This is a genomic window from Spirillospora sp. NPDC029432 (assembly GCF_040703975.1).
Classification (GTDB): domain Bacteria; phylum Actinomycetota; class Actinomycetes; order Streptosporangiales; family Streptosporangiaceae; genus Spirillospora.
The window spans coordinates 1-53,602 of record NZ_JBEZWH010000054.1 but is presented as its reverse complement, the minus strand read 5'-3'; the positions used below and the strand labels follow the sequence as shown (position 1 = coordinate 53,602).

The window sequence follows — 53,602 nt, the reverse complement described above, 5'->3', positions numbered from 1 at the left end:
GGGAGCCGCCGGGCCCGGCTTGGGCGCGGGCGGGCGGGGCCCCGGCTTCGGCGGGGCCGGCCTGGCGCCCTGCTGGGCGCCCGGAGACGCCGAACCGGACGGGCCGGGCCCTGGCCGCGGCGCCGACGGGCGCGGGCCGGGGCGCTTGGCGCCGCCCTTGCGCTCCCCCTGCTTCGCGGAGGAGGAATTGGAAAAAGCTTCTGTGAGCCTGCGGACGACCGGCGCCTCGATCGTGGAGGACGCCGAACGTACGAACTCGCCCATCTCGTTGAGCTTGGCCATGACGACCTTGCTCTCTACACCGAACTCCTTGGCGAGTTCGTAAACCCGGACCTTCGCCACTGCACTCCCTACTCGGTCCGGGGGTGCGGCCTCCGGACCGTCGCTAACTTGCCGTACTCATCGCGGCGTGCTCATCGAGCGCTCATAGCAATCTCGACCTGCTTCCGACTAGACGTCGCTTTCCGTTTCGCCATCCTGCTGCCGCGGCGTCGCCGCCGCAAGCCCGTCTCGCAGCACGCTGGTGTCGAGCGGCCCCGCCAGGCGGAAGGCCCGGGGGAACGCCCGACGTCGCTCGGCGAGCTCGAGACATCCCAGGTCGGGGTGCAGATGAGCGCCCCGGCCCGGCAGCCGCCCCGCGTGGTCGGGGACGATGACGCCCTCGACCGCCACCAGGCGCAGCAAGTCGGTCTTGGCCGTACGGACCCTGCAGCCCACGCAAGTGCGCAGCGGGACCGACCGGCCACGTGAGGGAAGTCTACCGCGCCGAGCGTTCGGCGCTACCTGTCGCATGCTCTCCTCACGTAGTTGATCCATATTCGCTCGGTACGGGCGGCTATGGAGCGGTGCCTCCCGGGGTCGGGGCGGCCCCGCCGTCCTCGGCGGCCGGCTCGGCGGCCGGCGCCGGGGCCTGCGCGGGGGCGGCCGGCTGCTCGGTGTCGGACCGGATGTCGATCCGCCAGCCGGTGAGCCGCGCGGCCAGCCGGGCGTTCTGCCCCTCCTTGCCGATCGCCAGCGACAGCTGGTAGTCGGGCACGATCACCCGCGCCACCCGCGCCTCGGCGTCGACGACCTCGACCGCCGAGACCCGCGCCGGCGACAGCGCGTTGCCCACGAACTCGGCCGGGTCCTCCGACCAGTCCACGATGTCGATCTTCTCGCCGTGCAGCTCGTGCATCACGTTGCGGACGCGGCTGCCCAGCGGGCCGATGCAGGCGCCCTTGGCGTTCACGCCCGGCTTGCGGGACCGTACCGCGATCTTGGTGCGGTGGCCGGCCTCGCGGGCGATCGCGGCGATCTCCACCGTTCCGTCGGCGATCTCCGGGACCTCCAGCGCGAACAGCTTGCGCACCAGGTTGGGGTGCGTCCGCGACAGCTGCACCGAGGGACCGCGGTGGCCCTTGCGCACCTGCACGACGTACGCCCGCAGCCGCTCGCCGTGGTCGTAGGACTCGCCGGGCACCTGCTCCTGCGGGGGCAGCACCGCCTCGATCTTGCCGAGGTCGACCAGCACGTTCCGCGGGTCCTTGCCCTGCTGGATGATGCCGGACACGATGTCGCCCTCGCGGCCGGCGTACTCGCCGAACGTGAGCTCGTCCTCGGCGTCCCGCAGCCGCTGCAGGATCACCTGCTTGGCCGTGGTCGCCGCGATACGTCCGAAACCCGTGGGGGTGTCGTCGTATTCCCGGACGGCCTCGCCCTCCTCGTCGGTCTCGGTCGCCCAGACGGTCACGTGCCCGGTCTTGCGGTCCAGCTCGACGCGCGCGCGGGCCGCCGCGCCCTCCGTGCGGTTGTACGCGATCAGCAGGGCGTCTTCGATGGCCTTGACGGCCACCTCGAGCGAGATGTCCTTCTCGCTCTCCAGGCTCCGCAAGGCGGTCATGTCGATGTCCACGAGTCTCCCCCTCTAGTCCGGCTCAGCCGGAGATCGCGATTCCGCGGCCTCACCGGCGGGCTCGCCGGGATCGCCGTCCCGGCGGAACTCCACCTGCACCCGGCCCCGGCCGAGCTCGCCGAGGCCGAACCGGCGCCTGGTCGTCCTCCGCGGCGCCCCCTTGGGCGCCTTGCCGCCCTTGCCCCCCTTGGGGCCCTTGGCGGGGGCGGCGACGTCGATGACGACCGCCTCGTCGTCCGCGGACACCACGCGGCCCTCGATCTGGCCTCCCTCGACCAGCGGGGCGACGACCAGCCGGCCCGCGGCGCGGCGCCAGTGCCGGGGCTCGGTGAGGGGGCGGTCGACGCCGGGCGAGGTCACCTCCAGCACGTACGGCCCCGCGCCCATGACGTCGGAGCCGTCGAGGAGGCCGGAGGCGGTCTGGCTGAGCAGCGCGACGTCGTCGAGGCTCACCCCGCCGTCGGCGTCCACCACGATCTTCACCAGCCGGCGCCGCCCCGCGGGCCGCACGTCGACCTCTTCCAGGTCGAAGCCCGCCTCGGCGACCGCCGGCGCGAGCAGCCGGGTCAGCGCGGCCACCGCCTCCGTGCGGGCGCTCGGGGCCGGGCCGTCGTCGCGGCCCCGGTGAGCGCGTCCACCGCCGGACTCGACGCTCATGGGACCTCCTCTGAGTTTGTGCGGATACCGCCGTGTGTCCGTTGCCCTTCAAGACTATCGACAGCCGGGCACCCCAGCGGCCTTTCGGACGGCTCACCGGCGCGCCGGGTATGGAATGCTTGAGCTGGCCTGATGGGCGGTTCGATCGCGGCGGGCCGGGATCACCACGCCACTCGGTGAGGAGACGCGCTTGCCTGAAGGGGTGCCGGCGACGGCCCTGCCACGGCGCGCGCTCCTGGGCGCCGGGGCGGCCCTGGGCCTGCCGCTCGTGGGCGGCTGCGGCGGCGCAGGCCGGGACGCCGGGACCGCGGCGGCGCGGGCCGAGCTGACCGTCCTCGTCGGCGCGATCGCGGCCGAGCAGGACCTGATCGCCCTGTACGAGGCCGTCCGCGGCGCCCACGCGCCCCTGGCCGCCCGGATCGATCCGGCGCTGGCCCACCACCGCGAGCATCTGGCCGTGCTGAAGCGGCACTACCGGCCGGGGTCGGGAGACCGGGCGGACGAGGCCGCGATCCCGGCGCCGCGCGCGCAGCGGGCGCCGGCCGGCCGGGCGCGGGCCCTGGCGGCGCTCCGGCAGGCGGAGGAGAGGGCCGCGGCCGCGCGGGCGGCCGAGGCGGGCAAGGTCGAGCCGGGCCTCGCGCAGCTCCTCGCCAGCATCGGCGCCTGTGAGGCCGGCCACGCCGCGGCCCTGGAGGGAGCATGACCACCGTCGACGCCTTGCAGCGGGCCCTGCGGTCCGAGCACGCGGCCGTGTACGGGTACGGCGTCGTGGGTGCGCGCCTGCGCGGCGCCCTCCGCCAGGACGCCCGGACGGCGTGGAACCTGCATCGCGCCCGCCGGGACGACCTGGCCGCCCGGATCACGGCCATGGGCGCGAAGCCGGACGCGGCCGCCCCCGCCTACAAGCTTCCCCGGCCGGTCGGCTCGGCGCGTTCCGCGGCCCAGGTCGCCGCCGCGCTGGAGGACGACGCCGTCACCGCGTACGCGGGCCTGGCGGGCGCGGGCGACGCCGCGCTGCGCGGGTTCGCGGCGCGGGCCATGCAGGAGGCCGTGGAACGGGCCGTGCGCTGGCGGGCCCGGTCCGGCCCGCCGCAGGCCGCCGGTCCCGCCTCCGCCTTCCCGGGCCTGCCCGGCACGGCCCTGACGCCGCGGCCGCGTCCCGGCGAGTGAGCCGCCGCTAGGCCGCCGCCCACCGGTCGATGTGGGCCATGAGCCCGTCCAGGCCGTCGATGGTCGCGTCCGGCCGCACCGAGTCGTACGCCGGGACGGTGCTGTTCGGGACGAGCACGCCGCGGAGGCCGGCCGCCTTGGCGCCGTGGATGTCGTCGTACGGCCGGTCGCCGACGAACACGCAGCCGGCCGGGTCGTCGGCGCCGACGGCGTCCATGGCCGCGCGGAACGCCTCGGCGTGCGGCTTGGTCCAGGGGATCTCGCTGGAGTAGACGGCGCCGTCCAGCAGCTCCAGGACGCCGTCCCGGGCGAAGATCCGTTCGTGCCACTCGCGCGACCACATCGTGTTGGACAGCACGCCGACCTTGATCCCGCGCTCGCGCAGCCCGGCGAGCAGGGCGGGCGCGGCCGGGTCGATGATCGTGTGCGGTGTCCAGACCTCGAACTGGGTGGCCAGCAGCGCCTCGGTGGGCTCGACCCCGGCCAGTGCGAAGAGGTCGTCGAGGGTGGCGCTGCGGTGCTCGTCCCGGCCCCGCCGCCACAGCTCCAGCTCGGCGTCGAGCAGGGCCTTGGCCACCGCCTCCACCTCGTCGGGCTCGTGGTGGGCGGCGCAGATCCGCCGCCACATCTCGCCCAGTTCGATGTCGTGCCACGGGGTGAGCGTGCCGCCCCAGTCGAAGATCACCGCAGATACCGCCATGCCGGGATCGTAACCATTCCGACACACACGTCGATCATGATTTCGGTGCGGCCCGGAGGCGCGACCGGGTCCCGTCCGTCCACGCACGAGCGAACACGAGCGGATCACGAGCGAAACGGTGAGGGAAATGTCGCGCATCCGGAGACACCTCGCGGCCGCCGCGGCCGCCGGCACGGCGCTGGCCGCGATCCTCGGGACCGGCGCCGGGGCGGCCGCCGCGCCCGTACCCGACGGCCCCGGGAAGGGCTGGGTGCCCGCCTACATCGGCGGCCCGCACACGCCGCGCCCGCTGCCGGGCGAGCCGGTGCCCGCCAACCCGCACCAGGGGCCGGTCGGGCTGTCGTCGATGCACGCCGACAGCTACGCCTCCGACACCTACCCCTTCCACGGGCCCCTCGGGAAGCGGCCGGAGGCCCGGTCCGAGGCGAAGGCGGGCGGGCTGCCGGGGCTGTGCTCGACGGTGACGTTCGCCAGGAAGAGCGGGCTGATCGTGGCGCAGTGCACGCGGGGGGCGACGTTCACGCTGCGGCTGATCGATCCGGGGACGCTGCGGGACCTCGCGACGTACGAGCTGCCGCAGCGCTCGTCCACGGTGACGGCCGCGGTGACCCTCGACTTCGACAAGATCCTCACCGACACCTCCGGCGGCGCGTACTACTACCTCGACCCGCAGGACCGGGCCGTGCTCGCCGACTCGGCGTTCCACCTGCGGCGGTTCGCCCACGAGAAGGGCCCGGACGGGGCGTGGCGCTTCACCGTCACCGACGACTGGGACCTGAGCGGGCACCTGCCGCACGACTGCGCGACCTGGACGAACCCGTGGCCCAAGGGCGAGTGCGACCCGATCACGGCGGTCGGGCCGGACTGGGGCGGGCTGATCTGGTGGATCACGCGGAACGGCCGGATCGGCACCGTGGACCCGGAGAACGGCGCCGTACGCAAGATCAGGCTCCAGGGCGAGGGCATCCAGAACTCGTTCGCCGCCGGGCCGGACGGTGTCTCGATCGTCTCCGACCACGCGCTCTACAAGCTGCGCGCGGGCGCGGACGGGACCCCGGAGATCCGCTGGCGGAAGGCGTACGACCGGGGCAGCGGCCGCAAGCCGGGCCAGATCGACCAGGGCTCGGGCACCACGCCCACGCTGCTCGGCACGGACTACGTGGCGATCACCGACAACGCCGACGACCGCATGAACGTGCTGGTGCACCGGCGGGACGACGGGAGCCTGGTCTGCAAGGTGCCGGTGTTCGGCAGCGGGGCGAGCGCCACGGACAACTCGCTGGTCGGGTACGGGAACAGCCTCTTCGTCGAGAACAACTACGGCTACCGCAACTTCTTCGAGCTGAAGCCGGGCGGCTCGTCGGTCGGCGGGGTGAGCCGGGTCGACATCGACGCGGACGGGCAGGGCTGCCGCACGGTCTGGGAGAGCGAGGAGCGCTCGCCGTCCACCGTTCCGAAGGTCTCGGTGACGGCGGGCCTGCTGTACCTGTACACCAAGGAGCCCAGGAAGGACCTGGTCGACGCCTGGTACCTGACGGCGGTGGACGTCCACACCGGCAGGACCGTCTACAAGGTCCTGACGGGCACCGGCAAGTGGTTCGACAACAACTGGGCGCCGGTCACGCTCGGCCCGGACGGGACGGCGTACGTCGGCGTCGTGGGCGGTCTGGCGGCGGTGCGCGACCGTTCCTGAGCGGGTGTCCCGAACGGGCCGCGTGACGACCGCCACATCACGATTTTCGTTATCCGCATGGGGGAATGCCGGTACGAAATGAGGGGTTGCGCCGAGCGGGGCTAGCTTGCGAGGTGACCGGGACATGAGCGATCAGGTCGCGGCTTCTACGCGCCCCGCCTCACCTGCCTCGCCTTCCTTGCCTTCTTCAGCGGCCCCGCCCGCCCCGCGGCGCCGTCCCGGCGCGAGGGCGCTGGTCCAGTGGGGCCTCGGGATCTCGGCGATCGTGCTGCTGGTCGCGTTCCGGGACCGGCTGCCCGACTTCGGTGCCATGTGGGACGCGGCGGCGCGGGCGCATCCGGCGTGGATCCTGCTGGTCGTGATGGCCTCGGCGATCTCGATGGGCGCGTTCGCCCGGCTCCAGCGGCGGCTGCTGCGGATCGGCGGGGTCCGGCTCACGCTGCGCCGGGCGATCGCGGTGACGTACGCCGGGAACGCCCTGTCCACCACGCTTCCGGCCGGCCCCGCGGTGAGCGTGGTCTACACGTTCCGGCAGTTCCGGCACAGCGGGGCCACCGCGCAGCTGGCCACGGCGGTGATCCTGGCGGGCGGCGTGATCACCACGGCCGCGTACTCGGCCATCGCGCTGCTGGCCCTGCTCGCGGCGCCGCAGGCCCGGGAGGCGGCGCTGGCGGCGCTGCTCGCCCCGGCCGTCCTGGCGGCGGCCGCGGCGCTGATCCTGGTCCGGCGCGGCCCGCGCGCCCGGCTGGCCGCGGCGGCGGGCCGGGCGCTGCGGGCGCTGCTCGCCCGGCCGCGGATCGCGCCCCACGTGGAGGGCCTGCGGGACGGCCGCCGGGTGCTGCGCCCGGCCCGCCGCGACTGGGCCGCGCTGGCGGCGCTGGCCCTGGTCAACTGGGTGTTCGACATCCTCGCGCTCTTCGCGGCGGCGCAGGCGGTCGGGATCGACATCGCCCCGCACGTGGTGGCGCTGGCCTACTTCGCGGCGCAGGCGGCGGGCAGCGTGCTGCCGCTGCTGCCGGGCGGGCTCGGCGCGATCGAGAGCAGCATGGCCGCCGCGCTGGTCGCGCTCGGCGCGACGCTGGCCCCGGCGGGCGCGGCCGTCGGCCTCTACCGGCTGGTCTCGTACGTCGCCGTGGTCGCGGTCGGCTGGCTGGCCTGGCTCGGGCTGCACGAGGGCGCCCGGCTCTCCGCCCGTACGAGGGCCCGCGTCCGGGCGCGCCTCACGGTGGCCGGGCGGGCGGTGCTCGCCGGCCTGTCGGCGGCCGCCATGGCGATGTCCCCGTACGCGGCGGCGCAGAACCTGCGGCCGCCCGGCACCCGCCGCCCATAGAGGGCTCCACGCGAATCTCCGCCGAACCCTCCCCGGAACCGCCCGAACGGGAATCTTCCGGGCCCGCGCCGGTTGTACGAGGGGCGACTGCAACGCACGGCTACAGGAGGGTTCGGGTTTCATGGCCGACGGAGCGACCGCAGCCAGGGCGTCCGTACCGGGCTCCGCGCCCAGTCCCGCCGGCGCGGTTCCGGCTCCAAAGCGGTCTTCCGCGCCCGCGGCGCCCGCACCGGTCGCCGACATCGACACCGCCCGCTTCCGCTCGGTGCTCGGCCGGTTCGCGACCGGGGTGGTCGCGATCACGGCCGTCGATCCGGCGTCGGGGCGGCCGACCGGGCTGGCCGCCAACTCGTTCACCTCGGTCTCGCTGGACCCTCCGCTGGTGGCGTTCTGCGTGGCGCACACCAGCTCGACGTGGCCGCGGCTGCGCGCCGCCGGCCGGCTGTGCGTCAACATCCTCGGCGAGTCGCAGGCGGACGTCTGCGAGCGGCTGGCGGCGAAGGGCGGCGACAAGTTCGCCGGCATCGGCTGGACGGAGTCGCCCGCGGGCGCGCCGGTGATCGACGGCGGGCTGGCCTGGATCGAGTGCGAGGTCGAGGCCGAGCACCCCGCCGGCGACCATGTGATCGTCGTGGCCCGCGTCCGGCACCTCGCCCGTGCCCGGGACGGCGAGCCGCTGCTGTTCTACAAGGGCGAGTACGGCCGCCTCGACGCCTAACCCGCCCCGCAGTCCCTGCGTGGACCCTAGGTAGAGGTGACGGGCGCGTCCTCGGGCGCGCGCAGCCGCGCCAGGACCTGGACCGGGTCCGCCAGGACCTCGGCGAACGCGAACTCCGCCGCTCCCACGAGCGTCGTGTCGTCCCCGAGCGCGGCCGTGCGCAGGCGGACCTTCTCCCGGGGCGCCGCCAGCGCGCCCGTCGCCAGCACGCTGCGCACCTGCGCCGCCGACCCCAGGTAGACGTCGCGGAGCGTGCCGCCGAACACGACCAGGCCCGGGTTGAAGATGTTGACCAGGTTGGCCACGCCCCAGCCCAGCCAGGTGCCGACCCGGTGCAGCGCGTCGCGCGCCACGATGTCGCCCCGGTCGGCGGCGTCGACCACCGCGCGGACGGCGTCGCGGCCGGCCGTCCCGGGGACCTCCTCGCGGCCTGCGTGCGCCAGCAGGGTCCGCTCCCCCACCTCCGCCTCCAGGCAGCCGCGCGACCCGCAGGCGCAGCCCCGGCCGCCCGGGTTGACCACCATGTGGCCGATCTCCCCGCCGAACCCCTCCTCGCCGCCCAGCAGCCGGCCGCCGACGATGATGCCGCCGCCGACCCCGACGTCGCCGTGCAGGTAGATGAGGTTGTCGCAGCCGACGCCCGAACCGCGCTCATGCTCGGCCAGCGCGCCGAGGTTGGCGTCGTTGCACACCGACACCGGGATGCCGAGGCCGAGTCGGCGCGACAGCGCCTCGCCGAGCGCCAGGTCGCCGATGTCAAGGTTCGGGCCGAACATGATCTGGTCGTCGGCGCGGCGGACCGTGCCGGGGAACGCCAGCGCCGCGCCGACGCACACCGAGTCCCGCCCGGCCTTGCGCACCAGCGAGCGCGCCGCCGCCGCCAGCGCGCCGACCAGCTCCGCCGGGTCGGACGGGCCGGACGGGCCGCGCTCGCGGGCCGCCTCGCGCCGGTCGAGGATCTCGCCGCCGAGCCCGACGCGCGCGACCCCGAGCCGGTCGACGCCGACGTCGAACGCCAGCACGTACACCCGGGTCGACTCGGGCCGCACCACCAGCGACGGCCGGCCGGCCCGGCGGCCGGGGCTGCGCGGCAGCTCCTCGCGCACCAGCCCGGCGGCGGTCAGGTCGGCGGTCAGCGCCATGATCGTGCTGCGGTTGAGGCCGAGCGCCCCGGCCAGCGTCGCGCGCGAGGCGGGGCCGCGCAGGTGCACGAAGCGCAGCAGGGTGCCGAGGTTGTGGCGCCGGATCTCCTCTTGTGACGGGCCCGCCCTCATCATGCGGGCGGTCCCGCCGCCGGGGCGTCCGCCTCGCGGACCAGGCCGAGGTCGCCGCTGCGGCCCGAGGTGATCAGCTCGACGACCTGCGCGTGGGTGACGTCGGCGGTCCTGACCTGGGCGACCATCCGGCCGAGGTAGAGCGCGGCGATCCGGTCCGACACCGCGAACACGTCGTTCATGTTGTGCGAGATCAGCACCACGGCCAGCCCCTTGTCGGCCAGCCGCCGGACCAGTTCCAGCACCTGCTGGGTCTGGGCGACGCCGAGCGCGGCGGCGGGCTCGTCCAGCACGACCAGCCTGCTGTCCCACAGCACGGCGCGGGCGATCGCGACGGTCTGCCGCTGGCCGCCCGACAGCGCCGAGACGCGCTGCCGCACCGAACGCATCGTGCGGACCGACAGCGACGCCAGCGTGGTGACCGCCAGCTCCTCCATCGCGGACTCGTCCAGGACGGGCCCGCGGCGCCGCTCGCGGCCGAGGAACATGTTCTGGACGATGTCGAGGTTCTCGCACAGCGCGAGGTCCTGGTGCACGACCTCGATGCCGAGGTCGGCCGCCTCGCGCGGGCTGCCGACGCGGACCGGGCGGCCGTTCCACAGGTAGCTGCCCGAGTCGAACGGGTGGATGCCGCCGATGCACTTCACCAGCGTCGTCTTGCCCGCGCCGTTGTCGCCGACGAGCGCGGTGACCTCGCCCGGGTAGGCGGTGAACGAGACGTCCTGCAGGACCTTGACGGGACCGAAGCTCTTGTCGATGCCGCGAAGGTCGAGAACGGGTGTCACTGACATGCCGTGCCCGTCCAGATCATCCAGGGGCTCCCACCGTGCCGCACCGTCATCGGGCGAAAGACGGTCACGCCTGGCGAGCGTAGCAGCAGCGTCCCGTGCCCGGAAGGCGGTCCCGCGCCCCTCGAACGGGGACGGGAGGCCGGTGGCCAGCGCCTCCGGCTCCCCCGTCCCCGCGCCCGGGTTCATCGGCCCGTCGACGCCCTGCGGCGCCGCGCCAGCGCGTCGATGCTGGCGGCGAGCAGCAGCACGGCGCCGGTGATGAGGAAGTTGACGTACGCCTTGGCGCCCAGCAGGCCCAGCCCGTTCTCGATGCTGGCCACCACCAGGCCGCCGAGCACCGCGTCGCGGGCCCGGCCGCGCCCGCCGAACAGGCTCGTGCCGCCGATGACGGCGGCGCCGACCGCGAACAGCAGCGTGTTGCCGGCGCCCGCGTCGGGGGTGACCGAGTTGAGGCGGGACGCGGCGAAGATGCCCGCGATCGCGGCCAGCCCGGAGCAGATCATGAAGACCGACATCCGCAACCGGGTGACGTTGATCCCGGCCCGCCGGGCGGCCTCGGCGTTGCCGCCGATGGCGTACAGGTGCCGCCCGTAGGCGGTGCGGCCGAGCACGAACGTCGCCACGATCAGCAGCAGCGCCACCAGCGGGACGCCCCACGGCACCCCGGCCAGCGTGATCGCCGGGCTCGGCGCGCGGTCCAGGCTGAGCACGTACGTGCCGAACAGCAGCGCGACCGCGACCACCGCGACCTGCGCGACCACCAGCTGGACCGGCTTGGACGCCAGCCCGCGCTCGTGCTGGCGGCGCCACCGCCACAGCTGGATCACCGCGTATCCGGCGGCGGTCACCGCGGCCAGCGCCCAGCCGAGCCAGACCGGCATGTTCTTGTTGGCCAGCGCGACGATCACCTCGTCGTGCACCGGCACGGTGCCGCCCTGGCCGATCAGCCGCAGCGTGATCCCCTGGAGGCCGAGGAACAGCGCGAGCGTGACCACGAACGACGGGATCCGCACCACCGCGACCAGCCAGCCGATCGCGGTGCCGATCACGATGCCGGCCGCGACCGCCGACAGCACCGCCACGTACCAGGGCTGGCCCGCGTCGACCATCAGCTTGGCCATCACGCCGCCGCAGACCCCGCTGGCCACGCCGGCCGACAGGTCGATCTCGCCGAGCAGCAGCACGAACACCAGGCCCATGGCCAGGATCGTCACCGGCATCGCCTGGGTGAACAGGTTGGCGATGTTGCGCTCGCTGAGGAACGTCTCGGGGCGCAGCGCGGTGAAGAGGACGACCAGCCCGGCCAGGCCGAGGATGGCCGGCAGCGCGCCGAGGTCGCCCGACCGCACGCGGCCCCAGTAGTCGCCGAGCGCCGACCGCACGTCCCGCGGGCGCCGGTCGGCGGCGAAGTCGGAGTCCGCCAGCTTCATGGCGGCACCCTTGTCGATGGACATCGAAGCCCCTTCAGATGTTCTCTGCGGCGGTCGCCGGCGCGAGGCCGAGATCGCCGGAACGGCCGGCGGTGATGAGCTCCACGACCTGCCCGGTGGTGACGTCGGCGCGCTTCACGTCCGCGGCCACCCGGCCGAGGTAGAGCGCGGTGACGCGGTCGGCCACCTCGAACACGTCGTTCATGTTGTGCGAGATCAGCACCACGGCGTGGCCGGTGTCGGCGAGCCGCCGGACCAGGTCGAGGACCTGGCGGGTCTGGGCGACGCCGAGCGCGGCGGTGGGCTCGTCCAGGATCACGACCTTGGACTCCCAGAGCGCGGCCTTGGCGATCGCGACGGTCTGCCGCTGCCCGCCCGACAGGCTCGCGACCTGCTGGCGCACCGACTTGACGGTGCGGACCGACAGCCGGGCGAGGGTCTCGCGGGCCGCCTGCTCCATCGAGTCCTCGTCGAGCACGATGCCGCGGCGGCGCTCGCGGCCGAGGAACATGTTCTGCACGATGTCCAGATTGTCGGCCAGCGCGAGATCCTGGTAGACCACCTCGATGCCGAGCGCCGCGGCGTCCCGCGGTCCGCCGATCTCCACCTGCCGGCCGTCGAACTCGATCGTCCCGGAATCGATCGGGTGGATCCCGGCGATGCACTTGATGAGGGTGGACTTGCCCGCGCCGTTGTCGCCGACGAGGGCCATCACCTCGCCGGCCCGCACGGCGAAGTCCACGTCGTGCAGGACGTGGACGGCGCCGAAGCTCTTGTTGAGCCCGGTCAGGCGGAGGACGGGGTCACCGTTTTCTGCCACGTGCTTCCTTCCAGGGGGACGTGCCCGCGGCGGGTCCCGGCCGCGCCCGCGCCGGCGGCGCGGGCGCGGCACAGCGGCGGGACCCGCCGCGAGGGGTCACTGAATGCCGGCGTCGGCGCACTTGTCCGCGTACGGCCCGGCGCAGAGCTCTTCCTTCTTCACGAACCCGTCGTCCACGACCTGCTTGATGTTGCTCTTGTCCACCCCGATCGGGGTCAGCAGCACCGAGGGCACCTTGCGCTTGCCCTGCGGGTCGTCGACGGTCCCGTTGGTCTCGGCCTTCTGCCCCTTGAGGACGGCGAGGGCGAGCTTGGCGGCCGCGTCGGCCTCCTGCTTGACCGGCTTGTACACGGTCATGCACTGGGTGCCGTCGAGGATGTTCTGCAGGCCCTGGACGGTGGCGTCCTGCCCGGTGACCGGCACCTTCCCGCCCTGGTTGTTCTTCTTCAGGATCGAGATGGCGGAGTTGCCGACGCCGTCGTTGGCGGCCAGCACGCCGTCGATCTTCCCGTTCTGCTGGGTCCACATCTGCTCGAAGATGGTGGCGGCCCGCTGGTTGTCCCACTCGGGCACGGCCTGCTCGGCGACCTTCTTGTACTTGGTCACCTTGTCGAGGACGCTGTGCGCGCCCTGCGCGAACAGGGTGGCGTTGTTGTCGGTGGGGGCGCCGTTCAGGTACGCGATGTTGGCGTTCTTGTCGCCCAGGCACTTCTGCAGGCCCTTGCCGAGCTCCTCGCCGACCTTCACGTTGTCGAACGAGACGTAGTAGTCGGAGACGCCGCCGAGGGTGAGCCGGTCGTAGTCGATCGTCTTGACGCCCTGCTGCTGCGCCTTGCGCTGCACGGCGGCGGCCGAGTTGGAGTCGATCCCGTCCACGACCAGGACGGTGACGCCGCTGGTGAGCATCTGGTCGGCGATGGTCTGGAAGCGCTGGGTCGAGCCCTCGGCGTTCTGGATGTCGTACTTGACGCCGGCGGCCTTGAACGCCTGCTCCAGGTACGGCCGGTCGAAGCTCTCGTAGCGGACCGAGGACTTGGTGTCGGGCAGGATCACGCCGATCTTGCCCTGCTCGTTCTCGCCGCCGCCCTCCTCGCCGTCCCCGCAGGCCGCGAGCGTGAGCACCGCGGCCGCCGACACGGCGGTGAGGCTGAGGATCCCCTTGCGCATGGGCCCGGGTCCTTTCTGGGGGGTGGGAATCCGCCGGTGACGGTGGTCACACGGGCGAATGTTGTGCCTCGCAACTTATGTCCCGGTCGCCCGATTAGTCGACCCCCAATTTGTTGTCCGCCGTAACAATCAAATAACACGCGATCGACGTGCGGATACGTGATCTTGAACGCGCGGGCGCGCGGGCACGGCGGAACGGGCGCGAATGTTCGGCGCCTCAACATTTCCGATCAAGGGCGGCCGGCCCGCTCCGGTCCCGCCCCTGGCCCGGCCCGGTCGGCGGGCAGGCGGGGATCAGCGGGCCGCGAGCACCTGGGCGACCCTGGCGGCGACCGCGGCCACGTCGGCGGCGGGCGCGATGCGCTCCGACCACGACCAGCGGTACCACCAGCCGTCGGCGGCCTCCTCGGCCAGCACGTTCTCCGCGAGCGCGGCCGCGTCGGGATTCACCACCTGCAGGAACGGCGCCTGGCCGCGCGGGTGGGACAGCCGCACCGTGAAACCCAGCGGCACCAGCTCGTCGCCGAGCTCCTCCAGCAGGCGGATGCGCGTCCGCGCCGACGCGGCGGCCGTGCCCGTCTCCCCTGGCGTCATCGTCGCTCCATCGGACATCGTCTGGCCGGGCGGCCCGGCGCGGATTCAGCCTCCTCCCTCCCCGTCCCGTCCGCAAGCACTTCGGGCAGGTCAGAGCCGTCGCGCGCGCAAAACCTCGGGGCGAGGCGGGCGGACCCGTGAATGCCGAACCGCGATCCGGGATATCTTGCGCGTACCAGACGGTCGTCCAGATGGGGGCTTTTGCATGACGGCGCACGCGGGACCGAGCCCGGAGACACCCCGGGATCTGACCCGGCCCGACCTGCCGCTCCCCGAGGCGCCCGGCACCGCCCCGGCGCCCCCGCCGCTGCCCCGCCCGCCCGAGCCGCCGGCGTCCGGGCCCGCGCCCGCCGCGCCGCCCGCGAGCGCCGGCGGGGGCCGGAACTGGCACCGGTTCCACTACCCGATCGGGATCTTCCTCGTCGCGTACGGCGCGACCGGGTTCGCCACCGCGCTGATCGGCTGGAACGACCGGCGCGAGGAGCTGGCCGGGTACATCGGCGCGGGCATGGCCACCCCCGTCCTGGCCGCGGTCAAGATGGTCGAGCTGGCGCTGGTCGCGCTCGCGCTCGCCGGCGTCGTGCGCCGCCGCGACATCTGGTTCCTGCCCGCGCTGACCGGCTGGCTCGCGGGGTTCGCCGTCTTCGCCGTCCTGGACGTCGTCAAGGGCAAGTGGGGCGGCCTGCTGGAGCACGCCGTCTACCTGGCGGCCTTCGCGCTGCTGCTGTTCGTCTCGTACGGGCTGAGCGTGAAGGCGCGGGTGGGCCGGGCGGCCAAGGCGCAGCCGCGGCCCGAGGCGGCGCAGGCGGCGCAGGCGGCTCAGTCCGTCCCCGCCGGTGACGCCCCGGCTCCCGCCGCCCCGCCGGCGGCGGCTCCCGTCCCGGCCCCCGGCTCCGCGCCCGTTCCCGGCAGGCCGCTGACCCGTACGCAGGAGTTCGCCCTCGCCACGCTCAACCGCTGGCAGGAGGCGGCCAAGTCCGCCACCGGCGGCAACGCGCTGCCGTGGCAGCACAACCAGCGCCCGGCTCCCGCTCCCGCTTCCACTCCTGCTCCTTCCTCCGCGCCCGCTCCCGCCCCGGCTCCCTCGCCCGCACCGGCCCCCGCGGCTCCATCGGCGGCCGGGACCGAGGTGACGCGGGCCGAGGGCCTGCCCCTGCCCAAGCCGCCCGCGCCGACGCCGCCGCCCGAGGCCGCCGAGCCTCCCGCCGCTCCGGACGCTCCGGACGCCGACGACGACACGGTCTCCGAGGACGACTCCGAGACCGTCGCCGACACCGGGTCCCGGCAGGACTCCGAGGCGACCCAGGCGTTCGAGCCGCCGAAGCCGCGCGCCTCCGGGGACGTGCCCGCGAACGCCACCCGGCCGATGGAGCTGCCGGACGAGCCGGAGAAGTAGCGCGGTAGGCCGCCGGCGCACCCCGGCACGTTCACCGCCGCCGGCCTTCACGAACGGCGCCGCGTCAAGGGGGACGCCGCCCGACCGGCCGGAACGTTCTCGTCAACAGTTGCCGTTGGTGAACGATTCGGCCGCTGCCAGCTTTGTGGCACATGAGAGCCCGAAAACTCGCGTGGTCGGTGGTGATGGCCACGTCGCTGGCGGCTCCGGCGGCGTTCGCGGCCTCCGCCGCGGCGCAGCCCGCCGCACCGGTCAAGGCCCCGGCCTGTGACCCGACGGGGACGAAGCCGGAGTACCGCGGCAAGGTCCCCTCTCCCGAGCAGGTCCTCGGCATCGAGCTCGGCGAGCGGCAGGTCACCGCCGCCGAGTCCGACCGCTACCTGGAGACGGTCGCCGCCAGGAGCGAGCGCGTCGTCTCCGGGACGCTGGCCAAGAGCGCGCAGGGACGCCCCCTCAAGTACGCCATCGTCGGCGAGCCCGACCTGCTGTCGCGGGCCGGCCTGGCGAAGGTGCGCTCCGACGCGGCCCGGCTGCGCGACCCGCGCACCCCCGACGCCCTCGCCAAGAGGATCGCCGAGCGCGGCGTGCCGATCCTGTGGGTGAGCGGCAACGTGCACGGCGACGAGCCCAGCGGCACCGACGCCGCACTCCAAGTGCTGCGCGACCTCGGCGACCGCACCGACTGCGCCGCGGCGAACGTCCTGGAGAACGCGCTCGTCATCGTGCTGCCGACGCAGAACCCGGACGGCCGCGAGGCGAACACCCGGCAGAACGCGTACGGGTTCGACATGAACCGGGACTGGTTCGCGCGCACCCAGCCCGAGACCGACGGCAAGCTGGCGATGCTCAACCAGTACCCGCCGCAGCTCTACATCGACGCGCACGAGATGGGCGGCGACTCCTACTTCTTCCCGCCGAACGCCGACCCGATCTACCACGAGACGCCCGAGGAGGCGATCGGGTGGATCAACGACATGTACGGCGCGGCGATGGCCGCCGAGTTCGACCGGCAGGGCATCGACTTCTTCAACCGCGACGTCTACGACCTCTTCTACCAGGGGTACGGCGACACGGTCCCGACCACCGCGTTCCACGCCGCCGGGATGACGTTCGAGAAGGGCGGCGACAGCCCGTACCCGGACCGGTTCCGCGAGCAGTACCTGACGCAGTGGGTGACGCTGTCGCAGGCGGCCGCCAACCGGCGGAAGATCCTGACCGAGTGGCGCAAGATGGCCGTGGACGCCTACCGGCAGGGGCAGGCGGGGCGGCTGGAGCCCAACCAGATCTACAACCCGCCGAACCAGGTCGACCGGCCGGTGCCCGACCGCGCGGTGCGGCACTACTTCCTGCGCGCCGACGACCGGTCCAAGCGCGCCGAGGTGCGGACCATCGTGCGGCGGCTCCAGCGGATGGGCGTGCGCGTCGAGCGGCTGACGAGGCCGCTGAACGTGCCGGACTACAAGGCGTACGGGCGTGCCGAGGCGCGCACGACGCTTCCCGCCGGCACGTACTGGATCCCCATGGCGCAGGTGCAGAAGCACTGGGTCCAGGCCATGCTGAACGAGGACTCCTACACGCCGTTCCCGTACTTCTACGACGTGACGGCCTGGAGCCTCCCGCTGCTGGGGAACGTGTCGGGCGGCTCGTCCGGCGCCGAACTGCGGCCGCGCGCCTCGTCCGTACCGGAGCAGCGCGGGGAGCACGGGGAGAACGCAGCCGCGCGCCACGGCGGAAAGCCGAAGATCGGCGTGCTGCAGCTGTCGGACACCTCGTCCGCGGCGCGCCAGTCGGCCGGATGGCTGCGGCACAGGCTCGACCGCGATTGGCGGCTGCCGTTCACGCTCATGACGCCCGCCGACGTGGCGGCCGGGAAGCTCAAGGGCGTCGAGGTGCTGCTGGTGCCGAACGGCCCGGCGGGCGCCGCGTACGACGGGCTCGGCGCGGGCGGCCGGGCGGCGCTGCAGAAGTGGACCCAGGACGGCGGCCGGTACGTCGGCTGGCAGGGCGGCACGGAGCTGGCCGCGCGGCTCGGGCTGACCACCGCGCAGCTCAGCGAGCCCACCTCGGACGTCCCCGGCACGCTGTTCCGCGTCAACGTCGACCGGAAGAGCCCGCTGGCCGACGACGTGGGCGCGACCGCCTGGCAGTTCTACTCGTACGACCTGGTGATGCGCCAGCCCGACCCGGCGAAGGTCGCGGTGCGGTACCCGGCGGCGGACTCGCCCGACTGGTTCGTGTCCGGGTTCGAGCGCGGCGCGGCCGAGCTCGGCGGGACCGCCGCGGTCGTCGACGAGCCGGTCGGCGCGGGCCGCACGGTGCTGTTCGGCGGCGAGCCCAACTTCCGGGCGTTCACCGACGGGACGGCGAAGCTGCTGGCCAACGCGATCCTCGGGCCCGACCCGGAGCCGGGCGCGTCCGTGCTCGCCGCTCCCGCGCCGTCGGGGACGGCCGCCGCGAAGGCGGCGGCGCTGCCGCAGGCCGAGTCGCCCATCCGGGTCTCGGTCAGGCCGGGCGACGCCGCCCGCACGGCCGCGCTGATGCGGTCGGTCGGGGCCAAGTGGACCGAGCGGCGCGGCGGGGACGCGGTGCACTACGTCATCGACAACCCGCGCGGGCTGACGGCCGACCGGCATCCGTTCGCGGGACGGCTGGCGTCGCAGATCCGCAAGTCCGGGATCACCCCCATCGCGGTGACCCTGCCGTGACCCGAAGGCCGTGAACGGCGCGGCGGGCCGGTCCTTCCATCGGAAGGGCCGGCCCGCCGCCGTTCAGCCGGTGACGATCCACCCGATGGCGGTCATCGTCCCGGGCGGGACCTCGGTGAACCCGGCGTCGCGCACCGCGACCGTCGCGCGCCCGACGCAGCGCCGCCACGGGACGTCGCGCGCGATGTGCACCCGCAGCCCGCCCTCGATCCACGCCTCCACCTCCGCCGCGCCCGCCTGCCGCAGGAGCAGCTGCGCGGCATGCCCCGACTGGGCGGCCGCCTTGCCGGTCGTCATCGGCACGTCGGGGTTGAGGGCGATCGCCGCGTACGGCGGCTTGGGCGGCTCCGGCACCGCGTCCTCGGGCCCGTCCGCCAGATCGAGCCCCGCGACCTGGAGCTTCGACAGCTCCGGCGGCACCTCGGTGACCGGGCCGGGGACGAACGCCCGCACCTCCGCGCCGTCATGATCGACGGTCACGCCGGGCAGCTCCTGCACCTCGGGCCAGCGCACGCCGCGCGCCCGCCGCGTCACCTTGCGGATCCGCCCCGACTCCCAGCGGCGCACGAACGGGAACCACTCGCCGTCCGGATCGGCCGCCCGCGGGTCGGTCAGCAGCCGCACCACCGCGGTCGCGGCCGCCGCGCACACGGCGGTGTGCGCGGGCGGCGACGCCTTCTCGGCCCGCGCCACCAGCTGCATCGCCCACGGCGGCTCGTCGAAGGCGTCGAGAGGCTCGTCGAGGGGCTCGTCAAGGGGGCCGTCGGGTGTGCTCACGGCAGGAGTATTCCATCCGGGCCGCCGCGCGCTGTTGGCACGGCGGCCCTGTGGGTACGGGCAACTAGTGACGCCTCCCGATCGTTCGACGTGGTGCGGGACGATCAGGAGGCCGAGGGGACGGACACGGCGGAGAGGTCGGGTCGGAGGTCGCCGGTGACCAGTGGTACCTGGAGCAACTCCATCCCGGGGGTGGGGACGTACTTCGTCGGGATCGACGTGGCGCCCGGCCGCTACCGGTGCGAGGACGGCAAGGGCGGCTGGTGGGTCCGCTTCACCGGGCCCGGCGGCGGCGACCCGGTCGGGTCCTGGCCGCTGCCGGCCGGGCCGACCGAGATCGAGATCACGCCGACCGACTTCGCGTTCGAGACGCACGTGGGGACGTACTGGCAGCGGATCGCGCCGCCGCGCCAGGAGGACGGCGCCCCGCCCGAGCCGCGCCCGGTGGCCGATCCGGGGCTGAAGGCCGAGCTCGACACGATCGTGGCCCGGCGCCGCCCGCTGGTCTGGCTGGCACCGCTCACCGTGCTCGGCATGGGCCTGCTGGGCGCCCCGGTGCTGGGCTCGCTGTGGCTGCTCGGGCTGGCGATGATGGCCGTGCTGGTCGCGCTCGGCTCCCCCGCCGTCTCCCTCGACCTGCAGCGCGCCCGCGAGCTGGCCCGGCGCCGCGACCGCTACCTCACCCCCGAGGACCTCGACGGCGAGGCCCGCGACCTGCTCGGGCGGGTCCAGGCCGCGATCGACACCGTCCGGGACTCGGAGGTCAACCGGGCGGGCCTGCTCGACGAGGTCGACAACGCCGTGACGCTGCCCCGCCAGGAGTGGGAGATCGCGCAGGTGCTGGCCCGGCAGTCGGACCTGCGCAAGGAGCACCGGGTCTGGGCGGCGGCCGACGAGTCCGTCGTCCCGGAGGTGAAGGCCGCGCTGCGCCCGTACCAGGAGAAGCTCGACCTGTCGGTCGCCGCCGTGACCCGCCGGGTGGAGGCGCTGGAGCGCTACGCCGAGCGGACCCGGGCGGCCGACGAGGCGTACCGCGCGCAGCGCCATCTCGACGCGCTGGCCGCCCGCGCGCACGAGTACGACGACCTGCTCGCCGACTCCGTCCGCGACGATCTCGCGCTGCCGGCGATCGAGCGGCTCACCGAGCAGAGCGACGAGCTGGTCCGCCGGCTGCGCGACCGGCTCACCGAGGCGGCCGAGGCCGGCGGGGCGGCGCTGCCGCCGAGCGAGGAGTGACCCCGGCCCGGGTCAGAGCGCGCGGATCTGGTCGGCGGAGGTGAACAGCTCCGCCGCCATCCCGGCCTCGCGCGCGGCGCGCACGTTCCGCTCGCTGTCGTCGAAGAACAGCGTGCCCTCGACGGGCACGCCGAGGCGCTCGCAGCAGATCCGGTACGCCTCGGGGTCGGGCTTGGCCACGCCGATCTCGCAGGAGTACGTGCGGGCGTCGAAGCGGTCCAGCCAGCCGCCGTGCAGGGCCTCGAAGCGCGGGACGAGATCGCCGATGATGTTGGACAGCAGCCCGATCGTGCGGCCGCGGTCGGCCAGCCCGGTGACGAGCCCGACCATCTCCTCGTCGACGTCGCACCAGCTGTCGAGGTCGGCCTCGACCAGGGCGGGGACGTCGGCGAACCGGACGCCCAGCCGCCCGGCCACGTCGGCCCAGTACGCGGCGCTCTCCTGGCCGGCGTCGTAGGCGGGGCGGCAGGCCCAGTAGGCGTCCCAGAACGGCTCCCCGGACACCCCGGCGAGCTCCTCGATGCGCCGCCGGGCCGCGCCGGTCTGGGTGCGGGCGATCACTCCGTACAGGTCGAAGACGATGGCGGGCGCCGGGCCGGAGGGGGCGGCGGCGGCCGCGGGGATCGGGGAGGGCATGCCCCCAGGCTATTCAGAGTCTCCTCACGACTCCGAACGGGCGGCCACGTCGGGTGCACGGAGGAATACCAAGCGCTTGCTACATCGCGTACGCTGGTGCCGAGCCCCGCGCGTACGGGCGAAGGGGCCTGGGCCGCGGGGCGTGCCCGGCATAATGAGAGGGTGACGACCACGAGCACGAATTCGGGACGGCCCCGGGCCGGCGGGGAGAGCGGCGGCCGCCGCCGCGGCAAGGGCTCCCCCGCGCTCGCCTCCGAGCGGCGGGAGCACCTGGTCAAGCTCGCGGCCGAGCTCTTCGCCGAGAAGGGCTTCCAGGCCACCACGGTCCGCAACATCGCCGACCAGGCCGGGATCCTGTCCGGCAGCCTGTACCACCACTTCGACTCCAAGGAGTCGATCGTCGACGAGATCCTCTCCGGGTTCTTCCGCGACATCATGGCGGCGTACCAGGAGGTCATCGACGAGGGGAAGGACGCCCGGGAGACGATCGCCGGGCTGGTCCGCATCGCCTTCGGCACCCTGGAGCCGCACCGCGCCGCCATCACGGTGATGCAGAACGACTGGAACTACCTCAAGAACATGGACCGGTTCGCGTACCTCACCCGGTCCGAGGACGAGGTCGAGAAGATGTGGGTGGACACCATCAAGGCCGGCCAGGCCGACGGCGTGTTCCGCTCCGACATCGACGCCAAGCTCACGTACCGGATGATCCGCGACACCATCTGGGTGGCGGTCCGGTGGTTCCGGCCGGGCGGCCGGCTCGACTCCACCGAGCTCGGCGAGCACTACCTCAAGGTCATGTTCGACGGGATCAACATCCACCACTGATCCGTCCCTCTCCAGCGCGCCGCCGCCCCGGCGAGCCGGACCACCGCGCTGCCCGTACGTCCTGGTGAACGCACGCCCATGCCCTTTAAGGGGACACGGGTGTCTTTCGTCACAATTTCACAAATCCGGGTGATGTTTTGCGTCACGCGGACGCTGATACCGGTGAGATGGGGGAGGGAGGCGACATGACGGGGCAACGGGGCACCGCCGGGCACGAGGAGCCCACGCCGGCGGAGCTGCGGGCGGCCACGGCCCGGAATCTCCAGGGCCAGTTCCCCGGCGTGCGCGTCTGGTACGGCGAGGCGACCGGGTCCTGGTGGGCACTGGTGCCGATGCGCGACGGGCCCCGGCTGCTGGAGGGCCCGACGGTCCAGGACATCCGCGATCTGATCCTGCGGGCGCGCTCGCTGGGATGACGGGACGCCGTCCGGCGCCCTCCCTCACGCGATCCTCCGGCCCGGCCGGCTCCCGCGATGACCCGTGCCCCTCACCGGGGACGGGGCGCGATCCGTCCCCGGTGAGAAGCGCTCTCGGGGCGGCCGGCGAACTCGGGGGCGAGATCGCCGGCGGTGCCTACGCAGCCGAACCTAACCCCCGGCGGCCGGACGACACAAGCGCTTGCTCGGCATTCGGCCCAACAAAGATCGTCGATCTTGGTGACGTGCCCGGCCCGGACCGGAAATGATGATCGTTCGGGCGGAGCGCGGGAAAGGGGCCCGGTGAACGACGAGGAACTGCTGACGGCGGCGGCCAAGGGCGACGCCGCCGCGGTACGGGACGCCCTGCAGGCCGGGGCGTCGCTGGAGGCCCGCGACGGGCGCGGCCGCACCGCGCTGCTGCTGGCGGCCGCGGCCGACCACGTCGAGACCGCGGAGGTGCTGGTGAAGGCCGGCGCCGACCCCGACGCGCGCGACCACCGGGGCGACAGCGCGTTCCTGGTCACCGGGATGACGGGCGGCGTGGCGATGCTGCGGGCGCTGCTCCCCGCCCGTCCCGACCCCTCGCAGGCCAACCGCGACGGCGACGTGGCGCTCATCCCCGCCTGCGAGCGCGGCCACGCCGGCTACGTGCGCGCCGTCCTGGAGACCGGCGTCGAGGTCGACCACGCCAACCGGCACGGCAGGACGGGGCTGCTGGAGGCGATCACGGCCGGCGACGGCTCCCGCCCGTACCGCGAGATCGTCGAGCTGCTCATCGGGGCCGGCGCCGACGTGAACCGGGCGGACCGCGACGGCGTCCCGCCGCTGCGGCACGCCCTCGACCGCGGGCAGCGGGAGATCGCGGACCTCCTCAGGGCCGCCGGCGCCCGCTGAGCGGGGCGGGCGGCGCGGCTACAGCTCGTACTGGACGGCGGCGCGCCGGTCGACGATCGGCTTGATGTACTCGTCGACGACGGCCCGGTGCGCCGGGTGGTCGCGGTACGCCTCGTAGGCGTACCGGTCGGCGAAGTCGCCCACCACGACGAAGTCGAAGTTGCCCGGGTTGACCCCGGCGTCGAGGCCCACGCTCAGCGTTCCGATCTCGGGGATCACGGCCGTCAGCCCGCGCAGCTTCGCCGCGACCTCCTCCTGCTGCATGGTGGTGGTCCCCTCGGCCCACCCGAACATCACCACGTGCCGGAATCCACTCATGGGGTCACCGTAGCGGACCCCGCTCAGACCGTCCCGAGCTCGGCGGCCACGGTCGCGCCCAGCTCCCAGCAGCCCTCCAGATCGGCCCGGCCCGGCTCGCCGGTGACCACGACCGGCGGCCGCGCCGCCCGCCACTTGAGCCCGGTCGTGATCGACTCCAGCGCCCGCAGCGCCCCGGTCGCGTCGTTGTTGCCGTGCAGGTACGCCCCGTACGGCCGCCGTACGGTCTCCTCCAGGCACGGGTAATAGACCTGGTCGAAGAAGTGCTTGAGCGCGCCCGACAGGTAGCCGAGGTTGACCGGCGTGCCCAGCAGGTAGCCGTCGGCCTCCAGCACGTCCACGGGCGAGGCCGTCAGCGCGGGGCGGCTCACGACCTCGACGCCCTCGATCTCGTCGGTGGTCGCGCCGGCGCGCACCGCCTCGTACATCGCCTGCAGCGACGGCGACGGCGTGTGGTGGACGATCAGCAGCCTCTTGGTCTCCATCGCCCACGAGCCTAGATCGGCGCGGCGGAGGCCTCGCGGTCCGGGCCCCGGATCGAGCATCATTCGGTTTCGTACCGGGTGAGCCCTTCGAGCGAGGAGCGTGGCGATGAGCACTGTGCAGGGGACCTGCGATCCGGCCTTCTCCGGCGTACGGGACGCGTTCGAGCGCAACTTCGCCGAAGGGCGCGAGCTGGGCGCGGCCGTGGCGGTGTACGCGGGCGGCCGGAAGGTCGTCGACCTGTGGGGCGGCGTCGCCGACCACCGCACCGGGCGGGAGTGGGCGGCCGACACCCCCGCGTTCGGTTTCTCCTGCACCAAGGCGCTGACCGCGACCGCCGCGCTGCTGCTGGCCGAGCGCGGCGCGTACGAGGTGGACGGGCCGGTGACCGACTGGTGGCCGGAGTACGGGGCGCACGGCAAGGACGGCACCACCGCCGCGCACTTCCTGTCGCACCAGGCGGGGCTGCCCGCGTTCGCCCGGCCGGTGTCGGCGGAGGAGGCCGCGGACGCGCCCGCGCGGGCGGCGGAGCTGGCCGCGCAGGAGCCGGAGTGGACGCCCGGCGACGGGCACGGCTACCACGCGCTGACGTACGGCTGGCTGGCCGGGGAGATCGTGCGGCGGCTGTCGGGCCGTACGGTCGGCGAGTTCGTGCGGGCGGAGTTCGCCGGGGACCTCGACCTGTGGATCGGCGCGCCGGACGACGTCATCGCGCGCGCCGCCAAGCTGACCGCGCGCCGTCCCGGCGGCGGGGACGAGGCCCCCCGGCGCGGCGGCACGGAGCCGGCGGGTCCCCCGGATCCGTCCCAGGGCCGCGGCGACGACATGCTCGCCCTCCTCGCGAGCGCGTACACCGACCCCGGCAGCCGCCTCAACCGCGCGCTCAACAACCCGCACCCGGGCAAGGGCGGCTACAACAACCCCGTGGTGCTGCGGGCGGGCTGGCCGGCGGCCGGGATGCTCACCACGGCGGCCGGCCTCGCGGGGTTCTACCGGGACCTGGTCGCGGGGCGCGTGCTCCGGCCGGAGACGCTGCGCGAGGCCATGAAGCCGCGCGTCAGCGGCCCCGACCGGACGATGCTGGTGGACAGCTCGTTCGGCCTCGGCTACATGCGGCCGTCCATGACGTTCTTCACGCCCGCCGCCGCGCAGGAGTCGGCGTTCGGCCACACCGGCGCGGGCGGCTCGATCGGCCTCGGCGACCCGGACGCGGACCTCGCCGTCGCGTACCTGCCCAACCTCATGGGCCAGCAGCTCTCCGGCGACCTGCGCGCGTACGGCCTGGTGAAGGCGGTGTACGCGGCCCTGTAGCCGCCGGGCGGTAGGTTCTCGGGCCATGGAGGTACGCGACCTGCACCCGTGGCCCGCCACCCCCGCGGAGGCCGAGGCGATCCAGGACCGGCTGCGGCCGCTGCTCGACCTGGCCGGCCCTGGGCCGGAGTCGCCCCGGACCGTGGCCGGGCTGGACGTGTCGTACGCGGGCGACGGCGGGGGCGCGGCCGCGCGCCTGGCCGCCGCCGCGGTCGTCCTGGACGCGCGGACGCTGGAGGTCGTCGAGGAGTCGGTCGTCACGGGGACGGCCGCGTTCCCGTACGTGCCGGGGCTGTTCGCGTTCCGGGAGCTGCCCGCGCTGGTGGAGGCGCTGCGGGGGCTGGCGACCGTGCCGGACGTCCTGGTGTGCGACGGGTACGGGGTGGCGCATCCGCGCCGCTTCGGGCTGGCGTGCCATCTGGGGGTGCTCACCGGGCTGCCGTCGTTCGGGATCGCGAAGACGCCGTTCGTGGGGTCGTACGGGCCGGTGGGCGAGGAGCGCGGCGCGTCCGGGCCGCTGCGCGACGGCGGCGAGACCGTGGGGCGCGTGCTGCGGACCCGCGCGGGGGTCAAGCCGGTCTTCGTGTCGGTCGGGAGCGGGATCGGCCTGGACGCCGCCTGCGGGCTGGCGCTGGCGCTGAGCCCGGAGTTCCGGCTGCCCGAGACGACGCGCCGCGCGGACCGGCTGTCGCGCGACGCGCTCGCCGCCTGACACCGGGCCTACTCGGGGGTAATCGAGGTATTGTCCGCATACCAAGCGTGCGCTAGGTTGGCCACCATCGGACCGCGCGTTCCCCACCGGAGGCTTGCCCCATGACCCGAATCGGCAACGTCCTCTACGGGGCCAGGAACGTGGACGAGGCGGTCCGCTTCTACCGGGACGTCCTGGGACTGGCGGTCACGTTCCAGGACGGCGGCCGGTTCGCGACGCTGGACGGCGGCGGCACCACGTTCGCCATCGCCGGGCCCGAGGAGGACCTCACCGGCGGCGAGCCCGCGGTGTCCTTCAAGGTCGACGACGTCGCCGCGATGACCGCACGGCTCACCGCCGCCGGGGCGCTGCTCGTCCGCGGGCCGGAGGAGGGACCGGACGGGGTGCGCGCCGTGCTGCGCGACCCTGCCGGCAACCCGCTCGTCCTCTACGCGAGCCGGCAGTAAGCAGGAGAACGCCGCGGTACGCCGCGGGAAAGAGGAGTGTAGATGGGACAGCTCGACGGCAAGGTCGCCCTGATCACCGGAGGCGCGCGCGGCATGGGCAAGGCCCACGTCCGGCGCTTCGTCGAGGAGGGCGCCAAGGTCGTCTTCGGGGACGTGCTGGACGAGGAGGGGGCCAAGCTCGCCGCCGACCTGGACGGCGCGACGTACGTCCACCTCGACGTCACCGAACCCGGCGACTGGGAAGCGGCCGTCCGCACCGCGGTCGACACCTACGGCGGGCTCAACGTCCTGGTCAACAACGCCGGGATCATGCGCCACACCACGATCGAGGACATGACGCTGGAGGAGTGCCGCCGCATCCTCGACGTCAACCTGATCGGGCAGTGGCTCGGCATCAAGTCGGTGATCCCCGCGCTGCGCGAGGCGGGCGGCGGCTCGATCGTCAACGTCTCGTCCACCGACGGCTTCATCGGCACCGCCGGCCTGGCCGCCTACAGCGCCAGCAAGCACGGCGTCCGCGGCCTCACCAAGTCCGCCGCCCGCGAGCTGGGCAAGGACGGCATCCGGGTCAACTCCATCCACCCCGGCGGCATCGTCACCGCGATGTCGATGCAGGAGGACGTCGTCGAGGCCACCGCCGACCGCGCCGTGCAGATCATGGAGAACCTCCCGCTGCGCCGCCTCGGCAACACCAAGGAGGTCACCGGCCTCGTCGTGTTCCTGGCCTCGGACGACTCCTCGTACTGCACCGCCAGCGAGATGCTCGTGGACGGCGGCCTGATCTCCGGCTTCTGAGCAGCCTGCGACGAGCCGCCGGTTCGAGTGGACCCCCGCACCGGCGGCTCGCCGCAAGTTCATCCGGGCCGCCGCTCCGTCCATCCCTCGACGGCCTCCAGCTGCGCGGCCAGCGCTATCAGCGTGGCCTCGTCCGAATCATGCCCGAGCAGCTGGGCTCCAATGGGCAGACCTTCCTTACTCAGGCCCGCCGGCACGTTCACCCCGGGCCATCCCAGGACGTTCCACGGCCACGCGTAGGGGCAGGCGGCCGCGACACCCGCCTGCGTCTCACGCCATCCGACGCCCTCGTACCGCCCCACCTTCAACGGCGGCTGTGCCGTAGTGGGCGTGAGCACCACGTCCGCATAGCGGAAGATACGTCCGACACGCCTCCGGAGGACAGGATCCAGCCTCCGTGCCAACGGCAGCAGCCGCCGCCCCACCACGCGCCCCAGCCGCGCCTCGGCCAGCGTCCGGGGCTCCGGCTCGCCGCCCTCCATCGAGTCGACCCAGTCGGCGACACCCGCCGTCCCCCGCGGCACCAGCCCCAGCCCGACCGGCCCGTAATCGGGATCGGCCGGGAACACCTTGTGCCCCAGCTCCGTCAGCCGCCTCGCGATCCGCTCCACCGCGGCCCGGATCTCCGGATCCAGCGGACCACGGGCCCCGAACGCCATCCGGAACGAGACGGCGACCCGCAACCGCCGCGGCTCCCTGGAAGCGGCCTCCACGAAACTCGAGACCGGCGCGTCGAGCCGGTGGACGTCGTCCGGATGGCTGCCGGTCAGCACGTCCAGCATCAGCGCCGCGTCCCGGACGCTCCGCGCCAGCGGCCCCCACACCGTCAGCCCGTAGAACGGATCCGTGTGCGGGAACCCCGACACCCTCCCCCGCTGCGGTTTGATCCCCACCAGCCCCGTCCACGCGGCCGGGATGCGGATGGACCCCGCCCCGTCCGACCCCACGGCCGCCGCGACCATGCCCCCCGCCACCGCCGCCGCGCTCCCGCCGGACGACCCCCCGGGCGTGTACCGGGGATTCCACGGGTTGCGCGCGCACCCGATCGCCGACTCGCTGAACGGCCACAACCCGATCTCGCAGGTGGTCGTCTTCCCCACCACCACGGCACCCGCGGCCCGCAGCCTCCGCACCACCTCGGCGTCCCGCACCGCGACCGGGTGCCGCCCACGGACGGCGAACGGAGTCGTCTCCCCCGCCAGATCCGTATCGTCCTTGATCGCGACGGGCACCCCCAGCAGCGGAAGCCGCTCCCCCTCCCGCAACCGCTTGTCCGCCTCCCGCGCCTCCCGCAATGCATCTGCCCGCACGACCCGGAAAGCCCCGAGCTCCGAGGCCTCGATCGCCTCCAGCGAGGCCTTGACGAGCTCCTCCGAGGAGACGTCCCCGCGCCCCAAGGCCTCCACCTGGTCGGTCAGCAGCACCACGCACCCCTCTCGTTCGTTCGAACGAACGATACGCTGGACTCCCCGAACGCGAAAGACTGACCCCGTGACTCGTGACCGGATCCTGCAGGCCACCCTCCGCCTCATCGGCGAGCAGGGCATCGGCGCCGTGACCAACCGCGCCGTGGCGAAGGCCGCCGGCGTCTCGCTCGGCTCCCTCACCTACCACTTCCCGAACCAGTCCGACCTGCTCCGCGAGGCCCTGACGTCCTTCGTCGACCGCGAGATCGCCCGCGTCACCGAGCACGCCGCCGGCCTCCGCGACGCCGGCCCCGACGAGGCCGCCGACGAGGTCGAGAAGGCCGTCCTCGCGTTCGCCTACGGCCCCGAGCAGATCGCCAACCTCGAACTCCACCTGCACGCCGCCCGCGACCCCGCCGTCGGCGAGGCCTCCACCCGTTCCGTCGAGGCCTACGACCGCCTCGCCACCACCCTGCTCACCGCCCTCGGCATCCCCGACCCGGACCGCCACGCCCCCGCCGTCGTCGCCATGCTCTACGGCCTGGCCGTCCGCCGCCTCGCCACCGGCGACACCTCCGCCACCGGCACCGCCGACGCCATCCGCCTCCTCCTCCACGGCGCCCTCCCCCGCCCCTGAAACGGCTTTTGGCCCGCACGGCCCGAGAGCGGGGTTACAGGGCCGTACGAGCCAAAAACCTGTCTCAATCAGGAACCTCAGTCGGAACCTCAGCCGACGTTCGCTCTGCTCTCCGCCTGTGCACCTCCGCCGTGTCTTGGATGTGACACCAGGAACGCTAGATCCCCTCACCCCCCACCGGAACACCCTTAAGCCTCACTTAGGGAACCCCTGAGCCAGCCTTATCCAGAGCCCGTCCGACACAGTCCGAGGAAGTCCCTCAAAGAGCCCCTCACCTGCAAGAACACCCAAGGAGGTCCAGACGAGCCGTCCGGGGCAGTCGACCCACGTCGGCCCAACCCGACCCAGGTTGGCTCCCCGGATTGGCTCCCCTTCAACCGGCAGGAGAGGCACAACCAAGGCACTACAGAACACAGTCGCCACTCACAACAGTGGAATCCTCGCTACAGCACCGTTGACGACCAGCAATACCTGGCTACCCTTCTCACCTGCAACCCGGCACCACGGCCATGACCTCGCCATACGAGAGGGGACTGACCGCCCACCAACGGTGTCCTCTCTCATCTGACGAGAGACGTCTGGGCCTGCCCTGCCCTCTTCACACGAAGTGGTTCAACATCGCTGCGCCCCTCGTCCCGCTTGCATGTGCTTTCCACTCGCCTTGCTGGACACGTCCGGCCCAACGAACCGTCGACATACTTCGCCACGGGGCAGCGCGCCATGTGTCCTGCCCAGCACAGTTGACGCACATCCAGTACGATGCCACTCAGCCCTGTGGAGCAACAGAAAGCCCCCCATCGAATGCAACATGGCGAGCCAACTGAGATAGCCACAAGTCTTGATACTGCATGGTCGCAGATTGGGAATTCTTCTGGCGACCTGGATCTACCCGATCCTATAGCCTTTGCAGATATACGCAAAGATTGGCCAGATTATCGCGATCGACTAATTCGACAAATACTTGAGGAGCGGACCTACCCCTCCCAGTTCGAAATCGTAGACCTTCCTAAGGACCGGCTTTCTGTACGCCCGCTGGCAAGGCTCAGCCTTGAGCATCGGCTAACGTACGAGTGTGCGGTCATGGCTGCAGCTCCGATGATCGACAACGAACTACCAGCCGCGGTCCACAGCTACCGCTGGCAGCACGATGAGGCTCAGGTGGCTAATCCAACTTGGTCATGGGTCGCCATGCAGCGAATAGCGAGAAATATTCACAGCACAAATCCTGAGCTCCTACTGGCCCGCACAGATGTGACCGCATTCTATGAGAACATTGAGACCGATATTCTCATTGAGGACCTCAACAACATCTCTGCCCCAGTGTGGGCAATATCGACTATCCGCAATTTTCTAGTTGCATTCAATGGACTAGGCAACGCTTGGGGAATCCCTCAGAGCTACGAGGCATCTGGAATCCTGGCAAATCTATACCTCCTTCCCGTGGACCAAGAACTCGGAGCCTCAGGACTACAACACCTAAGATATTCCGATGATGTCTATATCTTCGGCGAGGATTGGGTCTCACTGCGGGAGCAACTGCTCTCAATCAACCGACTGCTTCGCGATCGACATCTCACTCTCTCCAATCCTAAGACGAAGGTGGTTCAAGGGGATGCCATAGTCGACGAATTCGAGGACGCCGACAAGGACGCAATCAACTACTTTTTGCTGATAGGCGTTCCTAGTGCGATCAAAGAAGTCGAAGATCTATTCGATCGAACCATCCAAGAATCTCCTATTCGTACTCGCGACCTGAAATTTTGCCTCACTCAACTTAAATATATTGGGGACGATCATGCAGTAGATTGGCTTCTAAAGAACCTCGATGAGATACCACATGTTGCCCGCGAGGCGCTATCCTACCTAGGGAGGTTCCAGCCACTCAAGCCCAATATTGGGAAAGCTATAGTTAGTCTTCTTGAAGACAGAGGACTTACACTATATCCTTATGCACAACAGCATCTACTGATCTACATGATCAGTCATCGTATTGTTAGCCAAGGCGCTGAAAATGTGGTATGGAGGCTTCTAACGAACCGGAATGTGGATAGCTTTGTTCGCGAATTCGCTGCTAGATATGTTGGCCTTTTCGCTACCCGTGAGAAGGCACGCAGGCTCCGCCAGTTATTCCAAACTGAGACCAATACGAGGGTACGGCGGGCACTGCTTGTGGCGTGCTACGAGAGTGATCAATACACGGACAGTTGGCTAGATATTATTGCAACGTCAGATACATCTCTTTACCATACTGCAAAGTACTTGAGAACCCATCCGAATAGCATCCCGATTCCTGCAACAGGAAGGCAATATACACAAATTGAGTGACAACACGCCGCAGATCATATCTGAACTTGAAAGACTCTATGAGGATGCATCCTACTCGGCGCAAACTTACTTCGAAGCAGCAAAGTCAGCCGCCTTCTGGGGAAAAACGTTCATTCTTTTTCCTGCTCTGACAAGTTCAGCATCGTCCTTCGTCGTAGCGCTCGGATGGTCGAAATCTTGGGGCACGCTAGGAGCCATCGCTGGTGCGGTGGCAGCGACTGCCGTATTCCTGGGGTCAGACAGAAGAGCTAATTCGTATCTGAAATCCGCTAAAGGCTTCACCGATATCCGCCATGCGGCACGCCTAGAGATGAATCTCGCTCAGACGACAAGCGAGGCCACCGAACTCGAAACGAGGCTACGTACACTTAGAAGCGACTACTCCGCCATAAGTTCAGAAACTGACCCGGCATCTAATCGCTTCTTTCGTAAATCACAGAAGCGGATAAATCGTGGCGTTCTCAACTACGAAGACGCACCCACATGAGGTAATTGCCCACGTCTCTGGTAGGTGGGTAGACGCGGGTCGTGTTTCGAATTTTACAATTAGACGTGGAGTTGCTTGGCGTTTCGCCATATCAACTCAAAACTTGTTATGTACGTATTCGCCATGCTACCATCTTGAGTTTCTCGTAGGTGCAGAATCGGCGCATGTGATGCGGGGGTTCCGTAGGCATGCGGATTGATCATCAGGTCCTGATCTGCCAGATAGATGGAAGCATAAAGAACAGTGTCATGCAGACGCATCTCCACATGATCGACTTTGCACAGGGGCTCGTAATGATGGATCGAGTTTCGAATCTTGGCGGCAAGTGAATCGCCTACGCCCTCTTCCGCCCCTCGCTCAGTAATACGAATGCCATCCGGATTGCCGAGCAAGATGCGCACCGGTATCCCGCTATCGGCTTTTCTAGCGAGGATTCGCAATAAACCGTTGTCCTCGGCCAGAAAGAGTCCAGCGTAGGCAAGTACGCCGATCTCATGTTGCGCACTTTCGAAGTGACGTTGCCAGACGTGGCGGGGCACAGACCATCGGTGGGGATAGGTGGCAAACAATTCAACGCTTGAAGTATCTGGAGTAATATGCGAGTTCTGGATCTTCGGCCACAGGCACACAACATTTGCATCGAGAATCTCGGCGACCTTTGCCCGGTGGCGGGGGTATGGAGTGCGGCCGGCTAGCCAGCGGTGGACGGTCTTGGGGTCTACGCCGACGCGTTCGGCAAGGTCGGCCTCGGTGAGCTGGGCGTCGGCGAGGGCACGTCGCAGCATCTCGTTCACAGGACCTCCCGGGCGTCTGTGTCATGGACGACGCTAACAGAAGACGTCCCTAGACGTCCCTAGATGCCGGTGGAGAGGTCCCGCAGGTGGCGGGCAGGCTTCCTGGCCATGGCGAACCTGTCTGCATCCGCATCCCTGAGGGGGTGTCTCCATGTCTGCCGAGCAACTGCCGGACATCGCGCCCTGGTACCGGTCTCCCGTCTTCGAGGAATTTCTTGGGTCGCTTCTCGGTGAGCTGAGGCTGCCGAACGCGCCCGAGGCGGTTGGAAGGGCACGCCGCTTCCTGCGGTCTGTCGCCGCCGCGTGGGGTGTCTCCCATGTCACCGAGACCGCTGAGCTGTGTGTCTCGGAGGTCGCGACCAACGCCTACCAGCACACCGACCGCGACGAGGAACGTCCGCTGCGCCTGGTCGTGCTTCGTGTCGGCGCATGCATCCGCTGTGAGGTCCATGACCAGAGTCCGGAAGTCCCGTGCATTCGGGATGCTGGGATGCTCGCCGAGTCGGGCCGCGGCATGTTCATTCTCGACGTGCTGACTTATCAGCATGGGGTCTACCGGACGGACAACGGCAAGGCCGTGTGGTTCGAGCTGGAGGCGTGGCCGAATGATGAGGAAGGCCGGTCGTGAACCTTCCGATTCCTGCCATAACGGACGACTATCGCGCGACGGCGGCCGCATGCCTGGACCGGCTTGGGTGGGCTCTCGCCGATACCGAGCTGGTCGCTGTCACACGGTACGCCGAGGCGGTCCCGATGCTGCGTGTCTTCCATCCGAAGTTGCCGAGCATCGGCGAGAGCATCAGCGCGGTTCCGGTGCAGGAGGATGGCAAAGAACCGGTTTGGTGGTACAGGCATTCAGGCGGTGGTCGACTTGCCCCGTGTGTCGATCCATCACGCGCGGTCGAGAATGTCATCGAGTTACTCGATCTGGTGATCCGGATCGCGCATGGAGAGCGAGTTGAGTCGTGAGCCCGCGCGATACACCGTGGCGTGCGTACGTCCGCATCACTTCGAAGCTGCGCCAGCGAGTGGTGAAGGGCGTATATCCGATCGGTGCGCGGATCCCCTCCGAGTCTTCGCTCTGCAAGGAGTTCGGTGTCACGCGCGGCACGGTCCGGCGAGCACTGGATACGTTGCAGGACGAGGGGCTGATCCGGGTTCAGGTGGGCGTCGGCCGGTTCGTTCGCCGGCCGGGTGAGCGTTCGACCGACCAGGCCGAGGCTCGGTACCAGCGCATTGCCGCTGACCTACGTGCCGGGATTCAGCGAGGTGACTACATGCCTGGTTCGTGGTTGCCGGGTGAGTTGCGGATAGCGGCTCGGTACGGGGTCTCTCGCTACACGGCTCAGCGGGCTCTGGCCGAGTTGGAGAAGGCTCGCCTCGTCGAGTGCTTGCACGGGCGAGGACGGTTCGTCCTGCGCAAGACGTCCCTAGATGATCCATCGGCGCCCGTGGACGTCCGCTGAGGTGCCCGTAGCGTCAGAAGCATGAACGCCAAGGCTGCTTGGGCGAGCGAGATCGCCCGTGACCTGCTCGAAGTGCCGTTGCCTCGCCGCTGGGCTCACACACAGGGCGTGGCGCGTAAGGCTCGGGATCTCGCTCCCCTCCTCGGCGACCAGGCCGACCTACTTGAGGCTGCCGCGTGGCTGCACGACATCGGGTACAGCCCGCGGATCGCCGTGACCGGCTTCCACCCGCTTGACGGTGCCCGCTACCTGCGGGACGTGGCCCGAGCCGATGATGTGCTGTGCCGCCTGGTCGCCGGGCACTCCTGTGCCAGCATCGAAGCCGGCGAACGTGGCCTTGCCGAGGAACTGCATAGGGAGTTCCCGGCAGCCGACGCGTGCCTGAACCGGGCCCTGATCTACTGCGACATGACCACTACGCCGGACGGCGATTCGGTGGACGTGGCCGATCGGCTTGCGGAGATCCGCCAGCGGTACGGTCCTGCTCACCTGGTCACGCGGTTCACGCAGCTTGCCGAGCCGTATCTTGTCCAGGCGGTACGGGACGTTCAGAGCAAGTCTCGGAGTGCCGGTCTCGCTCTCTAGATGACTACCGGCTTGGCTCGCTGCTCTAGGTAGTGGCCAATGCGTAGGCGCATTGAGCGGTCCATCTGTAGCGACTCGACGTCCGTTGGTGCCTTCCAGTGCACTTCGCGAGACTCGTCACTTGGGGTGGGCTCTCCGCTGATCGGGCGGCCGGTCAGCAGGATCGAGAATTCCTGCCGTACCTCGTCATTGCTGGTGTAGTGGATGAGGTGCTTGGGATCGGAGTAGATGCCGACGATCCCCGTGATCTCGCACTCGATGCCGGTCTCTTCGCGTGTCTCGCGTACGGCGGCTTGGCTGACCGATTCGCCGAGGTCGATCGCGCCGCCGGGGACGGCCCAGTTGTCGTTATCGGTGCGGCGGATCAGCAGGATCTCGCCGTTGTCGTTGGTGACGACGACGTTGACGGATGGGACGAGGCTGTTGGGCTGAGGAGCATTGGGGTCGTCGTAGTAGTCGATCCTGCGGCCCATCATGCTCCCGGCTGTAGTGGCTTGGCGGCTTCCCAGACGCGTTCGAAGCTCTCCCGGTAGGTCGTCACCAGCTCGCCGCCGGGCATCTTGCGCAGGTGCCATGCGGGCGCGTTGGACGCCGGGATGCCGTAGACGTGGGTGTTGACGAAGAGTTGATCGTCGGCGTAGTAGATCGAGTTGTAGAGCACTGTGCCGTGGAGCCGGATCTCGACGTTCTCGACGCTGCTGAGCGGCTTGTAGAGGACGAGCACGTTGCGGATCTTTGCGGCCATGGACTCGCCGATGCCCTCGTCTGTGCCGCGTTCGGCGACTGGTGACGAGTCCGGGTCGCCGAGGAGGACGCGCACGCGCACGCCGGCTCGGGCCTTGTCGGCGAGGATGCGTTGGGCGCCGTTGTCCTCGGCGAGGAAGAGGCCGCTGTAGACGAGGATGCCGATCTCGTCTTGGGCCTCGGAGAAGAGTCGTCCCCACGCGTCCCGTGGGACGGACCAGCGGTGCGGGTAGACGGTGATGATCTCGCTATCGGAGACCGAGGTGACCTGTTCCTTGGTCAGCGCTTTGGGCCACAGGTAGGTCTCATCGAGCCCGAGACGTGAAGCCACTGCGTAGCGGTGTCGCCGGTAGGGCGTCCGGTCCTGTGTGATCCACCGTTCGACGGTCTTGGGATCGACGTCGATCGACTCGGCGAGTGCGGCCACGGTCAACCTCTGCTGTAGCAGGGCCGCGCGTAGGCGTTCGTTCGGCATTCACCGGTCCGGGAGGCAGGGACGTCTAGGACGCGGTCAACCCTACGAGGACGTCTTGAACAGGTCCAGTCATGTAGTGATCCCGTCCCCGTGTCTCGGAGGACTCTCTTTCCCGTAAGGCAAATCGATCGCCCGAGCCGCCCCCGCCGGACACGGGCCTTACGCGAGAGAGGTGTTCCTCATGATCCTCGTACTGGCCTCGATCATTGCCGTCTTCCTCGCCGGCACCGTCTGCGGCATCTTCGCGATGCTGGTGATCGGCATCCACTCCGAAGAGCGTCGCGCTATGCGCCACGGCGCCTCCTCGTCCCGTACCGGCGCGGTTTCCCGCCGCGTGCTGAGCACGCGGACGACGTGTGACGACGTCCCCGAGCGCGTTCCGGCGGGGCGGTGAATCGAGATGAGGATGCCGCGCATCATCACCGGTCACTCCTGCCCGTGCGGCGCTCGGGTCGAGCCCGGTAACCGGCGCTGCCGTAAGTGCCGGTCCCGGGCGCGATGGGAGCGCCGCCGGCAGGGGTCCCGCTTCCCCGACCTGTGGCTGTGACCGCGAGGAGGTGAGCACGTCATGAACGTCTCGGTTCCCCTGGTCGCCGTCCTCGCCGCCGTGGTCTGGGTGGCATGGCGCTACATGGGCCTGCGCGCGTGGCACGTCGTCGTGTGCCTGCTGTGCGGGTTCTTCCTCGCCGCTACCGAGGCCGCGCCCGAGATCCGCCGAATGGTGACCGTTCTCCTCCAGAGCCTCACTCTGCACTGACGTCCCCCGACTCGAAGGGAGGGATGCCCTGGTGCCTGACACTCCCCCATCCTCAAGACTCGATCTTCAGGAGGTCCGCAACCGCAACCGTGCCGCGCGTGAGATCGTCGCCGCTCTCGCCGAGGTGCTGCCCGGCATCGGCGATCTGTGGCTTCGAATCCATGCAGCGCTGACCGACACTCTGACGCTGCTGCCGCAGGTCAACCGCCTCGCCGCCGAGGTGGTGAAGGCGCGTCGTGACCGCGCGAATCTCGCCGCCGCCGCGCGGGCATCGCTCATGGCCGACCGTGACGCCGAACCGGACCCGCTGTACTACCTGCGCGATGAGCTGCGAGCGCAGGGGCAGCTTCCGCCGAACTGGTGGAGGCGCTCATGACCCGCGCGCGGCAGATGCGGCGGCATGCCCGCAAGATGCGCCGCCACGGGCTACAACCGATGATCGTCATCAACAACGACGATCAGCTTCCCGATCTCGCCGCCGTCCTCATCGCCCGCGCGCTGTGGCGGTACCGCTCCGAACTGGCCCCGTTCTATGCGGGGGCCGCGCTCGCCGTGGGTGCGACAGTGCTACATCTGGCACGTCCGGAGTGGTGGCCGTACCTCCTCGGCATCGCCACGGCGGCCGCATGGGCGCCCGCCGTCCTTGGCGGACGTTTCGGGCTCAGGGTGCGGCGAGAGCGGCTGTACGCCGCAACCGTGGCCATGAGCGCCGGTGCATGGCTTGCCGCCGCGACCGCACTCGGCATCGGGTACGGGCCGCTTCCTCAGTGCCTTCTCGCCGGTACGGCCGTGCTGGCCGTACCGTGGTGGGCTCACCGGCGCCGACGCGTCAAGGTTCGGGTAGACCGGCAGATCGCGGCATGGCCCGAGATCGCGCACTCGATCGGGCTCCCCGGCTCGCGTGCACAGTCCGCAGGCGTGGACGTGTGGGGATGGCGCGCACGGTTCGCGCTCGCCCGTGGCCAGACGATCCAGGACGTGACGGCAAAGGTTCCCGCGATCGAATCGGCGCTCGGGACGTTCCGCGGGGCGGTGCGCGTCTACCCGACGCGAGACGACAAGGCCAACCGTTTCGAGCTGCGCGTCCTGGACACCGATCCGCACGCCGACGCGATCCCGTGGCCGGGACCGTCGGTCGCGTCCATCTCCGAGCCGATCGACCTCGGGCCGTTCGAAGACGCCACCAACGCGCGCGTCCTGCTGCTGCGTCGCCACGGGCTCATCGGTGGCGTGACCGGCTCGGGCAAGAGTGGCGGGATCAACGTCCTGATGGGCAACCTCACCGCATGCCGGGACGTGGTGATCTGGGCGATCGACCTCAAGCGCGGGATGGAACTCCAGCCGTGGGCATCCTGCATCGATCGACTCGCCACGACGCCCGAGCAAGCCTGCGTTCTGCTGCGTGACGCCGTGGCGGTCTTGGAAGCGCGTGCAGCAATGCTCGCCGAGCGGGGACGGCGCGTATGGGAACCGGCCCCGGACATGCCCGCCCTGGTGATCGTCATCGATGAGTACGCCGAACTCGCCGAGGACGCGCCCGAAAGCGCCAGCGACACCGACTCGATCGCGCGCCGAGGACGGGCCGTCGCGGTGACGCTCATCGCGGCCACGCAGCGCCCGACACAGAAGGCCATGGGCAAGGGCGCCGTTCGGTCCCAGATGGACGTACGTGTGAGCTTCCGCGTACGGGAGCGCAAGGACATCGATCTCATCCTTGGTCAAGGCATGCTCGCCGCCGGATGGCATGCCCACACTCTCAACGCGCCCGGCAAGTTCCTGCTCTCGGCACCCGAACACGACACGCCTCGCCGAGGCCGAGCGTACCTCCTCACCGATGAGGGCGTGGCGACCGCTGCGCAGCGACATGCCGACCTGCGCCCGAGGCTGGACGAGGTGTCCCGTACTGCGATCGAGGAGGCCCAAGCCGGCATCGGCATGCGCACGATCGAGGACCCAGACGAGGAGACCAGGGCCCCGGACGTCGCCGAGGCGAGGAATCCCGAGGCGATCCTGTGGGAGCTGCTGACCAGCGCGCCGGACGAGGGGACGCCGGTCTCTCTCCTGATCACGGCGACCGGCATGAGCCGACCGTGGATCTACCAACGGCTACGTGACCTCGCCGAGGCCGATCGCGTCACGCAGGTCTCCCGAGGCCGATGGCGCGCCATCACCGAACACGCTCAGTGACTCGTCTACGTCTACGCCCCACGCACGCGTCTGCACGTATGGCGCGTAGACGAGACATAGACGAAGACGTAGACAATCACGCCCCGTAACGAACGGAGATGATCGCCACGCCCCACGTGACACCCGAGACGACTCGGGAGAAGGAGGTGATCGTGAAGGCGTACACCGTCGAACAGGTCGCCGAGATCCTCCAGATCGGCCGAGACAAGGTCTATGCCCTTATCCGGACCGGACGCCTCCACAGCATCAAGATCGACAAGCTTCGCCGCATCACTGACCAGCAGCTCGCCGACTTCATCGCCTCTCTCGAAGAGCACCCTCCCGACTGATCACGAGGCGGATTCTCCGCGCGGCCCGGAGAATCCGCCTCACAGTAGGGACGTCTAGGGACGTCGTGAGTTATCTTCGCTGGTGAGCCGTTCATCCGGAACGGCCCGCAAGACGTCGCTTCTACGCAGGAAGGAGGGCGGACTCATGGCAAAAATCCTGATCGGCAAGTACGAAGGATCGATCTACAGGGAGGGTGACGGCTGGACGGGTGCCATCTCGCTCGGGTTCGGACCCGACGGCAAGCGCAGGCGCCCTAAGAGGAAGGGCAGGACCAAGACCGAGCTCATCCAGAAGCTCAAGGACCTCGCCGCGGACCTGGACAAGGGCGTGAAGTCGAAGCGGAACTATCGCGTACGTGATGCGGTGAACGACTTCCTCACGGCCTTCGCCAAGAGCGACAAGTCGCCGGCAACGAACGAGGTGTACCGGTCACTGGCCGATCACCAACTCATCCCGTTCATCGGGCGTATCCCGCTCAAGGAACTCACGGCGGACGACGTCGAGACGTGGCTGAACGGGAGAGCCGAGCACCTCACCTCGTCCTCTCTCGGCATCGTGCACGGCTTACTCAAGCGCGCCATCCGCAGAGCGGCACGTCATGACCAGGTCGGTCGGAACGTCGCCGACCTGGTCGACACTCCGCAGGGTAAGGCGGGACGCAAGTCACGTTCGCTGAGCCTCAAGCAGGCCGAGGCACTCCTAGAGGAGGCCGCCAAGCCTGAGCATCGCCTTGGGGCGTACGTGATTCTCGCGATCGTCTCGGGCCTGCGTACGGAAGAGCTTCGTACGCTGACGTGGAACAACGTGAACCTCGACGCGGCCACCGTGTACGTGCTCAGAGCCGACCGGCACCGGGACGAGACCAAGACGCCGTTGAGCCGACGTGGCCTCGGCATCGCTGACCGCGCGGTTGAGGCTCTCCGCACTCTCAAGACGAGGCAGGCTGCGGAGAAGCTCAAGGCAGGCGAAGCGTATGAGGATCACGATCTCGTGTTCTGTCACCTGAACGGCGCCCCGTACAAGGCACAGCACGTCCGGTACCGCTTCTCCAAGGTCGTCAAGGCCGCCGGACTCGACCCGCGAGAGTGGTGCCCGCGCGAGTTGCGGCACACTTTCGTCTCGATCATGAGTGACCACGGTGTGGCGATCGAGAAGATCAGCGACCTCGTCGGGCACAAGAACACCAAGATCACGGAGACGGTCTACCGTCACCAGCTCCGGCCCGAGATCCGCGACGGAGCCGAGCACATGAACGACATCTTCGCGAGCAAGAGCAAGTCCGCGTAGGCGACTGGCTCCCGAGATGGCTCCCCCGGACCACGGACGAGACGGAAAGCGGCTCTCACTTGGATCGCCTCAAGATCCAGGATTGCGCCTCACTTAGGGAAGCGCTGAGGAGGGCTTATCCAGAGGCCGTCCGGCACTGTGCATCAGGGACGCCCATGAAGGGGCTCACCTGCACAGACATGGGAAGCAGGCCAGGGGGTCAGTCCGGCAGTGCGGTTCCCACTCGGGGGCCTGCCGGCGCTGGTGGGATTATTCGGGGATGCGGGATCTTGAGGATGTGCGGGCGCGGATCGATGCGGTCGATGGGGAGCTGGTGCGGCTGCTGGCGGAGCGGCAGGGGCTGGTGAAGGCGGCGGCCGCGTTCAAGGAGGACGAGGGGGCGGTGCGGGCGCCGGGGCGGGTCGAGCAGGTGGTGGCGCTGGCCCGGGAACGGGCCGTGGCGGCGGGGCTGGAGCCCGCGGTGGCGGAGGCCGTCTGGCGGGCGATGGTGGGGGCGTTCATCGAGCTGGAGCTGGACGAGCACCGGGCCTAGGTGCGCGAGTGGCGGCGGCGGACGAGGCGGCGGGAGCGCCGGGCCGGGGGGAGCCACTTGGTGCGGAACCACATCTGGATCTGGGCGCCGCCGAGGACGGAGCGGTGGATGCGGAGGTGGCCGCCGGTGGCCTCGGCGGCGCGGCGGGCGATGTCGAGGCCGAGGCCGGTGGAGCCGCCGCCGCTGCGGCCGCGCTCGAGGGCGGTGTCGGGGTCGGCGATGCCCGGGCCGGCGTCGGCGACGAGGATGCCGGTGAGGCCCTTGCCGACGTGGAGGGTGACGGCGAAGTCGGTGCCTTCGGCGGTGTGGCGGAAGACGTTGCCGAGGAGGGCGTCGACGGCGGCGGCGAGTTCGGTGGCCGGGACGGGGAGGGCGGCCGGGCGGTCGGCGCCGATGAGTTCGCAGGAGCGGCCCTCGTCCTCGGCGAGTACGGACCAGAACGCGACGCGCTCGCGCAGGACCTTGGCGGCGTCGCAGGAGCCGCGGGCGGTGGGGCGGCGGACGGTGCGGATGATCAGGTCGATCTCGTGCTCCAGCCGGCCGACGGCGTCGCGGGTCTGGTCGGCGACCGGGCCGTTGCCCAGCGCCTCGGCGTTGAGGCGGAGGGCGGCGAGGGGCGTGCGGAGGCGGTGCGAGAGGTCGGCGGCCATCTCGCGTTCGGCGGCGAGGAGCTGGACGACGTGGTCGGCCATCGCGTTGAACGCCAGGCCGGCCTCGACGAGTTCGGGCGGGCCGTCGGGTTCGATGCGGACGCCGAGGTCGCCGTCGCCGAACTGGCCCGCGGCCTCGGCCAGCCGCCGGGTGGAACGGATCATGCGGGCGCCGAGCCGGTCGGCGACGGCGACCGAGCCGGCGACGAGGGCGGCGGCGACCGCGGTCATGACGAGCCAGGCGTTCCAGACGCCGCGGGTCAGGTCGGCGTCGGGGATGTAGACCTCGACGACCGCGGTGCGCCCGGCGTCCAGGGAGACGGGCTGGAGGAGGGCGTGGCCGCCGTTGACGCGGGCGGTGTACGAGCGGCCGCGGCGGGCGGCCTCGGTGACCTGGTCGAGGCGGGCCCGGTCGCCGTCGCCGGACGCCTGCGGGACCACGGTGTTGTCGGGCATGTGGACGGCCATCCGGCGGGCGGCGCCGGCCTGCGAGCTGGCGACGGCGCGTTCGAGGGCGCCGGGGTCCTCGGTGACGACGAGGACGGGCCCGAGCGCGCTCGCCTGGCGTTCGGCGGCGGTGAGGGCGCGGTCGCGGGCGATCTCCCGGACGGTCAGCGCGAGCGGGATGAGGAACGCGAGGGCGACCATGGAGGTGACCGCCAGGGACACCAGGACGAGGGTGCGTCTCATGGCTTTCCGGGGTCCGCCAGCCGGACGCCGACACCGCGGACGGTGTGCAGGTAGCGCGGTTTCGCGGCGGTCTCGCCGAGTTTGCGGCGCAGCCACGACAGGTGGACGTCGATGGTCTGGTCGTCGCCGTACGCCTGCCGCCAGACCTCGGCGAGGAGTTCGCGGCGGGCGACGACGCGGCCTGGGCGGGCGGCGAGGTAGGCGAGCAGGTCGAACTCGCGGCGGGTGAGTTCGAGGGCGTTGCCGTCGAGCGCGGCCTCGCGCCGGTCGAGGTCGATGTGGAGGCCGCCGACGCGGATCTCGGCGGTGGGGCCGGACCGCGCCGCGCGGCGTAACACGGCGGACAGGCGCGCGTTGAGGTGCTCGGCGGAGAACGGTTTGATGAGGTAGTCGTCGGCGCCGGCGTTCAGGAGCCGCACGATCTCGGGCTCGTCCTCGCGCGCGGTCGCGATGATGACCGGTACGTCGGAGATGCCGCGGAGCATCTTCAGCACTTCGGCGCCGTCGAGGTCGGGCAGCCCGAGGTCGAGTATGACCACGTCGGGGGGTGCCTGGGTCACCTCGCGCAGCGCGTCCATCGCCGTCCCGACGCTGCGCACGACGTGCGACCGCTGACTCAGCTCCCGGATGAGGGCCGTCCGGACGTTAGCGTCGTCCTCCACCACGAGCACACTCGCCATGCCCGAACCGTATGCCACCATGTGCCCATGCGTCGCGCAATGTCGTACGTTGCGCCCTGGGCGATGGTCACGGCGCTGGCCGTGGCGCTGTCGTGGCTGGGCGTACGCGATGTCGTGCGGGGCGCGATCTCCGACCGCTCGTCGCCGCCGCCCGTCACCGGACCGGTCATCCACGGCAGCCCGTCACCGCCGGGCAGCGTCGGCACGGCGGCGGCCCGGCCGAGCCCGCGGGAGACTCCGCGGAGATCCCCGGAGGAGAAGGAGACCGCGTCGGGCACCGCCAAGCCGTCCCCGAGCAGGCGGCACGGGAACGTGCGCAGCTACTCGACGCGCGGCGGCCGGGCCGCGCTGGCGGTCTCCGAGCGGCGGGTGCAGCTGGTGTCGGCCACGCCGAACGCCGGGTACGAGACCCGCGTGACCGAGAACGACGGCTGGCTGCGGGTCGACTTCCTCGCGGACCGGCGGACGTCGTCGGTCATCGCGAGCTTCTACAACCACAGGCCGACCGTCGAGGTGTACGAGTACGGCTCCCGCGCCTAGTCAGGTCGCGGCGACGGTGACCGTGACCTCGGGGCGCTCCTCGAACGCGGCGAGGCGTCCGGCGTCGGCGCCGGAGTCGGTGATGAGGGTCCACGGCCGGTCGAGCGGCGTCCACCAGTGGCTCTCGGCGCGGCCGAGCTTGCTCGCGTCGGCGAGCACGCAGACCTCGCGGGCCTGCTCGACCATGAGGCGTTTGAGCGCGGCCTGCTCGGCCGTCCCCTCGCACACGCCGCGGCCCGCGACGACGCCGTCGGCGCCGAGGAAGACCGTGTCGGCGGTGATGCCGCGCAGCGCGCTCTCCGCGATGGGCCCGATCATGCCGAGGCTGATGTGCCGTACGGCGCCGCCGAGCGCGACGAGTTCGACGCCGGCGCTCTCGGCGAGCGCGTCCAGCGTCGTGAGGCCGTTGGTGACGACCGTGATGCCGGTCCAGGACGCCAGCCGGGACGCCAGCGCGCCGACCGTCGTGCCCGCGTCCAGCAGCAGCACGCCGCCGGGCCGCACGTGCTTCTCGGCCGCCTCGGCGATCGCGGCCTTCTGCGCGAGCGCGAGCTTCTCGCGCTCGTGCAGGGACTGCTCGCCGGGCGCGGCCGACAGCGCGCCGCCGTACGTGCGGACGATCGCGCCCTCGTCGCTGAGCAGCTGCAGGTCGCGCCGGATGGTGGACAGGGACACCGCGAACGTCTCGGCCAGCTCCTCCACCCGCACGGGCCGCTCCCGGAGGGCCCGCGCGATCCGGGCGCGGCGCTCTTCAGCTCTCACGGCCCCCATTGTGCTCCGTCCGGGAGGGTGCGAGGTCGACGGCCTGGCGCAGCGCCTCCAGCATGCTCTCGTGGTCGGCGCGGCCGGTGCCGGCGATGTCGAACGCGGTGCCGTGGTCGACGCTGGTGCGGATGACGGGCAGCCCGACGGTGATGTTCACGCCGGCCTCCAGGCCCATCACCTTGACCGGGCCGTGGCCCTGGTCGTGGTACATCGCGACGACCAGGTCGAAGTCGCCCCGCACGGCGCGGAAGAACACCGTGTCGGCGGGCAGCGGCCCGCGCGCGTCGATGCCGTCGGCGCGCAGCCGCTCGATCGCCGGGACGACCTTCTCCTCCTCCTCGCCCTGCCCGAACAGGCCGTTCTCGCCCGCGTGCGGGTTGATACCGCACACCGCGATGCGCGGCTCGGCGATCCCGGACTTGACGAGGGTGGCGTGGCCGCGCCGCACGGTGCGCTCCACCAGGCCCGGCTCGATCCGGCGCACCGCGTCGACCAGGCCGATGTGGGTGGTCACGTGGATGACGCGCAGCTTGGGCGCGCTCAGCATCATCGACACCTCGTCGGTGCCGGTGAGCTCGGCGAGCAGCTCGGTGTGCCCCGGGTACCGGTGGCCGGCCGCGTGCAGCGCCTCCTTGTTGAGCGGCGCGGTGCAGATCGCGTCGATGCGCCCGGCCGTGGCGAGCTCGACGGCGCGCTCGATGAACCGGTACGCGCCCTCCCCCGCCACCGGGCTCAGCCTCCCGAACGGCAGGTCGTCCGGCACGCAGTCGAGGTCGACGACCTCGATGACGCCCTCGGCGTAGGTGGCGTCCTCGGGGCCGGCGACGGTCTCGATCGCGACCGGCTCGCGCACGATCTCGGCGGCCCGGCGCAGCCGCGCCGCGTCCCCGATGACCAGCGGCCGGGCGATCCGGCGGACCTCCGGCGCGGCCAGCGCCCGCACGATGATCTCGGGCCCGACGCCCGCCGCGTCCCCCATGGTGATCCCGACGATCGGGCGTTCCATCCGTGCTCTCCTCGGTTCTCGTCGTCAGTTCTCGTCAGGCCGTCGCGCGTACGGCGCGCACCACGCGCGCCAGTGTCGCGGGGTCGCCGAACGCCCCCGCCTTGGTGATGAACAGCGTGCCCGTCCCCTGGACTCGGCCGGCCACGACGCCGGGCTCCGGCTCGCCGGCCGGCCACAGTTCGGTGGCGCCCAGTTCCAGCAGTACGGCCCGCGCGGTCTCGCCGCCGGTCGCCAGCAGGATCCCGGCGCCGCCCGCCGCGCCCGCCGCCGCGGCGGCCAGCGAACGGGCCGTCGCGTAGGCGCGGTCCCGGTCGACCGGGGCGTCCGGGTCCACCGACAGGACCACGTCGCCGGCCTTGAGCCCGTTCCGGACGGCCTCCGCGGCGGCCGCGGCGTCGTGGGCGCCGGGCGCGACGGTCACCGGCGTCCAGCCCTCGGCGACCAGCGTCGCCCGCTGGTCCCGGGCGAGGCCGGAGTAGCTGCCGATGACCGCGAGCGCCGGGCCGGCCGGCGCCCGCACGGCGGCCGGTTCGGCCGGGCCGGCGGTGCGCGCCAGCGCGGCCGTGACGCCGCCGGATCCGACCAGCAGCGTGCCCTCCCCGGCCGCGGCGCAGACCGCCTCCAGGTCGGCCATGGTCTCGCCGTCGCAGACGACGGCCGCCAGGCCGTCCGCGCGTGCTTGCGCGAAACGCGCAGCCAGGTCGCCGCCCCGTACCGCGCCGAGGTCGAGGCGCCGCGCGGTCAGGCCCGCCGCCGCGAGCAGCGCGGCCACGTCTCCCCCGTACCGGCGCCCGGGCAGCGGCTCCCCGCCGACCCGCACGATCCCGGCGGCCACGGTCCGGCCGGTCGCCGGGAACGCCGGCGCGACCACCGCGAGCGGCCCGCCCGCCGCGGCGACCGCGGCCGCGATCTCGGGGCCGGCGTTGCCGCGCAGGGTCGAGTCGATCTTCTTCACGATCCGGGCGCCGTCCGCGATCCCCCTGGTCACGGCCTTGGCCACGCGCTCGGTGGCGACGTCCTCGGGCGAGTACCGGCTGTCGGTGTCCACCGCCACGGCCCGCGCCCGCGGCCACGCGCTCTCCAGCGCGACGGCCGTGCTCATCCGCGCCGCGAACGGCACCGCGCTGTCGGCCGCCCCCGTGAGGTCGTCCGCCACGATCACGATCTCCGTCATGACACGGCCTCCACCGGCTCGCCCGCCGCCTCCTCGCGGCGCTTGACGCGATTGGCCCACCAGGCCGTGATGATCGGGACGACGATCGCGGTCACCACGACCGACGCCGCGACCAGCACGGTGGCGTGCGCGGCCGCCTCCTTGTACGCCGGGTTCGCGCTGGCGACGATCGCCGGCACCGCCGCCGCGTTCCCTGCGGTCGAGGCCGCCGCGAGGCCCGCGACGCCCGTCCCGCCGGTGAGCCGGTCGGCGGTGAACAGCAGCGTCCCGCTGAACGCGACCACCGCCAGGCCGAGGCCCAGGCCGAGCAGCCCGGCCGTCCACACGCTCTTGAGGTCGATGCTGCAGCCGAGCGCGAACGCGAAGAACGGGATCAGCACCGGCGTGGCGCCGCCCAGCCACTTGCGCAGGTCGTGGTCCAGATTGCCGAGGATCGCGCCGACCAGCAGCGGCAGCAGCGCGCCCACGAGGGTCTGCCACGGGAACGCCGACAGCCCGGCGATGCCCAGCGTGACCATGGTGAGGAACGGCCCGGACTCGATCGTCAGGATGGAGTACGCGGCGACGTCCTTCGGCTTGCCGAACTGCCCCATCAGCGCCATGTAGAGGCCGCCGTTGGTGTCGTTCATGGCCGCGACCACGGCCAGCGTGGACAGCCCGGCGAAGAAGCCCGAGCTGACCGGCGCCTCGCCGAGCAGCCGCCCGAGGACCAGCCCGACCAGGATGGACGCGACGACCTTGGCGCCGAAGAGCGCGCCGCCCTTCTTCAGGATGTACGGCGTCGAGCGGATGTCGATGCTCGCGCCCATGCACACGTAGAAGACCGCGAGGATCGTCAGCGAGCCGCTGAACAGCGCCCCGGTGAACGAGCCGAAGTACTCGCCCGCGCCGGGGAACAGCGTGTACACCACGGCGCCCAGCAGCAGCGGAACGATCATCATGCCGCCGGGGACCCGCTCCACGGTCGCTTTGATGGGGATCTGCATCGCACTCTCCGTACCCGTCGGCCGCGCCCTGGCGCGGCCCGCCTCCCTCGTTTCCCCCGAGTGCCGTCATGCTACTGCGCGTTTTGCGCATCTAGGTCCAGTGAGTGCGCGAAACGCGCAGAATTTACCATGCGAGAGTTACGGGTGATCTTGGGATTCTGCGCGTCGCGCGCAGATCATGCAGGGCGTCGCGGTCGGCGGTGAACGGAGCGCCGGGGCCGCTGTATCAGTCCGGCCGGGAGGCTAGAAGCGCGGCATCACGAACATGGCGGTGGCCTCGACGGTCGTCCTGCCCTCGGGGTCGATGACGCGGCCCTCGCACCAGGACTTGCGGCCGTCGGCCCCGGTCGCCTTCGCCTCGGCGGCCAGCGGGACGCCGTACGGCGTCGGCCGCCGGTAGCGCAGGTCGAGGGTGGCGGTCATGCCGGGGGTGCCGTTGGCGGACGCCGCCATGCCGAGCAGCTGGTCGAGGATCATCGCCGAGACACCGCCGTGCACGAACGTGGGCGGGCCCTCGTAGACGCCGTTCAGCGTGAACTCGGCCCGCGCCGTGCCGTCCGGCAGGATCTCGACGTCGAGCGGCGGGGCGATCGGGTTGAGCGGCCCGGTCACCGGGCTGGCCAGCTGGCGGAAGATGCCGTCCCGGCCGGCCTGGGCGATCGGCGGGTGCGGGCGGCGCGGGTCGGCCGACAGCCGCTCGGTGAGCGCGGCGATCTCGGCGGACACGGCGGCCAGCTCGTCCTCGGCGGCGCCGGTGTGCACGACGACCTCGTTCAGCGCGCGGACCCGCTCGGCCAGCACGGCCAGCGCCGCGACCTGCGACTCCGCCAGCGAGTGCTGCTCGCGCTCCAGATGCACCCGCGCCATCGCCGCCCCGGCCCCGCTCATGGGTCTCCCTCGTCTCACTACCGAACTGAATTCTATGGGGCGGAGATGTCTGGATCGTTGCCGTGAGGGTGGCTTTGGTCACGTCCAGTCGACGGTTTCCAGTTCGCCGAGGTCGGTCAGGGCGATCCGGTCGTCGGCGGCCAGGACGCGGACGACCTCGGCCGCCTCGTCGAGGGTGGCGTACCGGCCGTACGAGCAGCCCGCGTCCGGGTCGGGCGTCTCCAGCCAGAACCGCGGGCCCGCGTCCCACATCCCCTGCACCACGGCGCCCGACCGGCCCTGGCAGGTGATGAAGTTGTCACCGGCCGGGACCAGCTCGTACAGCAGGCCGCGGAACTCCTCGAACGACATCGGCACCGGATCGTCCTCGCCGCGGTCGCGGGTGTAGTCGCAGTACGTCACGGTCAGCCGCGCCCCCGCGGCGGGCTCCGGCGTCTCCGGCGAGCGCGCCAGGTGGGCGTAGCGGCGGCGGCGCCAGGTCAGCGGGAGGTGGATGCGGGTGGTCACCTCGCCGTCCCACTCGACGGCCAGGCCGCGCCCGCGCAGCGCCGCCACCGCCCGCTCCCCGATCTCGGCGGCGCCGGCGTCCGCGTCGTCGCCGAACGTCCCGTACGACAGGAACAGCCCCTCGCCGCGGGCGGCCGCGTCGACGTCCTGGCGGTGGCAGAACACGTACCCGCGGGCCGCGGCGCCGCCCGGCACCGCGCCGGCGATCCCGCTCGTTCCGCAGCTCTGGCAGCAGGTGAAGTCGGCGCGGGCCACGATCCCGGCCACGTCCAGATCGCGGAACGCGGCCAGCAGCCGCTCGGCGTCCAGCGGCTCGCCGCCCCATTCCCCCTGCTCGCGGTCGTACGCGGCGAACTCCGCCCGGACCAGCTCCGCGACCGCCTCCCGGCCGGCGGTGCCCTCCAGGCTCGCGCGCGCGTCGGCCAGGATGGTCTCGTAGTCGTCCTCGCCCCGGGCCAGCGCGACGCGGACGCGTTCCCGGAGCAGGCTGTGCAGCGATCCGTCGACCATCCCCGCAGTATGGCAACCGGCACCGCCATCGGGCACCCGGACGGATCAGCCGGGCGGATCAGCCGGGCGGATCAGCCAGGCGGATCAGCCAGGCGGATCAGCCGGACGGGTCAGCCGGACGGGTCAGCCGGGCGGGTCGTCCGGCGGCGCCTCGCCCAGCGCGAGCCGGACGGCCTCGTCGACGTCGAGCCCCATCCCGAGGCCGTGCAGCTCGGCGAACCGCCGCGAGCCCAGCTCGGCGCGGACGCGGTCCTCCAGCTCGCGGTGCGCCTCCTCCAGCTCGGGCGCGCCGAGCCGCGGGACGCCGACCTTCTCGGGGTAGCGGGAGGCGGCGCCGAGCAGGACGGCCGCCTCCTCGTGCCGGTGCGCGCGGGCGGACAGCCAGCCCAGCATCTCGAAGCAGTTGGTGAGCCCGGCCGGGTCCTCCATCCGCCGGAACATCTCCAGGCCGGCGCGCAGCTCGGCGGCGCAGCGGCCGCCGTCGTCCATGAACCAGTAGGCCAGCGCCTTGACGTAGCCGACCCACGACCGGATCCAGCTCTCGGTCGGGGCGTCCTTGAGGAGCAGCAGCGCCTCGTCGCACTCGGCCAGCGCCCGCTCCGGATCGCCGCTCCGGGAGCGGTGGAAGCCGCGGAGCACGCGCAGCATGACCAGGTCGGGAAGCAGGTCCTGGCCGGTCATGATCCGCAGGGCCTCGTCGAAGGCGGCGTCGGCGCGTCCGGTGTCGCCCATGAACGTGGCCGCGGCGCCGAGCGTGCGCTGCGCCCGCGCGTAGCCGGCGGTGTCGCCGGTCCGCTCGAAGTACTTCAGGGACTCGCCGATCATCGGCAGCGCCTCCGGCGAGTCGCCCTGGTTGGTCCGCAGGTACGCGGTCTGCCACAGCGCCTCGGCGCTCTCCGGTCCCGGTTCGCTCACCAGCCGCAGGCCGCGGTCGAGCCAGTAGCGGCCCTCGGTGAAGCGCGACCGGCACAGCCACGTCCGCCACAGCGCGCCCGCCATGGCCAGCCCGGCCCGCGCCTCGCCCGGCACGGTGAAGCAGAACTCCAGCGCGGCGCGCAGGTTGTCGCGCTCGGTGTCCATCCGCCGCACCCACGACAGCTGCCCGTCGGTCATCCACGCCGCCGCGGCCCGGCGCGCCAGCCGCGCCAGGCAGTCGCGGTGCCGGACCAGGAGCGGCCGGACGTCCTCCACCCGCTCCAGCCAGACCGCGCCGTACTCGCGCAGCGTGTCGAGCATGTCGTAGCGGTCGCCCGCCACCCGCTGGACGATCGACTTCTCGGCCAGCCCGGCCAGGCAGGCGGCGACGCCGTCCGGGTCGAGCCGGTCGTCGCCGCACACCTCGACCGCCATGGCCAGGTCGAACCCGCCGGCGAACACCGACAGCCGGGCCCACAGCAGGCGTTCGAGCGGGGCGCACAGCTCGTGGCTCCAGCCGACCGTGGTGCGCAGCGTCTGGTGCCGGACGTCCTCGGCGCCGGCGCTCTCCAGCGTCCAGAACAGGCCGTCGACCCGGCGGACGAGGCGTTCGAGCGGCAGCGACCGCAGCTGCGCGGCGGCCAGCTCGATCGCCAGCGGGATGCCGTCCAGGCGGCGGCACAGCAGCGCGACGTCGGGCAGCACCTCGTCGGTGAGCGTGAACCCGGGCACCGCCTCGGCGGCGCGCCGCGCGAACAGCTCGACCGCGGCCGGCGGCCCGTCACCGGGCGGGTCGGTGACCTCCGGCACCGCGAGCGGCGGCACCTCCAGGACGGCCTCGCGGGCCACGCCCAGCTGCTGCCGCCCGGTGGCCAGCACCCGCAGCCCCGGGCAGTCGACCAGCAGCGACCGCACCAGCGCGGCGCACGCGGGGACGAGGTGCTCGCAGGTGTCCAGGATGAGCAGGAACCGCTTGCCGCGCAGCGCCCGGGTGAGCAGCCCGACGGCCGAGGGCGCCGACCCGTCGCGCACGCCCATCGCCTCGGCGACCGTGTCGGCCAGCAGGTTGGGGTCGCGGACGCCGGACAGCTCCACCATGCAGACGCCGTCGGGGAAGCGCCCGCCGACCTCGTGCGCGGTGCGCAGCGCGAGCCGGGACTTGCCCACGCCGCCCGGCCCGGTCAGCGTGACCAGCCGCGTTCGCGCGAGCGCGTCCCGCACGTCCGACAGCTCGCGCTCCCGCCCCACGAAACCGGTCGTCTCCGGAGGAACGTCGCTCAGGGTCCCGCCCACCCTCGTGGCCTCTCTGCCGACTGTGCCCTTAAGTATGCGCCCGCCCACCGACGGTTCCCAGAGACTTCCGCGATCGCGGCGCCGAAACGCGCCCGCACGCCCCCGGCCCGTCGTCCTACCCCCGGGCCCGCTCCAGGAGGGTCCGCAGGATGGGCTCGGTGTGGGTCCACAGGACCGCGCCGCCGATCCCCGGGACGAGATGCCGCTCGGCCCCCGGGATGCGGGCGGCTAGGGCGGCCCCGTTGTCGGGCGAGTGCGCGGTGTCCTGCGCGCCGTACCAGAGGTCGACGGGGACGGCGATGCCGCCGAGGTCGAACGGCCAGCGCCCCATGGCCAGGACGGTGTCGCGCGCGTACCCGGCGGGCCCCTGGGCGAAGGCGTCCTCCAAGGCCTCGCGGTACGCGGCCGCGAAGCCGGGGGCCCGGTAGACGGCGAGGTCGGATTCCGGGGACGAGGCCATGACCATGTCCCACATCGCCCGCGGGGTGAAGCGCGCGAACGTCTCCTCCGCCGCGGCCGGGTCGGCGGCGGTGAGCTCGACCAGCTCGCGCAGGCCGGCGGGCAGCGCGGCCGGCTCGGCGGCGATCTCATCCGAGCCGGAGACGACGGCCAGCGCGCTCACGGCGCCGGCGGCGGCGCACGCGAGGGCGAACGGGGCGCCCTGGGAGTTGCCGGCCATGGCGGGCCGGCCCAGCCCGCGCAGGGCGCACAGGTCGCGGACGTCCTGGACGAAGCCCGCGAACGTCCGTCCGGGCGCGGGCGTCGAGGCACCGAGCCCGGGCCGGTCCAGGACGATGAGCCGGACGGCGGGAGCGGCGGGCCCGTCGAGGGCGGCCGTGCCGAGCCGGCGGGTGGTGGCGGCGCCCGGAGACAGCAGCACGGGCGGCGCGCCGGGCGGCCCCCACTCGCTCCAGGCGAGGTCGCGGCCGTCGGGCAGCCTGGTCGTTCCGAGGCGGTCGGGGGCGGTGAGGCGGAGGGTCATGGGGATTCGATCGCGTCCAGTGGTCGTTGCGGCGTTCCAGCAGAGATACCAGGATGGAGCGTTCCGCGCTGGTGAATTACGCCGCCGGAACGCGCTCGGCGCCGGGCCGAGCCGATCCGCGCCGGTGCGCCGTCACGCGCGGGACAGCGAGCCGGTGACCGTCCAGGTGTTGCCCTGCGAGCTGCCGGTGTAGCTGAAGTGCAGGGTGCCGGCGGGCTCGCGGGTCAGCGTGGTGGTGCCGGTGTCCACGCAGGCCGCGGCGCCCGAGGTGATCCGCTCGTTCAGGGTGAGGGAGGTGCCGCCGGGCTTCCCGATCAGCGTCACGACGCCCGAGCAGCCGTGCTCCGGGTAGCCGACCCGTCCCTGGCGGGCGCCTTCGGGCAGGGTCAGCTCGACCGGGAACTCCTTGCCGTCGTTCTGGCGCACCTGGCCCGACCAGGAGCCGGCGAACGCGGCGGGGAAGCCGGGGCGGTCCGGTTCGTCCGGCGGGTCCTGGGAGGACGGCGGGTCCTGCGGCCCCGGGTTCTGCGGCGTGTTCCGGCCGCCGTCGCGGCCGGGGACGGTGGCCGTGGCGGTGCGGACCGTGGTCGCCGGCGGGGCCGCCGTGCCGGAGCCGGTGCCGCCGGGCGAGCCGCGGCCCGACAGCGCGAGGACGGTGACCGTGACGGCCACCGCGACCGCGATCACCGCGCCGGACACGGCGACGGCGGCCGGTCTTCCCTTTTCCGTGATCAGGTGGTCGGCATTGCCCGTTCCTTACCCTGAGGGCGGGGAGTATGCGTGCGGCCTCGCCCGTACGGGGATCCGTAA

General features: G+C 71.8%; 60 protein-coding genes. 30 read left to right on the top strand and 30 right to left on the bottom strand.

Annotation, left to right across the window (positions count from 1 at the left end; all coding sequences use genetic code 11):
• The 4 genes from AB0881_RS31390 to rimP all read right to left on the bottom strand — a co-directional run.
• Positions 1-342: translation initiation factor IF-2 N-terminal domain-containing protein (locus tag AB0881_RS31390; protein ID WP_366622729.1), on the bottom strand; the 342-nt coding region annotated here is incomplete at its 3' end.
• A 108-nt stretch (positions 343-450) separates the two neighbouring features.
• A complete protein-coding gene (locus AB0881_RS31385; RefSeq protein WP_366622727.1) occupies positions 451-717 on the bottom strand; it encodes a YlxR family protein in 267 nt (88 codons plus the stop codon).
• A gap of 118 nt (positions 718-835) precedes the next feature.
• Entirely contained in the window at positions 836-1,882 is a 1,047-nt protein-coding gene (gene nusA / locus AB0881_RS31380) for a transcription termination factor NusA (protein WP_366622725.1), read from the bottom strand.
• Positions 1,883-1,906: 24 nt separating this feature from the next.
• Entirely contained in the window at positions 1,907-2,551 is a 645-nt protein-coding gene (rimP, locus tag AB0881_RS31375) for a ribosome maturation factor RimP (protein ID WP_366622724.1), read from the bottom strand.
• A 190-nt stretch (positions 2,552-2,741) separates the two neighbouring features.
• Between rimP and AB0881_RS31370 the strand changes: the two genes are divergently transcribed.
• Together AB0881_RS31370 and AB0881_RS31365 are read left to right on the top strand one after the other, a co-directional pair.
• Entirely contained in the window at positions 2,742-3,254 is a 513-nt protein-coding gene (locus AB0881_RS31370; protein ID WP_366622722.1) for a hypothetical protein, read from the top strand.
• Positions 3,251-3,721 (top strand): ferritin-like domain-containing protein, encoded by a 471-nt coding sequence (locus tag AB0881_RS31365; RefSeq protein WP_366622721.1) that lies wholly within the window; start codon positions 3,251-3,253, stop codon positions 3,719-3,721. Before AB0881_RS31370 ends, AB0881_RS31365 begins: the two co-directional genes overlap by 4 nt.
• A 7-nt stretch (positions 3,722-3,728) precedes the next feature.
• Here AB0881_RS31365 and AB0881_RS31360 read toward each other — a convergent pair whose 3' ends face one another.
• The gene (locus AB0881_RS31360; RefSeq protein WP_366622719.1) at positions 3,729-4,421 is read right to left on the bottom strand and encodes an HAD-IA family hydrolase; all 693 of its coding nucleotides are present in this window, start codon (positions 4,419-4,421) and stop codon (positions 3,729-3,731) included.
• A 127-nt stretch (positions 4,422-4,548) separates the two neighbouring features.
• Here AB0881_RS31360 and AB0881_RS31355 point away from each other — a divergent pair, with 127 nt between their 5' ends.
• The 3 genes from AB0881_RS31355 (at position 4,549) to AB0881_RS31345 (ending at position 8,162) form a co-directional block, all read left to right on the top strand.
• Positions 4,549-6,114 carry a hypothetical protein gene (locus AB0881_RS31355; protein WP_366622717.1) on the top strand — a complete coding sequence of 522 codons (1,566 nt, stop codon included), beginning with the start codon at positions 4,549-4,551 and terminating at the stop codon, positions 6,112-6,114.
• 178 nt (positions 6,115-6,292) lie between these two features.
• Positions 6,293-7,444 carry a lysylphosphatidylglycerol synthase transmembrane domain-containing protein gene (locus AB0881_RS31350; RefSeq protein ID WP_366622715.1) on the top strand — a complete coding sequence of 384 codons (1,152 nt, stop codon included), beginning with the start codon at positions 6,293-6,295 and terminating at the stop codon, positions 7,442-7,444.
• A gap of 121 nt (positions 7,445-7,565) precedes the next feature.
• Positions 7,566-8,162 (top strand): flavin reductase family protein, encoded by a 597-nt coding sequence (locus AB0881_RS31345; RefSeq protein WP_366622714.1) that lies wholly within the window; start codon positions 7,566-7,568, stop codon positions 8,160-8,162.
• A 26-nt stretch (positions 8,163-8,188) separates the two neighbouring features.
• Here AB0881_RS31345 and AB0881_RS31340 read toward each other — a convergent pair whose 3' ends face one another.
• The 6 genes from AB0881_RS31340 to AB0881_RS31315 all read right to left on the bottom strand — a co-directional run bounded on the left by AB0881_RS31340 (position 8,189) and on the right by AB0881_RS31315 (position 14,238).
• Positions 8,189-9,436: an ROK family protein gene (locus AB0881_RS31340; RefSeq protein ID WP_366622734.1), complete on the bottom strand. Its 1,248-nt coding sequence runs from the start codon at positions 9,434-9,436 to the stop codon at positions 8,189-8,191.
• Entirely contained in the window at positions 9,436-10,227 is a 792-nt protein-coding gene (locus tag AB0881_RS31335; RefSeq protein ID WP_366622712.1) for an ATP-binding cassette domain-containing protein, read from the bottom strand. The genes AB0881_RS31340 and AB0881_RS31335 overlap by 1 nt, the downstream gene beginning before the upstream one ends.
• Before the next feature lie 182 nt (positions 10,228-10,409).
• Entirely contained in the window at positions 10,410-11,681 is a 1,272-nt protein-coding gene (locus AB0881_RS31330; protein WP_366622710.1) for an ABC transporter permease, read from the bottom strand.
• Between the two features lie 10 nt (positions 11,682-11,691).
• Positions 11,692-12,477, bottom strand: a complete 786-nt coding sequence (locus tag AB0881_RS31325; protein ID WP_366622708.1) for an ATP-binding cassette domain-containing protein — start codon at positions 12,475-12,477, stop codon at positions 11,692-11,694.
• 96 nt (positions 12,478-12,573) lie between these two features.
• The gene (locus AB0881_RS31320) at positions 12,574-13,644 is read right to left on the bottom strand and encodes a substrate-binding domain-containing protein (RefSeq protein WP_366622706.1); all 1,071 of its coding nucleotides are present in this window, start codon (positions 13,642-13,644) and stop codon (positions 12,574-12,576) included.
• Between the two features lie 294 nt (positions 13,645-13,938).
• Positions 13,939-14,238 (bottom strand): hypothetical protein, encoded by a 300-nt coding sequence (locus tag AB0881_RS31315; RefSeq protein ID WP_366622704.1) that lies wholly within the window; start codon positions 14,236-14,238, stop codon positions 13,939-13,941.
• 205 nt (positions 14,239-14,443) lie between these two features.
• Between AB0881_RS31315 and AB0881_RS31310 the strand changes: the two genes are divergently transcribed.
• Positions 14,444-15,634, top strand: coding sequence for a hypothetical protein (locus tag AB0881_RS31310; protein WP_366622702.1), 1,191 nt, complete (start codon positions 14,444-14,446; stop codon positions 15,632-15,634).
• 152 nt (positions 15,635-15,786) lie between these two features.
• On the top strand, positions 15,787-18,339 hold the full coding sequence (locus AB0881_RS31305) for a M14 family zinc carboxypeptidase (protein ID WP_366622700.1): 2,553 nt from the start codon (positions 15,787-15,789) through the stop codon (positions 18,337-18,339).
• Between the two features lie 63 nt (positions 18,340-18,402).
• Here the strand turns inward: AB0881_RS31305 and AB0881_RS31300 are convergent, their stop codons facing one another.
• Positions 18,403-19,116 carry an aminoacyl-tRNA hydrolase gene (locus tag AB0881_RS31300; RefSeq protein ID WP_366622698.1) on the bottom strand — a complete coding sequence of 238 codons (714 nt, stop codon included), beginning with the start codon at positions 19,114-19,116 and terminating at the stop codon, positions 18,403-18,405.
• Between the two features lie 156 nt (positions 19,117-19,272).
• On the opposite strand from AB0881_RS31300, the gene AB0881_RS31295 reads away from it, so the two are divergent.
• The gene (locus tag AB0881_RS31295) at positions 19,273-20,352 is read left to right on the top strand and encodes a hypothetical protein (protein WP_366622696.1); all 1,080 of its coding nucleotides are present in this window, start codon (positions 19,273-19,275) and stop codon (positions 20,350-20,352) included.
• A gap of 12 nt (positions 20,353-20,364) precedes the next feature.
• Here AB0881_RS31295 and AB0881_RS31290 read toward each other — a convergent pair whose 3' ends face one another.
• Positions 20,365-20,988: an HAD family phosphatase gene (locus AB0881_RS31290; RefSeq protein ID WP_366622694.1), complete on the bottom strand. Its 624-nt coding sequence runs from the start codon at positions 20,986-20,988 to the stop codon at positions 20,365-20,367.
• A gap of 162 nt (positions 20,989-21,150) precedes the next feature.
• Here AB0881_RS31290 and AB0881_RS31285 point away from each other — a divergent pair, with 162 nt between their 5' ends.
• From AB0881_RS31285 to AB0881_RS31275, 3 genes are all read left to right on the top strand, one after another.
• On the top strand, positions 21,151-21,816 hold the full coding sequence (locus tag AB0881_RS31285) for a TetR/AcrR family transcriptional regulator (RefSeq protein ID WP_366622693.1): 666 nt from the start codon (positions 21,151-21,153) through the stop codon (positions 21,814-21,816).
• 185 nt (positions 21,817-22,001) lie between these two features.
• A complete protein-coding gene (locus AB0881_RS31280; RefSeq protein ID WP_366622691.1) occupies positions 22,002-22,232 on the top strand; it encodes a hypothetical protein in 231 nt (76 codons plus the stop codon).
• A 303-nt stretch (positions 22,233-22,535) separates the two neighbouring features.
• Positions 22,536-23,129: an ankyrin repeat domain-containing protein gene (locus tag AB0881_RS31275; RefSeq protein WP_366622690.1), complete on the top strand. Its 594-nt coding sequence runs from the start codon at positions 22,536-22,538 to the stop codon at positions 23,127-23,129.
• A gap of 18 nt (positions 23,130-23,147) precedes the next feature.
• On the opposite strand, the gene AB0881_RS31270 is transcribed toward AB0881_RS31275, so the two are convergent.
• Positions 23,148-23,447, bottom strand: a complete 300-nt coding sequence (locus tag AB0881_RS31270; RefSeq protein ID WP_366622688.1) for a Dabb family protein — start codon at positions 23,445-23,447, stop codon at positions 23,148-23,150.
• Positions 23,448-23,470: 23 nt separating this feature from the next.
• Entirely contained in the window at positions 23,471-23,932 is a 462-nt protein-coding gene (locus AB0881_RS31265; protein ID WP_366622686.1) for a flavodoxin, read from the bottom strand.
• Positions 23,933-24,038: 106 nt separating this feature from the next.
• Between AB0881_RS31265 and AB0881_RS31260 the strand changes: the two genes are divergently transcribed.
• From AB0881_RS31260 to AB0881_RS31245, 4 genes are all read left to right on the top strand, one after another.
• Positions 24,039-25,241, top strand: a complete 1,203-nt coding sequence (locus AB0881_RS31260; RefSeq protein ID WP_366622684.1) for a serine hydrolase domain-containing protein — start codon at positions 24,039-24,041, stop codon at positions 25,239-25,241.
• A 25-nt stretch (positions 25,242-25,266) separates the two neighbouring features.
• Positions 25,267-25,953, top strand: coding sequence for an endonuclease V (locus AB0881_RS31255; protein WP_366622682.1), 687 nt, complete (start codon positions 25,267-25,269; stop codon positions 25,951-25,953).
• Between the two features lie 101 nt (positions 25,954-26,054).
• Positions 26,055-26,399: a VOC family protein gene (locus AB0881_RS31250; protein ID WP_366622681.1), complete on the top strand. Its 345-nt coding sequence runs from the start codon at positions 26,055-26,057 to the stop codon at positions 26,397-26,399.
• Positions 26,400-26,441: 42 nt separating this feature from the next.
• Positions 26,442-27,194, top strand: coding sequence for a glucose 1-dehydrogenase (locus tag AB0881_RS31245; RefSeq protein ID WP_366622679.1), 753 nt, complete (start codon positions 26,442-26,444; stop codon positions 27,192-27,194).
• 59 nt (positions 27,195-27,253) lie between these two features.
• Here the strand turns inward: AB0881_RS31245 and AB0881_RS31240 are convergent, their stop codons facing one another.
• Positions 27,254-28,726, bottom strand: a complete 1,473-nt coding sequence (locus AB0881_RS31240) for an amidase (RefSeq protein WP_366622677.1) — start codon at positions 28,724-28,726, stop codon at positions 27,254-27,256.
• On the opposite strand from AB0881_RS31240, the gene AB0881_RS31235 reads away from it, so the two are divergent.
• The 3 genes from AB0881_RS31235 to AB0881_RS31225 all read left to right on the top strand — a co-directional run bounded on the left by AB0881_RS31235 (position 28,686) and on the right by AB0881_RS31225 (position 32,049).
• Positions 28,686-29,237, top strand: a complete 552-nt coding sequence (locus AB0881_RS31235; protein WP_366622676.1) for a TetR family transcriptional regulator — start codon at positions 28,686-28,688, stop codon at positions 29,235-29,237. The two genes, AB0881_RS31240 and AB0881_RS31235, sit on opposite strands and share 41 nt — an antisense overlap.
• Before the next feature lie 1,095 nt (positions 29,238-30,332).
• Positions 30,333-31,562 (top strand): RNA-directed DNA polymerase, encoded by a 1,230-nt coding sequence (locus AB0881_RS31230; protein WP_366622674.1) that lies wholly within the window; start codon positions 30,333-30,335, stop codon positions 31,560-31,562.
• A complete protein-coding gene (locus AB0881_RS31225) occupies positions 31,555-32,049 on the top strand; it encodes a hypothetical protein (RefSeq protein WP_366622673.1) in 495 nt (164 codons plus the stop codon). Before AB0881_RS31230 ends, AB0881_RS31225 begins: the two co-directional genes overlap by 8 nt.
• 59 nt (positions 32,050-32,108) lie before the next feature.
• On the opposite strand, the gene AB0881_RS31220 is transcribed toward AB0881_RS31225, so the two are convergent.
• On the bottom strand, positions 32,109-32,834 hold the full coding sequence (locus AB0881_RS31220; protein WP_366622732.1) for a helix-turn-helix transcriptional regulator: 726 nt from the start codon (positions 32,832-32,834) through the stop codon (positions 32,109-32,111).
• A 160-nt stretch (positions 32,835-32,994) separates the two neighbouring features.
• Here AB0881_RS31220 and AB0881_RS31215 point away from each other — a divergent pair, with 160 nt between their 5' ends.
• From AB0881_RS31215 to AB0881_RS31200, 4 genes are read left to right on the top strand one after another with little or no spacing between them, the layout of a single operon-like run.
• Complete coding sequence (locus tag AB0881_RS31215) at positions 32,995-33,471, top strand: ATP-binding protein (protein ID WP_366622671.1); 477 nt, start codon at positions 32,995-32,997, stop codon at positions 33,469-33,471.
• Positions 33,468-33,812: a hypothetical protein gene (locus AB0881_RS31210; RefSeq protein ID WP_366622670.1), complete on the top strand. Its 345-nt coding sequence runs from the start codon at positions 33,468-33,470 to the stop codon at positions 33,810-33,812. Before AB0881_RS31215 ends, AB0881_RS31210 begins: the two co-directional genes overlap by 4 nt.
• Positions 33,809-34,309, top strand: a complete 501-nt coding sequence (locus AB0881_RS31205) for a GntR family transcriptional regulator (protein WP_366622668.1) — start codon at positions 33,809-33,811, stop codon at positions 34,307-34,309. The genes AB0881_RS31210 and AB0881_RS31205 overlap by 4 nt, the downstream gene beginning before the upstream one ends.
• A gap of 21 nt (positions 34,310-34,330) precedes the next feature.
• Entirely contained in the window at positions 34,331-34,894 is a 564-nt protein-coding gene (locus tag AB0881_RS31200) for an HD domain-containing protein (protein WP_366622666.1), read from the top strand.
• Here AB0881_RS31200 and AB0881_RS31195 read toward each other — a convergent pair.
• Positions 34,891-35,367, bottom strand: coding sequence for an NUDIX domain-containing protein (locus AB0881_RS31195; RefSeq protein ID WP_366622731.1), 477 nt, complete (start codon positions 35,365-35,367; stop codon positions 34,891-34,893). The genes AB0881_RS31200 and AB0881_RS31195 overlap by 4 nt on opposite strands.
• Positions 35,367-36,113: an XRE family transcriptional regulator gene (locus tag AB0881_RS31190; RefSeq protein WP_366622664.1), complete on the bottom strand. Its 747-nt coding sequence runs from the start codon at positions 36,111-36,113 to the stop codon at positions 35,367-35,369. The genes AB0881_RS31195 and AB0881_RS31190 overlap by 1 nt, the downstream gene beginning before the upstream one ends.
• Before the next feature lie 181 nt (positions 36,114-36,294).
• Here AB0881_RS31190 and AB0881_RS31185 point away from each other — a divergent pair, with 181 nt between their 5' ends.
• The 7 genes from AB0881_RS31185 (at position 36,295) to AB0881_RS31155 (ending at position 41,206) form a co-directional block, all read left to right on the top strand.
• Positions 36,295-36,507: a hypothetical protein gene (locus tag AB0881_RS31185; protein ID WP_366622662.1), complete on the top strand. Its 213-nt coding sequence runs from the start codon at positions 36,295-36,297 to the stop codon at positions 36,505-36,507.
• Positions 36,508-36,681: 174 nt separating this feature from the next.
• Positions 36,682-36,870 (top strand): hypothetical protein, encoded by a 189-nt coding sequence (locus tag AB0881_RS31180; protein ID WP_366622660.1) that lies wholly within the window; start codon positions 36,682-36,684, stop codon positions 36,868-36,870.
• 31 nt (positions 36,871-36,901) lie between these two features.
• The gene (locus tag AB0881_RS31175) at positions 36,902-37,246 is read left to right on the top strand and encodes a hypothetical protein (RefSeq protein ID WP_366622658.1); all 345 of its coding nucleotides are present in this window, start codon (positions 36,902-36,904) and stop codon (positions 37,244-37,246) included.
• Positions 37,243-39,057: an FtsK/SpoIIIE domain-containing protein gene (locus AB0881_RS31170; protein WP_366622656.1), complete on the top strand. Its 1,815-nt coding sequence runs from the start codon at positions 37,243-37,245 to the stop codon at positions 39,055-39,057. Before AB0881_RS31175 ends, AB0881_RS31170 begins: the two co-directional genes overlap by 4 nt.
• A gap of 98 nt (positions 39,058-39,155) precedes the next feature.
• Positions 39,156-39,386, top strand: coding sequence for a helix-turn-helix domain-containing protein (locus tag AB0881_RS31165; RefSeq protein WP_366622654.1), 231 nt, complete (start codon positions 39,156-39,158; stop codon positions 39,384-39,386).
• A 145-nt stretch (positions 39,387-39,531) separates the two neighbouring features.
• On the top strand, positions 39,532-40,674 hold the full coding sequence (locus AB0881_RS31160; RefSeq protein ID WP_366622652.1) for a site-specific integrase: 1,143 nt from the start codon (positions 39,532-39,534) through the stop codon (positions 40,672-40,674).
• Between the two features lie 259 nt (positions 40,675-40,933).
• Positions 40,934-41,206, top strand: a complete 273-nt coding sequence (locus AB0881_RS31155; protein WP_366622650.1) for a chorismate mutase — start codon at positions 40,934-40,936, stop codon at positions 41,204-41,206.
• Here AB0881_RS31155 and AB0881_RS31150 read toward each other — a convergent pair.
• A complete protein-coding gene (locus tag AB0881_RS31150; RefSeq protein ID WP_366622648.1) occupies positions 41,203-42,546 on the bottom strand; it encodes an ATP-binding protein in 1,344 nt (447 codons plus the stop codon). The two genes, AB0881_RS31155 and AB0881_RS31150, sit on opposite strands and share 4 nt — an antisense overlap.
• Complete coding sequence (locus AB0881_RS31145; RefSeq protein WP_366622646.1) at positions 42,543-43,226, bottom strand: response regulator transcription factor; 684 nt, start codon at positions 43,224-43,226, stop codon at positions 42,543-42,545. The genes AB0881_RS31150 and AB0881_RS31145 overlap by 4 nt, the downstream gene beginning before the upstream one ends.
• A 27-nt stretch (positions 43,227-43,253) precedes the next feature.
• On the opposite strand from AB0881_RS31145, the gene AB0881_RS31140 reads away from it, so the two are divergent.
• The gene (locus AB0881_RS31140; protein WP_366622644.1) at positions 43,254-43,766 is read left to right on the top strand and encodes a hypothetical protein; all 513 of its coding nucleotides are present in this window, start codon (positions 43,254-43,256) and stop codon (positions 43,764-43,766) included.
• Here AB0881_RS31140 and AB0881_RS31135 read toward each other — a convergent pair whose 3' ends face one another.
• The 9 genes from AB0881_RS31135 to AB0881_RS31095 all read right to left on the bottom strand — a co-directional run bounded on the left by AB0881_RS31135 (position 43,767) and on the right by AB0881_RS31095 (position 53,491).
• Positions 43,767-44,528, bottom strand: coding sequence for a DeoR/GlpR family DNA-binding transcription regulator (locus tag AB0881_RS31135; RefSeq protein WP_366622642.1), 762 nt, complete (start codon positions 44,526-44,528; stop codon positions 43,767-43,769). It abuts the gene before it with no gap.
• Positions 44,518-45,537 (bottom strand): 4-hydroxythreonine-4-phosphate dehydrogenase PdxA, encoded by a 1,020-nt coding sequence (pdxA, locus tag AB0881_RS31130; protein WP_366622641.1) that lies wholly within the window; start codon positions 45,535-45,537, stop codon positions 44,518-44,520. The genes AB0881_RS31135 and pdxA overlap by 11 nt, the downstream gene beginning before the upstream one ends.
• 34 nt (positions 45,538-45,571) lie before the next feature.
• Complete coding sequence (locus AB0881_RS31125; RefSeq protein ID WP_366622639.1) at positions 45,572-46,711, bottom strand: four-carbon acid sugar kinase family protein; 1,140 nt, start codon at positions 46,709-46,711, stop codon at positions 45,572-45,574.
• On the bottom strand, positions 46,708-47,697 hold the full coding sequence (locus AB0881_RS31120; protein ID WP_366622637.1) for a 2-keto-3-deoxygluconate permease: 990 nt from the start codon (positions 47,695-47,697) through the stop codon (positions 46,708-46,710). Before AB0881_RS31120 ends, AB0881_RS31125 begins: the two co-directional genes overlap by 4 nt.
• Positions 47,698-47,940: 243 nt before the next feature.
• On the bottom strand, positions 47,941-48,585 hold the full coding sequence (locus AB0881_RS31115; protein ID WP_366622635.1) for a PaaI family thioesterase: 645 nt from the start codon (positions 48,583-48,585) through the stop codon (positions 47,941-47,943).
• Between the two features lie 78 nt (positions 48,586-48,663).
• Positions 48,664-49,602: a hypothetical protein gene (locus AB0881_RS31110; RefSeq protein ID WP_366622633.1), complete on the bottom strand. Its 939-nt coding sequence runs from the start codon at positions 49,600-49,602 to the stop codon at positions 48,664-48,666.
• A 123-nt stretch (positions 49,603-49,725) separates the two neighbouring features.
• Positions 49,726-51,810, bottom strand: a complete 2,085-nt coding sequence (locus AB0881_RS31105) for a tetratricopeptide repeat protein (RefSeq protein ID WP_366622632.1) — start codon at positions 51,808-51,810, stop codon at positions 49,726-49,728.
• 115 nt (positions 51,811-51,925) lie between these two features.
• Positions 51,926-52,792 carry an alpha/beta hydrolase gene (locus AB0881_RS31100; RefSeq protein WP_366622630.1) on the bottom strand — a complete coding sequence of 289 codons (867 nt, stop codon included), beginning with the start codon at positions 52,790-52,792 and terminating at the stop codon, positions 51,926-51,928.
• Between the two features lie 132 nt (positions 52,793-52,924).
• Positions 52,925-53,491 carry a hypothetical protein gene (locus tag AB0881_RS31095; protein ID WP_366622628.1) on the bottom strand — a complete coding sequence of 189 codons (567 nt, stop codon included), beginning with the start codon at positions 53,489-53,491 and terminating at the stop codon, positions 52,925-52,927.
• Between the last annotated feature and the right edge of the window lie 111 nt (positions 53,492-53,602).

Coding starts and splice junctions, on each gene's coding strand:
- nusA (WP_366622725.1), bottom strand. CDS start 1,882: ATGACCGCCTTGCGGAGCCTGGAGAGCGAGAAGGACATCTCGCTCGAG.
- rimP (WP_366622724.1), bottom strand. CDS start 2,551: ATGAGCGTCGAGTCCGGCGGTGGACGCGCTCACCGGGGCCGCGACGAC.
- AB0881_RS31365 (WP_366622721.1), top strand. CDS start 3,251: ATGACCACCGTCGACGCCTTGCAGCGGGCCCTGCGGTCCGAGCACGCG.
- AB0881_RS31360 (WP_366622719.1), bottom strand. CDS start 4,421: ATGGCGGTATCTGCGGTGATCTTCGACTGGGGCGGCACGCTCACCCCG.
- AB0881_RS31355 (WP_366622717.1), top strand. CDS start 4,549: ATGTCGCGCATCCGGAGACACCTCGCGGCCGCCGCGGCCGCCGGCACG.
- AB0881_RS31345 (WP_366622714.1), top strand. CDS start 7,566: ATGGCCGACGGAGCGACCGCAGCCAGGGCGTCCGTACCGGGCTCCGCG.
- AB0881_RS31340 (WP_366622734.1), bottom strand. CDS start 9,436: ATGAGGGCGGGCCCGTCACAAGAGGAGATCCGGCGCCACAACCTCGGC.
- AB0881_RS31335 (WP_366622712.1), bottom strand. CDS start 10,227: ATGTCAGTGACACCCGTTCTCGACCTTCGCGGCATCGACAAGAGCTTC.
- AB0881_RS31330 (WP_366622710.1), bottom strand. CDS start 11,681: ATGTCCATCGACAAGGGTGCCGCCATGAAGCTGGCGGACTCCGACTTC.
- AB0881_RS31320 (WP_366622706.1), bottom strand. CDS start 13,644: ATGCGCAAGGGGATCCTCAGCCTCACCGCCGTGTCGGCGGCCGCGGTG.
- AB0881_RS31315 (WP_366622704.1), bottom strand. CDS start 14,238: ATGACGCCAGGGGAGACGGGCACGGCCGCCGCGTCGGCGCGGACGCGC.
- AB0881_RS31310 (WP_366622702.1), top strand. CDS start 14,444: ATGACGGCGCACGCGGGACCGAGCCCGGAGACACCCCGGGATCTGACC.
- AB0881_RS31305 (WP_366622700.1), top strand. CDS start 15,787: ATGAGAGCCCGAAAACTCGCGTGGTCGGTGGTGATGGCCACGTCGCTG.
- AB0881_RS31290 (WP_366622694.1), bottom strand. CDS start 20,988: ATGCCCTCCCCGATCCCCGCGGCCGCCGCCGCCCCCTCCGGCCCGGCG.
- AB0881_RS31280 (WP_366622691.1), top strand. CDS start 22,002: ATGACGGGGCAACGGGGCACCGCCGGGCACGAGGAGCCCACGCCGGCG.
- AB0881_RS31270 (WP_366622688.1), bottom strand. CDS start 23,447: ATGAGTGGATTCCGGCACGTGGTGATGTTCGGGTGGGCCGAGGGGACC.
- AB0881_RS31265 (WP_366622686.1), bottom strand. CDS start 23,932: ATGGAGACCAAGAGGCTGCTGATCGTCCACCACACGCCGTCGCCGTCG.
- AB0881_RS31260 (WP_366622684.1), top strand. CDS start 24,039: ATGAGCACTGTGCAGGGGACCTGCGATCCGGCCTTCTCCGGCGTACGG.
- AB0881_RS31255 (WP_366622682.1), top strand. CDS start 25,267: ATGGAGGTACGCGACCTGCACCCGTGGCCCGCCACCCCCGCGGAGGCC.
- AB0881_RS31250 (WP_366622681.1), top strand. CDS start 26,055: ATGACCCGAATCGGCAACGTCCTCTACGGGGCCAGGAACGTGGACGAG.
- AB0881_RS31245 (WP_366622679.1), top strand. CDS start 26,442: ATGGGACAGCTCGACGGCAAGGTCGCCCTGATCACCGGAGGCGCGCGC.
- AB0881_RS31240 (WP_366622677.1), bottom strand. CDS start 28,726: ATGAGGCGGAGGGTGGCCTGCAGGATCCGGTCACGAGTCACGGGGTCA.
- AB0881_RS31230 (WP_366622674.1), top strand. CDS start 30,333: ATGATCGACAACGAACTACCAGCCGCGGTCCACAGCTACCGCTGGCAG.
- AB0881_RS31220 (WP_366622732.1), bottom strand. CDS start 32,834: ATGCTGCGACGTGCCCTCGCCGACGCCCAGCTCACCGAGGCCGACCTT.
- AB0881_RS31215 (WP_366622671.1), top strand. CDS start 32,995: ATGTCTGCCGAGCAACTGCCGGACATCGCGCCCTGGTACCGGTCTCCC.
- AB0881_RS31200 (WP_366622666.1), top strand. CDS start 34,331: ATGAACGCCAAGGCTGCTTGGGCGAGCGAGATCGCCCGTGACCTGCTC.
- AB0881_RS31195 (WP_366622731.1), bottom strand. CDS start 35,367: ATGGGCCGCAGGATCGACTACTACGACGACCCCAATGCTCCTCAGCCC.
- AB0881_RS31190 (WP_366622664.1), bottom strand. CDS start 36,113: ATGCCGAACGAACGCCTACGCGCGGCCCTGCTACAGCAGAGGTTGACC.
- AB0881_RS31185 (WP_366622662.1), top strand. CDS start 36,295: ATGATCCTCGTACTGGCCTCGATCATTGCCGTCTTCCTCGCCGGCACC.
- AB0881_RS31180 (WP_366622660.1), top strand. CDS start 36,682: ATGAACGTCTCGGTTCCCCTGGTCGCCGTCCTCGCCGCCGTGGTCTGG.
- AB0881_RS31170 (WP_366622656.1), top strand. CDS start 37,243: ATGACCCGCGCGCGGCAGATGCGGCGGCATGCCCGCAAGATGCGCCGC.
- AB0881_RS31165 (WP_366622654.1), top strand. CDS start 39,156: ATGATCGCCACGCCCCACGTGACACCCGAGACGACTCGGGAGAAGGAG.
- AB0881_RS31160 (WP_366622652.1), top strand. CDS start 39,532: ATGGCAAAAATCCTGATCGGCAAGTACGAAGGATCGATCTACAGGGAG.
- AB0881_RS31155 (WP_366622650.1), top strand. CDS start 40,934: ATGCGGGATCTTGAGGATGTGCGGGCGCGGATCGATGCGGTCGATGGG.
- AB0881_RS31150 (WP_366622648.1), bottom strand. CDS start 42,546: ATGAGACGCACCCTCGTCCTGGTGTCCCTGGCGGTCACCTCCATGGTC.
- AB0881_RS31145 (WP_366622646.1), bottom strand. CDS start 43,226: ATGGCGAGTGTGCTCGTGGTGGAGGACGACGCTAACGTCCGGACGGCC.
- AB0881_RS31140 (WP_366622644.1), top strand. CDS start 43,254: ATGCGTCGCGCAATGTCGTACGTTGCGCCCTGGGCGATGGTCACGGCG.
- pdxA (WP_366622641.1), bottom strand. CDS start 45,537: ATGGAACGCCCGATCGTCGGGATCACCATGGGGGACGCGGCGGGCGTC.
- AB0881_RS31125 (WP_366622639.1), bottom strand. CDS start 46,711: ATGACGGAGATCGTGATCGTGGCGGACGACCTCACGGGGGCGGCCGAC.
- AB0881_RS31120 (WP_366622637.1), bottom strand. CDS start 47,697: ATGCAGATCCCCATCAAAGCGACCGTGGAGCGGGTCCCCGGCGGCATG.
- AB0881_RS31115 (WP_366622635.1), bottom strand. CDS start 48,585: ATGAGCGGGGCCGGGGCGGCGATGGCGCGGGTGCATCTGGAGCGCGAG.
- AB0881_RS31110 (WP_366622633.1), bottom strand. CDS start 49,602: ATGGTCGACGGATCGCTGCACAGCCTGCTCCGGGAACGCGTCCGCGTC.
- AB0881_RS31100 (WP_366622630.1), bottom strand. CDS start 52,792: ATGACCCTCCGCCTCACCGCCCCCGACCGCCTCGGAACGACCAGGCTG.